Annotated in this window: 48 protein-coding genes (2 of these 48 running past the window's edge); 20 read left to right on the top strand and 28 right to left on the bottom strand. The window is 71.8% G+C overall.

All coding sequences use genetic code 11. From position 1 onward, the window contains the following. On the bottom strand, positions 1-439 hold the 5' portion of the coding sequence (locus ACGFYN_RS10195; protein ID WP_393865309.1) for a M15 family metallopeptidase. The gene continues 371 nt to the left of window position 1, outside the view; only the first 439 of its 810 coding nucleotides appear in the window; the start codon lies at positions 437-439; its stop codon lies beyond the left edge, outside the window. Positions 440-635: 196 nt separating this feature from the next. Between ACGFYN_RS10195 and ACGFYN_RS10190 the strand changes: the two genes are divergently transcribed. The 4 genes from ACGFYN_RS10190 (at position 636) to glpK (ending at position 6,008) form a co-directional block, all read left to right on the top strand. After that, entirely contained in the window at positions 636-1,061 is a 426-nt protein-coding gene (locus ACGFYN_RS10190; RefSeq protein ID WP_393865338.1) for a Zn-ribbon domain-containing OB-fold protein, read from the top strand. After that, positions 1,058-2,248, top strand: coding sequence for a lipid-transfer protein (locus tag ACGFYN_RS10185; protein ID WP_393865308.1), 1,191 nt, complete (start codon positions 1,058-1,060; stop codon positions 2,246-2,248). The genes ACGFYN_RS10190 and ACGFYN_RS10185 overlap by 4 nt, the downstream gene beginning before the upstream one ends. A gap of 143 nt (positions 2,249-2,391) precedes the next feature. Beyond that, a complete protein-coding gene (locus tag ACGFYN_RS10180; protein ID WP_393865307.1) occupies positions 2,392-4,044 on the top strand; it encodes an EAL domain-containing protein in 1,653 nt (550 codons plus the stop codon). A 452-nt stretch (positions 4,045-4,496) separates the two neighbouring features. Next, positions 4,497-6,008 carry a glycerol kinase GlpK gene (gene glpK / locus ACGFYN_RS10175; RefSeq protein WP_393865306.1) on the top strand — a complete coding sequence of 504 codons (1,512 nt, stop codon included), beginning with the start codon at positions 4,497-4,499 and terminating at the stop codon, positions 6,006-6,008. Between the two features lie 77 nt (positions 6,009-6,085). Here the strand turns inward: glpK and ACGFYN_RS10170 are convergent, their stop codons facing one another. From ACGFYN_RS10170 to ACGFYN_RS10150, 5 genes are read right to left on the bottom strand one after another with little or no spacing between them, the layout of a single operon-like run. Then, positions 6,086-6,691, bottom strand: a complete 606-nt coding sequence (locus ACGFYN_RS10170) for an ATP/GTP-binding protein (protein WP_393865305.1) — start codon at positions 6,689-6,691, stop codon at positions 6,086-6,088. Beyond that, positions 6,672-10,301, bottom strand: coding sequence for a hydantoinase B/oxoprolinase family protein (locus ACGFYN_RS10165; RefSeq protein WP_393865304.1), 3,630 nt, complete (start codon positions 10,299-10,301; stop codon positions 6,672-6,674). The genes ACGFYN_RS10170 and ACGFYN_RS10165 overlap by 20 nt, the downstream gene beginning before the upstream one ends. Positions 10,302-10,325: 24 nt before the next feature. Then, a complete protein-coding gene (locus ACGFYN_RS10160; protein ID WP_393865303.1) occupies positions 10,326-10,721 on the bottom strand; it encodes a DUF742 domain-containing protein in 396 nt (131 codons plus the stop codon). Between the two features lie 9 nt (positions 10,722-10,730). Next, positions 10,731-11,168 (bottom strand): roadblock/LC7 domain-containing protein, encoded by a 438-nt coding sequence (locus tag ACGFYN_RS10155; protein WP_384263955.1) that lies wholly within the window; start codon positions 11,166-11,168, stop codon positions 10,731-10,733. Then, positions 11,165-14,092: a nitrate- and nitrite sensing domain-containing protein gene (locus ACGFYN_RS10150; RefSeq protein WP_393865302.1), complete on the bottom strand. Its 2,928-nt coding sequence runs from the start codon at positions 14,090-14,092 to the stop codon at positions 11,165-11,167. Before ACGFYN_RS10150 ends, ACGFYN_RS10155 begins: the two co-directional genes overlap by 4 nt. Positions 14,093-14,505: 413 nt before the next feature. Between ACGFYN_RS10150 and ACGFYN_RS10145 the strand changes: the two genes are divergently transcribed. Continuing rightward, positions 14,506-15,000 (top strand): hypothetical protein, encoded by a 495-nt coding sequence (locus tag ACGFYN_RS10145; RefSeq protein WP_393865337.1) that lies wholly within the window; start codon positions 14,506-14,508, stop codon positions 14,998-15,000. Between the two features lie 63 nt (positions 15,001-15,063). On the opposite strand, the gene ACGFYN_RS10140 is transcribed toward ACGFYN_RS10145, so the two are convergent. From ACGFYN_RS10140 to ACGFYN_RS10125, 4 genes are all read right to left on the bottom strand, one after another. Next, positions 15,064-19,686 (bottom strand): hypothetical protein, encoded by a 4,623-nt coding sequence (locus tag ACGFYN_RS10140; protein WP_393865301.1) that lies wholly within the window; start codon positions 19,684-19,686, stop codon positions 15,064-15,066. A 37-nt stretch (positions 19,687-19,723) separates the two neighbouring features. Continuing rightward, positions 19,724-20,611: a hypothetical protein gene (locus tag ACGFYN_RS10135; protein WP_393865300.1), complete on the bottom strand. Its 888-nt coding sequence runs from the start codon at positions 20,609-20,611 to the stop codon at positions 19,724-19,726. A 52-nt stretch (positions 20,612-20,663) separates the two neighbouring features. Then, positions 20,664-22,190 (bottom strand): hypothetical protein, encoded by a 1,527-nt coding sequence (locus ACGFYN_RS10130; RefSeq protein WP_393865299.1) that lies wholly within the window; start codon positions 22,188-22,190, stop codon positions 20,664-20,666. A gap of 119 nt (positions 22,191-22,309) precedes the next feature. After that, positions 22,310-23,014, bottom strand: coding sequence for a GntR family transcriptional regulator (locus tag ACGFYN_RS10125; protein WP_393865298.1), 705 nt, complete (start codon positions 23,012-23,014; stop codon positions 22,310-22,312). A 169-nt stretch (positions 23,015-23,183) separates the two neighbouring features. On the opposite strand from ACGFYN_RS10125, the gene ACGFYN_RS10120 reads away from it, so the two are divergent. Genes ACGFYN_RS10120 through ACGFYN_RS10100 form a run of 5 tightly spaced genes read left to right on the top strand, consistent with a single transcriptional unit; the run spans position 23,184 to position 27,554 of the window. Beyond that, positions 23,184-24,479: an MFS transporter gene (locus ACGFYN_RS10120; protein ID WP_393865297.1), complete on the top strand. Its 1,296-nt coding sequence runs from the start codon at positions 23,184-23,186 to the stop codon at positions 24,477-24,479. Next, positions 24,476-25,297, top strand: coding sequence for a putative hydro-lyase (locus ACGFYN_RS10115; RefSeq protein WP_393865296.1), 822 nt, complete (start codon positions 24,476-24,478; stop codon positions 25,295-25,297). The genes ACGFYN_RS10120 and ACGFYN_RS10115 overlap by 4 nt, the downstream gene beginning before the upstream one ends. Positions 25,298-25,315: 18 nt before the next feature. Continuing rightward, complete coding sequence (locus tag ACGFYN_RS10110; RefSeq protein ID WP_393865295.1) at positions 25,316-26,074, top strand: LamB/YcsF family protein; 759 nt, start codon at positions 25,316-25,318, stop codon at positions 26,072-26,074. Beyond that, a complete protein-coding gene (gene pxpB, locus ACGFYN_RS10105; RefSeq protein ID WP_393865294.1) occupies positions 26,071-26,688 on the top strand; it encodes a 5-oxoprolinase subunit PxpB in 618 nt (205 codons plus the stop codon). Before ACGFYN_RS10110 ends, pxpB begins: the two co-directional genes overlap by 4 nt. After that, a complete protein-coding gene (locus ACGFYN_RS10100) occupies positions 26,685-27,554 on the top strand; it encodes a biotin-dependent carboxyltransferase family protein (RefSeq protein WP_393865293.1) in 870 nt (289 codons plus the stop codon). The genes pxpB and ACGFYN_RS10100 overlap by 4 nt, the downstream gene beginning before the upstream one ends. Before the next feature lie 93 nt (positions 27,555-27,647). Here ACGFYN_RS10100 and ACGFYN_RS10095 read toward each other — a convergent pair whose 3' ends face one another. From ACGFYN_RS10095 to ACGFYN_RS10075, 5 genes are all read right to left on the bottom strand, one after another. Further along, entirely contained in the window at positions 27,648-28,496 is an 849-nt protein-coding gene (locus tag ACGFYN_RS10095) for an SGNH/GDSL hydrolase family protein (protein WP_393865292.1), read from the bottom strand. Beyond that, on the bottom strand, positions 28,493-29,650 hold the full coding sequence (locus tag ACGFYN_RS10090) for a glycosyltransferase (protein WP_393865291.1): 1,158 nt from the start codon (positions 29,648-29,650) through the stop codon (positions 28,493-28,495). The genes ACGFYN_RS10095 and ACGFYN_RS10090 overlap by 4 nt, the downstream gene beginning before the upstream one ends. Then, complete coding sequence (locus ACGFYN_RS10085) at positions 29,647-30,792, bottom strand: glycosyltransferase family 4 protein (RefSeq protein ID WP_393865290.1); 1,146 nt, start codon at positions 30,790-30,792, stop codon at positions 29,647-29,649. Before ACGFYN_RS10085 ends, ACGFYN_RS10090 begins: the two co-directional genes overlap by 4 nt. Before the next feature lie 186 nt (positions 30,793-30,978). Further along, positions 30,979-32,397, bottom strand: coding sequence for a HEAT repeat domain-containing protein (locus ACGFYN_RS10080; protein ID WP_393865289.1), 1,419 nt, complete (start codon positions 32,395-32,397; stop codon positions 30,979-30,981). Positions 32,398-32,698: 301 nt separating this feature from the next. Then, positions 32,699-33,091: an ankyrin repeat domain-containing protein gene (locus ACGFYN_RS10075; protein ID WP_393865288.1), complete on the bottom strand. Its 393-nt coding sequence runs from the start codon at positions 33,089-33,091 to the stop codon at positions 32,699-32,701. 262 nt (positions 33,092-33,353) lie between these two features. Here ACGFYN_RS10075 and ACGFYN_RS10070 point away from each other — a divergent pair, with 262 nt between their 5' ends. Together ACGFYN_RS10070 and ACGFYN_RS10065 are read left to right on the top strand one after the other, a co-directional pair. Beyond that, the gene (locus tag ACGFYN_RS10070) at positions 33,354-33,548 is read left to right on the top strand and encodes a hypothetical protein (RefSeq protein ID WP_393865287.1); all 195 of its coding nucleotides are present in this window, start codon (positions 33,354-33,356) and stop codon (positions 33,546-33,548) included. Positions 33,549-33,588: 40 nt separating this feature from the next. After that, positions 33,589-35,373, top strand: a complete 1,785-nt coding sequence (locus ACGFYN_RS10065) for a hypothetical protein (protein WP_393865286.1) — start codon at positions 33,589-33,591, stop codon at positions 35,371-35,373. Between the two features lie 12 nt (positions 35,374-35,385). Here the strand turns inward: ACGFYN_RS10065 and ACGFYN_RS10060 are convergent, their stop codons facing one another. Then, on the bottom strand, positions 35,386-36,894 hold the full coding sequence (locus tag ACGFYN_RS10060; RefSeq protein ID WP_393865285.1) for a PLP-dependent aminotransferase family protein: 1,509 nt from the start codon (positions 36,892-36,894) through the stop codon (positions 35,386-35,388). A 100-nt stretch (positions 36,895-36,994) separates the two neighbouring features. Between ACGFYN_RS10060 and ACGFYN_RS10055 the strand changes: the two genes are divergently transcribed. The 4 genes from ACGFYN_RS10055 to ACGFYN_RS10040 all read left to right on the top strand — a co-directional run bounded on the left by ACGFYN_RS10055 (position 36,995) and on the right by ACGFYN_RS10040 (position 40,462). After that, entirely contained in the window at positions 36,995-37,648 is a 654-nt protein-coding gene (locus ACGFYN_RS10055) for a YitT family protein (protein WP_393865284.1), read from the top strand. Continuing rightward, the gene (locus tag ACGFYN_RS10050; RefSeq protein WP_393865283.1) at positions 37,645-38,412 is read left to right on the top strand and encodes a glycerophosphodiester phosphodiesterase; all 768 of its coding nucleotides are present in this window, start codon (positions 37,645-37,647) and stop codon (positions 38,410-38,412) included. The genes ACGFYN_RS10055 and ACGFYN_RS10050 overlap by 4 nt, the downstream gene beginning before the upstream one ends. A 60-nt stretch (positions 38,413-38,472) precedes the next feature. After that, a complete protein-coding gene (locus ACGFYN_RS10045) occupies positions 38,473-39,810 on the top strand; it encodes an MFS transporter (protein WP_393865282.1) in 1,338 nt (445 codons plus the stop codon). A 277-nt stretch (positions 39,811-40,087) separates the two neighbouring features. Then, positions 40,088-40,462, top strand: a complete 375-nt coding sequence (locus tag ACGFYN_RS10040) for an RNA polymerase-binding protein RbpA (RefSeq protein ID WP_003977404.1) — start codon at positions 40,088-40,090, stop codon at positions 40,460-40,462. A 106-nt stretch (positions 40,463-40,568) separates the two neighbouring features. On the opposite strand, the gene fxsA is transcribed toward ACGFYN_RS10040, so the two are convergent. From fxsA to ACGFYN_RS10020, 4 genes are all read right to left on the bottom strand, one after another. Further along, positions 40,569-41,123 (bottom strand): FxsA family membrane protein, encoded by a 555-nt coding sequence (gene fxsA, locus ACGFYN_RS10035; protein ID WP_393865281.1) that lies wholly within the window; start codon positions 41,121-41,123, stop codon positions 40,569-40,571. Between the two features lie 92 nt (positions 41,124-41,215). Further along, positions 41,216-42,010, bottom strand: coding sequence for a polyprenol monophosphomannose synthase (locus tag ACGFYN_RS10030; RefSeq protein WP_393865280.1), 795 nt, complete (start codon positions 42,008-42,010; stop codon positions 41,216-41,218). A gap of 534 nt (positions 42,011-42,544) precedes the next feature. Then, complete coding sequence (locus ACGFYN_RS10025) at positions 42,545-44,152, bottom strand: amidohydrolase (protein WP_393865279.1); 1,608 nt, start codon at positions 44,150-44,152, stop codon at positions 42,545-42,547. Between the two features lie 79 nt (positions 44,153-44,231). Continuing rightward, positions 44,232-44,672, bottom strand: coding sequence for an Lrp/AsnC family transcriptional regulator (locus ACGFYN_RS10020; RefSeq protein WP_016434164.1), 441 nt, complete (start codon positions 44,670-44,672; stop codon positions 44,232-44,234). A gap of 261 nt (positions 44,673-44,933) precedes the next feature. Here ACGFYN_RS10020 and ACGFYN_RS10015 point away from each other — a divergent pair, with 261 nt between their 5' ends. After that, entirely contained in the window at positions 44,934-45,368 is a 435-nt protein-coding gene (locus ACGFYN_RS10015; RefSeq protein ID WP_393865278.1) for a hypothetical protein, read from the top strand. Positions 45,369-45,378: 10 nt separating this feature from the next. Here ACGFYN_RS10015 and ACGFYN_RS10010 read toward each other — a convergent pair whose 3' ends face one another. The 3 genes from ACGFYN_RS10010 to ACGFYN_RS10000 form a co-directional block, all read right to left on the bottom strand. Then, a complete protein-coding gene (locus tag ACGFYN_RS10010) occupies positions 45,379-46,473 on the bottom strand; it encodes a phosphotransferase family protein (RefSeq protein WP_393865277.1) in 1,095 nt (364 codons plus the stop codon). 12 nt (positions 46,474-46,485) lie between these two features. Next, complete coding sequence (locus tag ACGFYN_RS10005; protein ID WP_393865276.1) at positions 46,486-47,586, bottom strand: hypothetical protein; 1,101 nt, start codon at positions 47,584-47,586, stop codon at positions 46,486-46,488. 349 nt (positions 47,587-47,935) lie between these two features. Next, the gene (locus ACGFYN_RS10000; RefSeq protein WP_393865275.1) at positions 47,936-49,108 is read right to left on the bottom strand and encodes an acyl-CoA dehydrogenase; all 1,173 of its coding nucleotides are present in this window, start codon (positions 49,106-49,108) and stop codon (positions 47,936-47,938) included. Between the two features lie 349 nt (positions 49,109-49,457). On the opposite strand from ACGFYN_RS10000, the gene ACGFYN_RS09995 reads away from it, so the two are divergent. Beyond that, positions 49,458-50,681 carry a glycoside hydrolase family 18 protein gene (locus ACGFYN_RS09995; protein ID WP_393865274.1) on the top strand — a complete coding sequence of 408 codons (1,224 nt, stop codon included), beginning with the start codon at positions 49,458-49,460 and terminating at the stop codon, positions 50,679-50,681. A 52-nt stretch (positions 50,682-50,733) separates the two neighbouring features. On the opposite strand, the gene ACGFYN_RS09990 is transcribed toward ACGFYN_RS09995, so the two are convergent. From ACGFYN_RS09990 to ACGFYN_RS09970, 5 genes are all read right to left on the bottom strand, one after another. Next, entirely contained in the window at positions 50,734-51,393 is a 660-nt protein-coding gene (locus tag ACGFYN_RS09990) for a TetR/AcrR family transcriptional regulator (RefSeq protein ID WP_393865273.1), read from the bottom strand. Between the two features lie 120 nt (positions 51,394-51,513). Further along, on the bottom strand, positions 51,514-51,654 hold the full coding sequence (locus tag ACGFYN_RS09985; RefSeq protein ID WP_393865272.1) for an SCO1431 family membrane protein: 141 nt from the start codon (positions 51,652-51,654) through the stop codon (positions 51,514-51,516). A gap of 142 nt (positions 51,655-51,796) precedes the next feature. After that, on the bottom strand, positions 51,797-53,140 hold the full coding sequence (locus ACGFYN_RS09980) for a peptidase C39 family protein (RefSeq protein ID WP_393865271.1): 1,344 nt from the start codon (positions 53,138-53,140) through the stop codon (positions 51,797-51,799). Positions 53,141-53,357: 217 nt separating this feature from the next. Further along, positions 53,358-54,812, bottom strand: coding sequence for an amino acid permease (locus ACGFYN_RS09975; protein WP_393865336.1), 1,455 nt, complete (start codon positions 54,810-54,812; stop codon positions 53,358-53,360). Positions 54,813-54,885: 73 nt separating this feature from the next. After that, positions 54,886-55,836 carry a hypothetical protein gene (locus tag ACGFYN_RS09970; protein WP_393865270.1) on the bottom strand — a complete coding sequence of 317 codons (951 nt, stop codon included), beginning with the start codon at positions 55,834-55,836 and terminating at the stop codon, positions 54,886-54,888. A gap of 250 nt (positions 55,837-56,086) precedes the next feature. Here ACGFYN_RS09970 and ACGFYN_RS09965 point away from each other — a divergent pair, with 250 nt between their 5' ends. Next, positions 56,087-56,707, top strand: coding sequence for a uridine kinase (locus ACGFYN_RS09965; RefSeq protein WP_393865335.1), 621 nt, complete (start codon positions 56,087-56,089; stop codon positions 56,705-56,707). Positions 56,708-57,135: 428 nt separating this feature from the next. Beyond that, a protein-coding gene (locus tag ACGFYN_RS09960) for an AAA family ATPase (RefSeq protein ID WP_393865269.1) crosses the window boundary here: on the top strand, positions 57,136-57,671 show its beginning. 1,327 nt of this gene lie beyond the right edge of the window; 536 of the gene's 1,863 nt are visible here — the first part of the coding sequence; its start codon is at positions 57,136-57,138; its stop codon lies beyond the right edge, outside the window.

The raw sequence follows: 57,671 nt of genomic DNA, 5'->3' as shown, positions 1-57,671 counted from the left end.
CCGCGATGTAGCCGTCCTCGAACAGCCGGGTCTTGTCGACGTTCGGGTAGAACTCGCCCTTCATCGCCTGGTCGTCGAGGTCCTCGGCCCAGCGGACGAAGTGGTTCACGGCGCGCTGCGGGCGGTAGCAGTCGTACACCTTGAGGCTGTATCCCTGGCGCAGCAGCCTCGTCTGGGCCTTGTGCAGCGCTTCGGCGGCCGGCCGGGTGAGGATGCAGATCGGCTGCTGATAGCCGTCGATGCGCTCACCGACGAAGTTGTGCGGGGTGAAGTAGCGCATCTCCTGGATGATCGTCGGGTCCACGGTTCTCAGGGCCACGAAGGCCTTCGGCGCCTTGGGCTCCGTCTTCGCCTGGGCGGTGGCGGACGCCCCTGCGACCGCCAGCAGTGCGGCGAGTGCGGTGATCAGAGCGCGTAGTGCACTGGAGAGACGTGTCATGTCTCCTGCATCTATCAAATCGGGACGGCCGGATCCACCCCCGTGGGCCCCGGCCGTCCCTTCCGTTACCACGACGCAGCAAGGGGCCGTTCGGTTCGATCGGTGCCCCTGCCCATTTCCGGAAGCCCGTGACACACTTCTGACGCTCCATCAGATTCCGTCGCGAGGAGGGGCTTTGTCGCGTACACGCACGCCTGTGGTCGAAGGGTGGTTCGCCGGCGACGGGAACGACTTCAGGCTTCTCGGCACGCGCTGCGCGGCGTGCGCCTCGGTCTTCTTCCCCCGCGAGGACGCGCACTGCCGCAACCCCCTGTGTTCCGGCGGGGATCTGGAGGAGGTGCCCCTCTCGCCGCGCGGGCGGGTCTGGTCCTACACGGACAGCAGATACCGGCCTCCGTCACCGTATGTGACCGATCTGGAACTTCCGTGGGAGCCGTACACGTTGATCGCTGTAGAGCTGGAGCCCGAGCGGATCGTGGTGCTGGGGCAGGCGGCTCCCGGGATCACCGTCGCCGATCTGGCGGTCGGCATGGAGGTGCAGGTGGTTCCCGGGGTGCTCAATCAGGACGCGGAGACGATCTGGACGACGTGGCACTGGCGGCCGACGGGGGTGGGGGCATGACGGGAGAGGTGGCGGTGCTCGGCGCGGGCATGCACCCGTGGGGCAAGTGGGGGCGCAGCTTCGTCGAGTACGGGGCCGCGGCGGCCCGTGCGGCGCTCGCCGACGCGGAGCTGGAGTGGCGGGACGTCGGCTCGGTCGTCGGGGCCGACACGGTGCGTGGCGGCTATCCGGGCTATGTGGCCGGCGCGACCTTCGCGAAGGCGCTGGGCTGGCAGGGGGCCCGAGTGGCCAGCGTGTACGCGGCGTGCGCGTCGGGGGCGCAGGCGGTCAACACCGCACGCGCGCAGATCCTTTCAGGCCTCGCGGATGTCGTCCTCGTGGTGGGCGCCGATGCGGCTCCCAAAGGGTTCTTCCGGCCGGCGGGAGGGGATCGACCGGATGATCCGGACTGGCTGCGCTTCCGTGTGCTGGGGGCGACCAACCCCACGTACTTCGGGCTGTACGCGCGCCGTCGCATGGCCGTGCACGGCGACACGCTGGAGGACTTCGCACAGGTCAAGGTGAAGAACTCGGCCATGGGCGCGCTCAATCCGAATGCGCGCTACCGCAAGCGGGTCACCGCCGAGGAGGTCGCCGCGTCCGCCGTGGTGGCCGACCCCTTGCGGCTGCTCGACATCTGTGCGACGTCGGACGGAGGCGCCGCCCTGGTGCTGTCCAGCATGGAGTTCGCACGTCGGCACGGTGCGAGCCGGCCGGTGCGGATCCGCGCGGTGTCCACGGTGACGCCGCGCTATCCCAGCACGGTGCTGGACCTGCCGGACATAGCCACCGATTCCGCGGTGGCGGTGGAACCGGCCGCCGACACCTTCCGCGCCTCGATCGCGCGGGCCGCCTACGAGGAGGCGGGCCTCGGGCCGGAGGACCTGTCCCTCGCGGACGTCTACGACCTGTCCACCGCCCTCGAGTTGCAGTGGTACGAGGATCTCGGCCTGTGCGGACAGGGAGAGGGCGCAAAGCTGTTGCGGGAGGGCGCGACGGCCATAGGCGGGCGCATACCGGTGAACGCGAGTGGCGGGCTGGCCTCCTTCGGCGAGGCGGTTCCGGCTCAGGCCATCGCCCAAGTGTGCGAACTGACCTGGCAGTTGAGGCAGGAAGCAGGCGAGCGGCAGGTCACCGGGGCACGCGTCGGGATCACGGCGAACCAAGGGCTGTTCGGGCACGGGTCCTCGGTGATCGCCGTTCGCTGAGGGCCGGCCGGTTCGGGACACGCACTGCGCCACCACAGGGCAGGGCAAGCCCTTTCTCGTACGCTGTGTGATCGCTCAGGAATCCTGCGTGAACGTCTCATGAACTGGGCCTGGGCGCCTTTCGGCGGAGCCATCATGCTGCCGTGCACACCTGGACGGATACTCTCCGCTTCGCCTTCCAGCCGGTGGTCAACCTGACCACCGGAGCGGTCGCGGGGCTTGAGATACTCGCCCGCCCGGAGACCGGCGACATCCTGGCCGAAGCCCGTCGGAACCCCGAACTCGACGGCAGACTCACGGTGTTGGCGCTCCGAGCGGCGGCGCGCAAGGAAGCCCTGCTGCCGCTGCACGTCAACGTTTTCGCGGGCACGCTCGCCGACCTCGGCGGCCTCACCCGGCTCCACGACGCCGTGCGCGAGGCCGGACGCCTGCCGTGGGAGGTGACGATCGACATCGGGCCGCCGTACACCCACGTCCCGCAGCAGGCCCTGCTCGAGGCGGTGGGTGCCCTGCGGGCCCAGGGCTTCCGGATCAGCGCGGACGGCGTCGGGGACGGGGACCTGCCCCTGCGGCTGCTGATCGACATGGCACCCGACCTGGTGAAGCTGGACGCGTCGTTGCTGGCGCGGCCGGCCGCGGTGAAGGCCATGCGGACGCTGTGCGAGGAGTTGGGGGCGCTGCTGTCCGTAGAGGGCGTGGAGACGGAACTGCAGTGCGCCGCCGCGATCTCGGCCGGCGCGCAGATGGGACAGGGCGAACTGTTCGCGCCACCGGCCCGGCTGCCCGTGGCGGACGTATACGTTCCGCCCCGCTCCCCCGTCGCCGTGACCATGCCGAGGTCGGGGCCTTCGGTGCGGGAGTTCGTGCGGCCCGCCGCGCTGCTGCCCGCCACCGCGTCGGCCGGTCAGGTGCGGGCGCTGCTGACCGGGTCGCCCGACGTGTCCGGGGTGCTGCTCGTGGACCAGCACGGGCGCCCGGTCCGCTCGGTGCACCGCTCGCGCTTCCTGCTGTCGCTGTCGGGGCGCTACGGACACGCGCTGTACGCCGACCGGCCCGCGGCCAAGCTAGGCGATCCGCCGCGGACGGTGGGCGTCGCCGCCACCGCCTGGGAGGTCCTGGACGTCGTCGCCGTCGGCGGCCGGAGCCGCACGTCGGATGACGTGGCGGTGGTGGACGCGCACGGCCGTTGCGTGGGTGTCGTACGGCTCGCGGACCTCGTGCGGGCGCTCGCCGAAAGCCGGGTCGAGGAAGCAGCCGGACTCAATCCGCTCACCCGGCTCCCCGGCTCGGACGCGATCACCGGCGCGGTGGACCGCCGGATCGCGGACGGCCGGACGTTCGCCCTGAGCTGGTTGGATGTGGACCACTTCAAGCAGGTCAACGACGGGTCCGGGTTCGCGGCGGGCGACGAGCTGATCCGCTCGGTGGGGCGGGCGCTGCAGCACGCGGCGTCCGGCAGCACCCGCGTGGGTCATATCGGCGGGGACGACTTCCTGGTGCTCGCAGAGCCGGAACGGCTGGGTCCGCTCGCCACCTCGATGCTGGACGCGCCCTGGTCGGCCGGCGGGCGTCCGATCACGCTGTCCCTGGCCACCGTGCTGTGCCCGCCCGGCAGCGTGACGGACCACCGGCAGGCCGCCGCTTGTCTAGCACCCCTGAAAAAGGCCGCGAAATCGCTGCTCGGAGCGAGCTGGGTGGTGGGCCGGGCGGACAGGCCGGGCCACGAGATCCGGCGCGGTGCGGAGGCGGCGCCCGCCCAGGCCGGGTGCGCGGTGGCGGAACCGGGCCTAGGCTGATCGTCACAACCGACCGGCCTTGCCCACCCCGCACAGACACACCTCCGGCTGTCACCGTTGCCGTCGGCGACCTTGACGCTCTGTGGGCGTCGGTGAAAACTTCCGGTGTCAGTCGACATCGCCGTACATACACGGTCTATCCAGGCACGCTCCACGCGGGCGGCGTCTGAGGAGCCGGACCGTTCCCCCACGGCCGATGCGACTGCGACGGCAAGCTCGTCACGGACGCCGGGCGGGGCGCGGGATCTTCCTGCCTCGGCCGAAGTCGCCATGGGAAACGCACCCTGCACGAAGGACCGGGGTCGATCGCCCCGGGACAGGGCCTAGGAGCCGCCATGAGCACCGGAGACACGCACGGCGACGGGCGCGGCTGCGTCGTCATCGGTCCGTCGCTCCGCACAGCAGCCTTCTGATCCACAGCAGCCTTCTGAAGGAACGACGAAGGGGACGTCATGACGGACAAGTTCGTCGCCGCTATCGACCAGGGCACCACCTCCAGCCGCTGCATCGTCTTCAACCAGGGCGGCGCGATCGTCGCCGTCGACCAGCGTGAGCACCGCCAGATCTTCCCCAAGCCGGGCTGGGTGGAACACGACGCCACCGAGATCTGGTCCAAAGTGCAGGCCGTGGTCGCCGGAGCGCTCGCCAAGGCCGGACTGCGCGCCGACCAGCTCAGCGCGCTCGGCATCACCAACCAGCGCGAGACCACCCTGCTGTGGGACCGCGCCACGGGCAAGCCCGTGCACAACGCGATCGTCTGGCAGGACACCCGCACGGCGGCGCTGACCAAGCAGCTCGGCGGATCGGACGGGCAGGACCGTTTCCGCGAGCAGACGGGACTGCCACTGGCCACCTACTTCTCCGGCCCCAAGGCCGCCTGGCTGCTCGACAACGTGCCCGGCCTCAGGGACCGCGCCGAGAACGGCGAGATCGCCTTCGGCACGATGGACTCCTGGCTCATCTGGAACCTGACGGGCGGCACCGACGGCGGGCAGCACGTCACGGACGTGACCAACGCCGGCCGCACCATGCTGATGAACCTGGAGACCCTCCAGTGGGACCAGTCCATCCTCTCCGCGATGAACGTCCCCGAGGCGATCCTCCCCGAGATCCGGTCCTCGGCCGAGGTGTACGGCACCGCCGTCGGCCAACTGGGCGGGGTGCCGGTCGCGTCGGCCCTCGGCGACCAGCAGGCGGCCGTGTTCGGACAGGCCTGCTACGACGTGGGCACGGCCAAGAACACGTACGGAACGGGCTCCTTCCTGCTGCTCAACACGGGCAACCGGCCCGTGCCGTCGAAGAACGGGCTGCTGACGACGATGGGCTACAAGATCGGGAGTGAGGCGCCGGTCTACTGCCTGGAGGGGTCGATAGCCATAACGGGCGCCCTCGTCCAATGGTTCCGCGACCAGCTGGGCATCATCCGCAACGCCGACGAGATCGAGCCCCTGGCGGCGAGCGTCGACGACAACGGCGGGGCGTACATCGTTCCGGCCTTCTCCGGCCTGTTCGCACCGTACTGGCGCTCCGACGCGCGCGGTGTCGTCACCGGCCTGACGCGCTACGTCACCAAGGCCCACCTCGCCCGGGCCGTGCTGGAGGCGACGAGCTGGCAGACGCGCGAGGTCGTGGACGCCATGTTCCAGGACTCCGGCGTGCACATCACCACCCTCAAGGTGGACGGCGGCATGACCAAGAACAACCTGCTCATGCAGCACCAGGCGGACGTCCTCGACGTCCCCGTGGTCCGCCCGAAGGTCTCCGAGACCACCTGTCTCGGCGCGGCGTACGCGGCGGGGCTCGCCACCGGAGTGTGGAACGACCTCGACGAGCTGAAGTCCCACTGGCAGAAGGACGTCGAGTGGACGCCCGCCATGGAGGCCTCGGTCCGTGACCGGGAGTACCACAACTGGCGCAAGGCCGTGGAGAAGAGCTTCGGCTGGGCGGAGGACGGCGACAACTAGGCACACGCACGCGCGCGTGGGCGCCATCAGCTGCGGCCCGTACCCCGGTCGGCGGGGGTACGGGCCGTGGGCGTGCCTCAGGTGGTGACGGTCTGGCGGCGGTCCGCCGCCTGCGCCATCGCGTGCTGGACGACGCCGATCAGGACTTCCTTGACGGACTCCCGGTCGCGGGCGTCGCACAGCAGCAGTGGTACGTCGTCGTCCAGGTCGAGGGCCTGGCGGACGGCGGCCTCGGGATAACGGGACGAACCCTCGAAGCAGTTGACGCCCACGACGAAGGGTATGGAGCGCCGCTCGAAGTAGTCGACCGCGGCGAAGCAGTCCTCCAGGCGCCGGGTGTCGGCGAGCACGACGGCGCCGAGGGCGCCCTCGGAGAGCTCGTCCCACATGAACCAGAACCGCTCCTGGCCCGGCGTGCCGAACAGGTACAGCACGAGGTCCTCGCGGAGCGTGATGCGGCCGAAGTCCATGGCCACCGTGGTGGTGTGCTTGCCCTCGACGCCACTCGTGTCGTCGATGGGGCGCCCGGCCTCGGTGAGCAGTTCCTCGGTGCGCAGCGGCCTGATCTCGCTGACCGCGCCGACCAGGGTGGTCTTGCCCACGCCGAAGCCGCCGGCCACCAGGATCTTGAGCGTGACGGGCTCGACCGGAGGCTTCCCGCGCTCAGAACGCCCGAAGATCATCGATCTCTTCTCCTGCTTGATGGGGATGGGACGACGGCGGGCCGTAGCCTCCGCCGCCGGGGGTTTCGATGACGAGTACGTCGCCGGGACCGACGTCGGCCGAGTCGCTGCCGCCGAGCGCGGTGACCGTGCCGTCCGCGCGCTCCACCCGGTTGGCACCCAGCGCGCCGGTCCCGCCGCCCGCCATGCCGTACGGCGGGACCCTGCGGTGCTGGGACAGCGTGGAGACCGTCATGGGCTCGTGGAAACGGATGCGGCGCACCGCGCCGTCCCCGCCGGGCCACCGTCCGGCCCCGCCGCTGCCCGGGCGCACGGCGAACTCGTCGAGGTGCACGGGCAGCCGCCACTCCAGGACCTCGGGGTCGGTCAGCCGCGAGTTGGTCATGTGGGTCTGCACGACGGGCGCACCGGGGAAGCCGTCTCCCGCCCCGGAACCGGAGGCGACCGTCTCGTAGTACTGGTACCGCTCGTTGCCGAAGGTGACGTTGTTCATCGTCCCTGAGCCCTCGGCCTGGACCCCGAGTGCGGCGTAGAGGGCCCCGGTGATGGCCTGGGAGGTCTCGACGTTGCCCGCGACCACGGCGGCCGGCGGCTCGGGCGCGAGCATGGAGCCGGGCGGCACGACGATGTCCAGGGGGCGCAGACAGCCGTCGTTGAGCGGGATGTCGTCGGCGACCAGGGTGCGGAAGACGTACAGGACGGCCGCGTTGACCACCGCGAAGGGGGCGTTGAAGTTGCTCGCCAGCTGGGCGGAGGTGCCGGTGAAGTCGATGGTCGCCGACCGGTTCTCGCGGTCCACGCGCACGCGTACGCGGATGTGGGCACCCGCGTCGGTCTCGTAGGAGTACTCGCCGTCGTCCAGGGCGTCGACGACCCGGCGCACCGCTTCCTCGGCGTTGTCCTGGACGTGCTTCATGTACGCCTGGACGACGTCGAGGCCGAAGTTGTCGATCATGCGGGCGACTTCTTCGACGCCCTTGCGGTTGGCGGCGATCTGGGCGCGCAGGTCGGCCAGATTGGTCTTCGGGTTGCGGGAGGGGTGGCGAGCCTCGGTGAGCAGGCGGAGGGTCTCCTGCTCGCGGAAGCGGCCGTGCTCGGCGAGCAGCCAGTTGTCGAAGAGGATGCCTTCCTCCTCGATGGTGCGGCTGTTCGCCGGCATGGAGCCGGGGGCGATGCCGCCGATCTCGGCATGGTGGCCGCGCGAGGCGACGTAGAAGAGGATCCGGTCACCCTCCGTGTCGAAGACCGGGGTGATCACGGTGACGTCGGGCAGGTGGGTGCCGCCGTGGTACGGGTCGTTGACGGCGTAGGTGTCGCCGGGCCGCATCGAGGTGCCTCGGCGCCGGATGACCTCCTTGACGCTCGTGCCCATGGAGCCCAGGTGGACGGGGATGTGCGGCGCGTTGGCCACCAGGTTCCCGTCCGGGTCGAAGAGGGCGCACGAGAAGTCGAGGCGCTCCTTGATGTTGACGGACTGGGCCGTCGACTCCAGCCGCGCGCCCATCTGTTCGGCGATCGACATGAAGAGGTTGTTGAAGACCTCGAGCAGAACGGGGTCCGCTTCTGTGCCGAGATCGGAACTCTCCGTAATCGCCGCGCGTTCCATGACCAGATGTCCGTCGTCGCGGGCCACGGCCTGCCAGCCGTCGTCGACGACGGTCGTCGCACTGGCCTCGGTGATGATCGCGGGGCCGGTGACGGTGTCGCCGGGAGGAAGGCCCTCACGGCGGCGGAGGGGTACGTCGCGCCAGGAGCCTCCGGTGTGGAGGCGGACGGTCGCGGGCGCGGCCGGGCTGCCCTCGCGGGCGGCTGCGTAGGGGGCGAGGGCGGAGAGATCGGGGGGTTCTGTGATGCCGGTGGCTTCGACGGAGAGGGCTTCGACGACGATCGGGCGGTCGAGCGTGAAGGAGTACGTGGCGCGATGACGTTCTTCGAAGGCAGGGGTCATCGTGCCGGGCTCGGTCAGTTCGACGGTGAGGGTGGTGTCGGTGCCGTCGTAGCGCAGCTGCGCGCGGCGGGTGACCTGGATGTGGTCCTCGGGGACGTCCTCGGCGAGGAGTTCCGAGCGGGCCGCCTGCTCCAGGTCGTCGGCGATCTTCAGGACCGCAGGCATGGACGCCGGCTCCAGCGGTGCCTCGACGGACTGCTCGCGCATGGCGGTGGTGTCGGCGAGGCCGATACCGAGGGCGGACAGGACGCCGGCCATCGGCGGTACGAGGACGGTGCGGATACCGAGCGAGTCGGCGACCATGCACGCGTGCTGGCCGCCCGCGCCACCGAACGTGGTGAGGGCGTAGCGGGTGACGTCGTGGCCCTTCTGGACGGAGATCCGCTTGACGGCATTGGCGATGTTGGCGACGGCGATCTGCAGGAAGCCCTCGGCCACCTGCTCGGGCGTGCGGTCGTCCCCGGTCCTCGTGCGGATCTCACGCGCGAGGGCGGTGAACCGGTCGCGCACGAGCTCCGCGTCGAGCGGCTGGTCACCCTCGGGGCCGAACACCTTGGGGAAGTGCGCGGGCTGGATCCGGCCGAGCATGACGTTGGCGTCGGTGACGGCGAGCGGGCCGCCGCCTCGGTAGCAGGCGGGCCCCGGGTCCGCGCCCGCCGAGTCCGGCCCTACGCGGTAGCGGGTCCCGTCGAAGTGCAGGACCGAGCCGCCGCCGGCCGCGACGGTGTGGATGTCCAGCATGGGCGCACGCAGGCGGACACCCGCGATCTGGGTCGTGAAGACGCGTTCGTATTCACCGGCGAAGTGCGAGACGTCGGTGGAGGTGCCGCCCATGTCGAAGCCGATGACGCGGTCGAATCCGGCCAGCTGCGACATGCGGGCCATGCCGACGATGCCTCCGGCCGGCCCGGAGAGGATGGCGTCCTTGCCGCGGAACTGCCCGGCCTCGGCGAGCCCGCCGTTGGACTGCATGAACATCAGCCGGACGCCTTGCAGTTCGTCGGCGACGTGCTGGACGTAGCGGCGCAGCACGGGCGACAGGTAGGCATCGACGACCGCGGTGTCCCCGCGTGGTACGAGCTTCATCAGTGGGCTGACCTCGCTGGACAGCGAGATCTGCGGAAAGCCGAGGCGGGCGGCCAGCTCGCCGACGGCCTGCTCGTGGGCGGGGTGCAGATGGCTGTGCATGCAGACGACGGCGACGGCACGGATGCCGTCCTCGTACGCCTCCCGGAGGGGACCGGTCAGGGCATCGAGGTCGGGGACGCGAAGAACGGTGCCGTCAGCGGCGATGCGCTCGTCGACCTCCACGACCCGCTCGTGGAGCAGCGAGGGGAGTTCGATGCGGCGGGCGAAGATCTGGGGACGGTTCTGGTAGGCGATGCGCAGGGCGTCACGGAAGCCGCGGGTGACGACCAGCAGGGTGCGTTCGCCCTTGCGTTCCAGGAGCGCGTTGGTGGCGACCGTCGTCCCCATGCGGACGGCCTCGATGGAGTCGGGGGAGCCGTCGAGCAGCTCGCGTACGCCCGCGACGGCCGCGTCGGAGTATCGCGCCGGATTCTCCGACAGCAGCTTGTGCGTGAGCAGACGGCCGTCGGGGCGCCGCGCGACGATGTCGGTGAAGGTGCCGCCCCGATCGACCCAGAACTGCCAACCTGCCACGTCCGTACCCCGCTTCCGCACGGCTCACAGTGCCCGGAGGCCGTTGATCACGTCGCGCAGAATACTCTCGTCGGGCAGTTCGGCGGGGGGTACGGGCCGCGTGACATGGACGAATTCCCGGGCCACGAGGTCCCCGACGAGGACCCGCACCACGCCGACGGGCAGATCGAGTTCGGCGGCGAGTTCGGCGACCGACTGAGGGACGTCACGGCACAGACCGACGATGTCCACGTGCTCCGGGGACAGCGTCGAGTCGGCGTCCGGGTCGTCCGCCTGGGGCTCGGTGACGACCACCGCGATCAGGTCGAGACGGTGCTGGCCCGCACTGGTGGTCCGGCCACGCGTCATCGCGTACGGACGGACCACCGGTCCGGCCTCGTCGTCGAACCAGTGGCTTCTTCCCTGACCGTCAGCGCTCATGACATCTCACTACCCGCCTGCGGGCAGATCGGTGCGCGGAGCCGCGCCAAGATGCACGCCGACCCGCTTGACCAGGAGCGTCATCTCGTACGCCACCTGGCCGACGTCCGAGTCCGCGTCCGAGAGGACGGCCAGGCAGCTGCCGTCGCCGGCGGCCGTGACGAAGAGGAAGGCCTCGTCCAGCTCGACGACCGTCTGCCGGACGCTGCCCGCCTCGAAGTGACGGCCCACGCCCTTGGCGAGGCTGTGGAACCCGGAGGCGACGGCGGCGAGGTGCTCGCTGTCCTCCCGGGTCAGGTCCTTGGACACGCCGGTCGCCAGGCCGTCGCTGGAGAGCACGACGGCTTTGCGGATGCTCGCGACGCGGTCCACCAGGTCGTCCAGAAGCCAGTTGAGCTCCCCCGACCTGCTGGTCTCGGTGTGGCCGGTCGCCTTCGGTGCGGTCATCGACCGTCCCCCTCTGTCGTTCCTTGCGGTGCTGTGCCGCTGTGGGCGTCGTCACCCGCGGCATTCTCGTTGCGGCCACGCTGCCAGCCGCGCTGGAGCGAGGCCATCCGGCTGCGTACCTCGTCGGCGTCCCGCTCGACCGGCTGCGCGTTGTCCTGCGTGGGCCGCTCGGCGCTCTGCTTCAGCTGCGGAGCCAGGTTCGCCTGCCGTACGCGCCGGGGCAGCGGGCCGTTGCCGGGGCCGGTGTCCTGCGGCGCGGTGCCGGGGCGCCGGGCGGCGGGGTCCTCGCCGCCCGGTGCGATCGCGGCGGGCCGGCTGCGTGCGGGGAGGGCGGGAGGTTGCGGGCCCTCGCCGCCGCTGCGCCGCTCGGGTGCCGGGGATCCGGGCTCACCGGACCTGGCGGGTCCGCTCGTGCCGGGGCGCAGCGGTGAGGCTCCACGCCGGCGGGTCGGCAGTGGCGGCGCCGCTTCCTGGTCTGGCCGGCCCGGCCCCGTACCCACCTGCGGTCCGTCGCCCCGGCGACGCTGCGGCAGCGGCGCGGCGGCCTCCGGCTCGGGGCGGCCCGGCCCCGCCGGCGACTCCTCGCCTGCGTCCTCGCGCCGCGAGCGCTGGTCGGTGACCGGGCGTCCGTGCGAGCTGATCAGCTTGGGCGGGCGGCGGCGGGTCAGCGGGACCGCCTCGCCCAGGTCGTCGCCGGCGTCGAGGCGGGCCGCTTCATGGGTGTCGGGGTGGCCGTGGAGCGGACCGTCGCCGTGGCCGGCCGCCTCGTCGTCCGCGAGGGCGATGGAGCGGCGGGGGCGGAAGATCCCGCCGCGTTCGCTGTCCTCGTCGTCGAGAGCGCCCGGGAAGTCCTCGACGGCGTCGAGATCGACCGGCGCCTCCAGTTCCACGGGGCCGTCCAGGAGTGCGGCGGGCAGGCCGGGGAGCTGGACGGGCATCCGGGAGAGCGGGGTGCGGCGGCTCTCCTCGAGCTCGGCCTCCTTCGAGGGGTGGGGGCGGTCGAGGCGGAAGCCGATGCCATTGGTGTCCGGGACGTCGTCCGTCAGCAGTGCGTCGGGGACGAAGACGACCGCGGTGGTGCCGCCGTACGGCGACGGCTGGAGGGAGACCCGCACGTTCTGCCGCTGGGCGAGCCGGCTGACCACGAACAGGCCGAGCCGGTCGGTGTCGGACAGCTCGAACTCCGGAGTCTCGGCGAGCCGGAGATTGGCGTCCAGGAGAGCGTCGGCGGCCATACCGAGGCCGCGGTCGTGGATCTCCAGGGTGAAGCCGTTGGCGACCCGCTCGCCCAGCACCTGGACGGCCGTGTGCGGCGGGGAGAACACCGTGGCGTTCTCCAGCAGTTCGGCCACGAGATGGGTCAGGTCGGCGACGGCGGGACCGGTGACGGCGATCCGCGGCAGACGCCGCACCTCGATGCGCTCGTAGTCCTCGACCTCGGCGACGGCGGCCCTGACGACGTCCATGAGCTGGACGGGCTTGCGCCACTGCCGCGAAGGGGCGGCGCCGGAGAGGATCACGAGGCCCTCGGCATGCCGCCGCATACGGGTGGTCAGGTGGTCGAGGCGGAACAGGTCGGCGAGTTCGTCGGTGTCCTCGGTCCTGCGCTCCATGGTGTCGAGCAGTGTGAGCTGCTTGTGCAGGAGGACCTGGCTGCGCCGTGCGAGGTTGACGAACACCTCGGCCACCCCGGCGCGCAGTTCGGCCTGCTTGACGGCGGCCTCGACGGCGGCGCGCTGAAGGGTGTTGAGGGCCTGGCCGACCTCGCCGATCTCGTTCTTGTCGTACTCCAGGCGCGGGGCCTCGGTCTCCACGTCGACCTGTTCGCCCGCGGACAGGCGGCGCATGACGCTGGGCAGCCGGACGCCGGACGCCTCGTGGGCCTCCAGCCGCAGCTGCCGCAGGTCACGGATGAGGGTGCGGCCGACGCGGACGGACAGGAAGAGCGAGAGCAGCACCGCGACCAGGCCGAGGACGCCGGCGACGGCCGCCTTGGCGATGACGCCCATCGCGACGGGGCGGACACGGTCCTGATAGCGGTCGCTCGCCTGGTCGTTGAGGGTGCCGAGCTTGTCGAGCACGTTCCCCGCGGCGGAGTCCCACCCCTGCGCGGTGACCTCGCCGGCCTTGCCGTTGGTGGCGGAGGTGGCGGACTGCTCGGCCACGCGCAGCGGTGCGGTGGTGGCGTTCTTCCAGAACGCCTCGTAGCGGTCGCGTTCCGACGAGGGCAGCAGCTGCAGGTTGACGTCGTACATCAGGCTGCGCTGGGCCACGAGGTCGCTGACGTCGCGGCTCTCCGTGCGGGTGAGCCGGCCGACGATCAGGGAGGAGCCGAGCAGGGCGTCCTCGCGGGAGAGCAGTTCGCGGGCGCGGGCTAGGTTGACCAGTGCGCGGTACTGCTTGTCCATCTCGACGTTGTCGACGACGTGGAGATTGCCGAGCAGTACGTAGCAGGGGTCGACCAGGCGGTTGTAGAGATCGAGGGCCTGGGCACGGTCGACGGTGCCGTCCTCGACACTGCGGCGCAGGGCGTCGATGCCGTCGAACGCCTCCAGGACGGTGGTCAGGTGCTCGTCGGTACCCTCCCCCAGCGCGTCGCGCACGTCGGGGTTCTTGGCGTTCGTGCGGATCTTGGCGACGGCCTCGTCCGTGGCGGTCCGGCTGCGCCTGAGGTCGGCGAGCCCGTCGGAGGCCCGCGGATCGGCGAGGTACACGAGGGTCTGGCGGCGTTCCTGCTGCAGGACGCGGACGGTGTCCTCGATCGGATACCCGACCTTCTCCACCACGTCCGACACATGGAACAGGTCCTGTGCCTCACGTCCCGTCAGTACCGTGGCGAAGCCCCAGATCGCGGTGAGGGACACCAGCGGCACGAGAAGCAGCGCCACGATCTTCCGGCGGATCGACTTCCCGCGAAAGCGCATGGCCTCCCCCAGCTCGACCCCCTACGACCGGGGGTACACATGTACGTCAACAAACGGCGCGAGCCTACTACCGACACATGGCCAACTCGAAGAGCAGTCCGGAAGCTGAACTTCCGCGCGGGCGGCGAGACATGCGGAGTTGTCCGTTCATTGGGGGAGATTGCCTCCCCGATCCTCCACGGCCGTTGAAACTCGCCCGACCGGCCCGACCGGCGGATTGGCCTGAAATTTACGCTCGTTGGGAATCTTCAGGACGCCTCGTTCGTCCTCTCTACGGGAGATGCGCGGAATCGGCCGCTTCAGCGGCATCCGGCACTTGGGCGGCGTAAAACAAGGCAAGCCGGGCAGCCACTGGGGAAGACGTGCCAACGGGTACGGACGAGCAGTCTGCGGCAGTGGGGAGTGACACGTTGATGGGCACGGCGGAGCGGCGCGTGGCGCCCGGGCACAGTTCGGCAGCGCGGTCGGCGGTGAGACGGGGTCCTGCGGCATCGGATCGCGACATTCCGGCGGACGAGCGCCGGGTTTTGTGGGTCGAGGAGGCGGCGCCCCGGCGCCGCATGCCCGATCCGGTGCGGACGGCGGCGGTGCGTGCGGTGATCATCATCGCCGTGACGCTGCTCCAGGCGATGGTGGCCTTCTTCTGCACCATGGCCGGGTCCTGGCTGGCCTTCCCGATGGTCATCAGCAGCATAGTCAGCACCGTGGTGGCCACCTGGGGCGCGCTCGACGTCTGGGTGACCCGCCAGGTGTGGAACCAGCGCCATGGCGTGGTGTCGGACCCGAGCAGCACGGCGCGGGCGCTGCGCCGTGAGCGCCGCCGGGCCAGGCGGCAGGCGAGGGCCACCGAGCGGGCCCAGGAGCGCATCCGCAGGCGCGGCGGGACCGGCCAGCTGTCGCACCCCTGAGCCAGGCCGCTCAGGAGGCGGTTTTGAGCCGTGCCGCGCGCAGGCGGCCCTGGGGCGTGCCGCTCACGGGGCGCTGGGGGCCGGCCGCTTGAACATCCGGGTCGCCGTGATCTCGCTGTGCACCGCTTCACCGTCGCCGGCCGGGGTCTGCTGCGGCAGGCCCGGCCGCAGGTGCTCCTCGACGCTGATGTACTTCAGCCCGGCCCGCAGGTCCGCGTCGTTGCGCAGCCGGATGACCAGCGGGAACTCCGCCAGCGCGGTCGTGTCGAACAGGCCGGTGGTGTACAGCAGTTGGACCCCGAGCGCGTCGGACACGGCCCGCTGGAGCTCCAGCAGATAGGTGGCGTTGGCGCGCCCGATGGGGTTGTCGAGGAACAGCGTGCCGGCGTGCCGGTGCTTGTCGCGGCCCCGGTCGTTGGAGCGGAGCGCGGCCATGGTGCAGTACAGCGCGATCGCCGCGGTGAGCAGCTGGCCGCCGGAGAACACGTCGCCCATCTGCCCGACGGGCACGCGCTCGGCGCGCAGCACCGCGTCCGGCTTGAGGATCTCGACGGCTACTCCCTTGGGCTGCAGGGCCGCGCCCACGCCCCGCAGCAGCAGCGTCATGCCGTCGCGCCGCAGGTCGGAGTTCTTCTTCACGGCCGCCCTGGTCGCCTCGTCGATGACCTCTCCGAGCCGCTCGGTGAGCGTGGCCTGGTCGGGCTCCTCGAACCGGATGCGCAGGAACTCCTGCCCGGACCACTCCCCCAGCCCCTCGGGCAGCCGGGAGAGCCGCTGGGCGGACCGCAGCGTCGCCAGCGCCGACTCCACCAGCCCGCGCAGCCGGTCCACGATGGAGTCCCTGTTCCGCTCCAGCTGGGCCAATTCGTCGCTCAGGACGCGGAGCCGGGGCGCGAACGCGTCCGCCCACTTCTGGGCGTGCTCGGGCAGCGCGGAGGCGGGCAGCTCGCGGATCTGCTGCCGCGCCGGGGTGCGGACCTGTTCGTAGCGCGTGGAGTTGGCGTGCCGCACCAGCACGTCACCGGCCTCGCGCACGGCGGCCTCGGCGGTCGAGAGGTCGGCGGCGCAGCCGCGCAGGGAGCGGCGGGCCTCGGCAGCGGCGTGCCGGGCCTCCTCCAGGCTGCCGGGGTACGGCTCGGGCTCCTCCTGCTCCTCGTCGGCGAAGTGTTCGCGCAGCAGGTCACGGAGCATCGCGGCGATCTCGTCGAAGCCGCCGGCCGCGTCCTCCGCCGCCCGGTGGGCGTCGAGGAGTTCGGCGTGCGCCTCCCGAGCCTGGCTCAACGCCTCGGTGCGGGTGGCGAGTTCGGCCGTCGCCGTGCGCAGCAGCGCCTGTGCGTGCTCGGCGTCGCGCGGCTGTTGCTCCTCATGCAGCTCGGTGTGCGCATCGCCCTCCTCGGGCGAGTGCCGCTCGGCCTCGCCGCGCAGCCGTCCGAGCTGCTCGCTCGCGGTCGACATCCGGGTCTCCAGGAGCTGCACCAGCTCCTCGGCCCGCGCGGCCGCGGCCTGCCGCGACGGCCCGTCGGACCCGTCCGGCGACTGGAGCAGCTGTTCCGCGCGGGTGCGGACCTTGTTGCTGAGCCGGTCCAGCTCGGCGCGGGCCCCGCTCTCGTCGCTCTCCGCGCGCGCCTGCTCGGCCCGCAGGTCGGCGCCGACGCCGACCTTCTCGTAGAGCTGGGAAGCCGCGCGATACGCCTCGCGCAGGGCGGGCAGCGACGACTTCGAGGAGGATCCGTCGCCCTCCGGTACGTCGTCGGGGGCGCCCGCGATCTCCGCGCGCTCGGCGCGCAGGGCGCGTGCCGTACGGCGGGCGTCGTCGGCGGCGCGCTGGGCGCCGCGGCGGTCCTCGTCGGCGGCACGGGCGCGCTCCAGGCAGGCCTGGGCGCGGGCCTCCGACTCGGCGCCCTCGTCGGCCAGTTCACGCACCTTGACCTGCCACCCGGCCCGCTCGCGCAGCCGGAAGGCGAGCCCGGCGAGGGCGTCGGCCGAGCGCCGGGCCCTCTGCGCGGCCTCCTGCCGCTCGTCGCGCATCTGCGCGGCTTCGGCGGCGGCCTCGTCGGCCTCGGCCCGGACCGAACGCGCCTCGGACAGCTCGGCCTCGGACTCCTCGGCGAAGGCGCGCGCGTCGTGCGCGGCCCGGGCCAGTTCGACGAGCCGTCCGGCCGGGCAGCCGGTGCGCCAGGAGGCGAGCCGGGCGGCCAGCTCCCGGTCCTTGCCGAGGCGCGCGGCGAGCGTCCTGATCTCCTCGTCCCGCTCGGCCGCCCGCGCGCGCAGCGCCTGCCGCTCCTCGTCGGCGGCGTGCTCGTCGTGCATGGCGGGGTTCGGCGGTACGAGGAAGACGCCGCCGTCGTCCGACTCCGTTGCCGGGGTGGGCGCGAGCAGGGCGGCGGCCGTGCCGACGGCCACGGCGGACCGCGGCAGCAGCGCCGCCTCGCCCAGGGCCTCGCGGGCGCGGCTGTGCGTGTCGGGGTCGGTGATGATCACGCCGTCGACGAGTTCCGGCCGGGCGGCCAGCACGCGCGCGTGGTCGGCCGGGTCCACGGCCTGGGCGAGGTAGCGCCAGCCGGGCAGCGCCGGGATGCCGTGCTCGCCGAGGAACTCGACGGTGGCCAGCACGTCCGGGCCGGGCGGCAGCAGTCCGCCGTCGCCGAGCGCGCCGAGGATGCGGGAGTCGTCGGCAGCCGCGGTGCGCAGCTCGAAGAGCTGCCGCTCGGCGGAGGAGACGGAGTCGTCGAGCAGCTCGCGCAGTTCGTCGGCGAAGCGGTCGAGCTCCTCGGGGCTGAGGGCCGCCTGGTCGCTCTCCGCCGCGTCCCTGGGCCGCGGGACCGCGGGGCGCGCGTCGTCGGCGGTGACGTTGAGCAGTTCCGCCAGCCGCTCCTCCGCGGCGAGTGACTCGGCGGTGCGGCGCTCGGTGTCGTAGGACCGCCGTGCCGCCGTGGCCGCGTCCGCCGCGCGGGCCGCGGTCAGCTCCGCGCGGGATTCCGCCGAGGCCGCCTCGCGCGCGTGCTCCGAGGCCTTGCGCGACGCCTCCCGTGCCGTGTCCCAGGCGGCGACCGCCGTCTTCTCGGCGTCGCTGGCCGCGAGGGCGGCTCGGGCCGGGTCGGCGTCCGGCGCGCTGTCGTCGAGCCATCCCGCGCGCACCGCCTCGGCGGTCTCCTGCTCCACCTCGGTCAGGCGCTGCCGCAGATGCCCGACCTCGCTGCGGGCCCGCTGCGCCTCCGTGGCGGCGGCGGTCGAGTCACGGTAGGCGGCCTCGCCGACCTCCTGAAGGGCGGCGGACCGCTCCTCCTCCTCGTTGGCGAGGCTCTCGGCGCTCCCCGCCGCCGCGTGCAGGGCCCGTACGAGATCCACGGCGGCCTTGGCGCGGGCGGCGAGGGCGGGGGCGGCGTCCCGCTCGGCCTCCTGGATCGCGGCGGCCACGCGCGCGGCCCGGTCGGCGGCTGCCCGGTGGCGCAGCACGGCCTCGGCGGCCTGCCAGGCGGAGTGCAGGGTGCGCGCATCCGCAAGCTCGCGCTTCTGCGCCGCGGCGGACTTCTCGGCGGCCCCTAGCGCCAAGGAGGCGTTGCGGTAGGCGAGTTCGGCGGAGACCAGCGCGCTGCGCTCCCGGGCCGCCTCGGAGTGGGTGACCGCGTACGCGGCCGCCGTGACGCGCTGGGCGAGGTCCGCGGCCCGCAGCCGCTCCTGCACGCCCCGCGCGGTCAGCCGGCGGGCCAGCGAGCGGGTACGGCGCTCGGCGCCGGTGTGGACGTCACGCGCGCGTGCACGGGTCTCGGCGGCCTCCACGATCCGCCCGAGGAGGTCCACCGACCCGGCGGTGAAGTCCCGTTCGGCGATCAGCTCGGCGCGGCGGCCCAGCTTGTTGCCGAAGCCGCTGACCAGGTCGGCGAGCCCGTCGGTGTCCCGGGTGTCGGTCACGGCCCGCAGCAGCAGATCGGTGAAGTCGGAGTCCTTCTTGACCGCGAAGAGGCCGGCCGCCTCGCCCTCGTCGGCGTTCATCTCCCGCTGGTAGCGGAAGAGTTCGGGGTCGAGGCCGAGGTCGCCGAGATGCTCGATCCAGCGGTCGTGGATCTCCTCCCAGTGCACCTCCAGATGGGGATACGCCTTGCCCGCCTCGGTGAGGGCGTCCCGGAAGCCTTTCATGGTGCGGCGGCGGCCCTGCGCGCCCGACTGGCCCTCGACGACCGGCCGCACGGCGGTGGACTCGGCGACGGGCAGGTTGTCCAGCGACAGTCCGGGCCCGGGCCGGAAGGAGTACCAGGCCTCGGCGAACTTCCGCGGGTCGTTGGAGACTTGCCGCCCGCGCCACTCGCTGGCCTTGCCGACGACGACGCACTCGCCGGTCAGCGTGTGCTGCCACTCCAGGGCGACGTGCCCGCAGTCGTCGGCGAGCAGGAACTTGCGCAGTACGCCGGAGCTGGCGCCGCCGAGGGTGTTGCGGTGGCCCGGCAGCATCACGGAGAAGATCAGCTTCAGCAGTACGGACTTGCCGCCGCCGTTCTCCAGGAAGAGCACGCCGGCGGGCGCGGGGCGGCGCGGCGGGCCGACCGGCTCCTCCTCGAAGAACTCCGCCTGGGCGGGCGCGGGCGTGGGCACGGGCGCCCCGACGCCGCGCAGGTCAAGCACGGTGTCGGCGTAGCGCGCACCGGCGGGACCGATGGAGTAGAGGCGGACCCGGGACAGCTCGTACATGGCGGACTCTCGTAAGTCTTCGGCAGGAAGGGGAGGTTCAGGAGCGGGACGAGTGGAACGGCAGCCCGGCGTCGGCCGCCAGCTCCACCGCCTCGGTGTCCTCGGCGGGCACCAGCGTCGGTGTGCCGTCGGTCACCGGGACCACGCCCAGCTCCAGCAGCTCGGCCATCGCGGCGCTGCCCGCCATGTCCCGCACCTGGAGCTGATAGCGCGTCGTCGTGCGGTACGTACCGCCGTTGTCGTCGCCGGTGCGCTGCAGGAAGCCTGAGTCGGTCAGGAACGCGGCGGCCTTGCCGACGATGCCGGTGGTCGAACCGGCGAGTCTGCGCGCGTCCTTGGTGGCGCCCGTCGCGCTGCGTCTGATCCAGATCCGCCACGCGGCCTCCAGGCCGGGCGCGTCGGTGGCCGGGTCGGTGTTGTCGCCGTGCTCGGCGGCGCGCTCCTCCAGACGGCGGCAGGCCTGCCGTACGAAGGCGTCGACGCCGTTGACCGTCACGCGCCCGATGTAGCCGTCGTCGGCGAGGTCCTCGGGGCGCGGGAACGCCATGGCGGCGATGGCGAGATGGGCCAGGCCGTGCAGGAAGCGGTCGCCGCCGTCGGCGGACGTACGGCGCGCGTAGTCGCTCATGCGGACGGCGAACACCGAGTCCTCGGCGGCGGTGACGGCCATCCCCGCGCGCGGGGACACTTCCAGCACCACCAGCCCGAGCCCGGTGGCCACGGCGTCCGCGAGCCGCCCGAACGGCGGGTCCTCGCGGTAGCGGCGCAGCAGCTCGGCGTACTCCTGGTCGCGCGCGGGCTGCAGCTTGGGCTGCAGCCCGAACGCGACGAGCCGCGCGGCGTCGGCGGCGTCGGCGGGCGTGACGGCGGCGGGGACCGGCGCCGCGCCGGTCTCCGGCTCACTCCACTCGACGTGCTCGGTCACGGCTGTCGCTCCTTGCTGCTCTCACACTGGTCCGTACGCTGCCCGGGTCCGTTCACGCCGCCTCCGTCCTGTCGGCCGCCATCCCGGCCGCGTCCAGCAGGGCCGTCCCCACGATCAGGTCGGCGCCGCCGAACTCGGAGTCGTCCAGCTCCGTCCCGTCGTCCACGGCGAACAGCAGCTTCTCCTCGCCCTGCCGGTAGGCCGTGCCCACGGGCGGGCTGGCCGCGTGGACGGCCAACAGGGCCACCAGGTAGGGCAGATCGGGATCGATGCGCCGCGCCTCGGCCAGCAGGCCGGAGAGTCTGCGGGGCGCGTCCGCCGGGAGATCGAGCAGCTCGGTCGCCGCGGCCAGCTGCTCCTCGCTGAAGCGGCTGTCGTCCGGTGTGGCGATGAGGTCCGGCTCCGGCATCTCGGCACCCAGATGCTCCCGCTCCACCGGAGGCGTCAGCAGGATGTCGACGAGGTCCGTCACCCGGACGGACACCGGCGTGCGCAGCCCGGTGCCCCGAGCGAAGAACGCGTCCGTGACGCGCACCGACTGCTCCAGCGGCAGCGGCAGGATCGGGGCGACGAGATGACCGTAGAGGTCGATCCCCGAGGACGTCATGGGGGTGGCGAAGGCCTGCCGGTCCTGTTCCGCGCGGAACAGCGGCCCGGCCTCCAGCAGCCGGGACTGCAGTTGCGTGTGCCTGCGGATGCAGTCCTTCACGATGTCCACGAGTTCGGCCGCGCGCCGCTTGTGCTCCGCGTCCTCGGTCTCGTCGCGCGCCTTGCGGATGTTGGTGAGGATCGCGTTCTCGTGGCGGTACCGGTCGGCCACGTGGTCGAGCGCCTCGGCGATCATGTCCGGCACGGCGCTGAGCCAGTCCACCGCGCGGACGTTGCGCCGGGTCGCCTCCAGGGCGCGGCGCAGCGTCTCCGAGTACTGCACGGTGCGGTAGCGGGCCTGCTCGGCGGCGAGCTGGGCGTCGGCGAGCCGGCCCCGGTTGATCAGGACCTCCAGCTTGACCTCGGCGGCGATCTGGGCGCTGGTGACGTCCGTGTCCAGGGCGCCGACCAGGACGTTGACCGCCTCGTCGGTCGTGCGGAGGTAGACGGTGCCGCCGGGACCAGGCACTTCCTCGATCAGCTTGAAGTCGTAGTCACGGCGGACGTAGCTGCCGTCGGTGGTGAACGTGCCGTAGACCGCCCGGAAGCCGCGGTCCACGCTGCCGACGTTGATCAGGTTCTCCAGGACCCAGCGGGCCACGCGCTCGTGCTCGGCGACCGGCCGCCGCGGGGCCTGGGCGGCGATGCGGGGGATGAGGCGGGCCACTATCTGGTCGTGGTCGGCGCCCGTGTCGAAGTCCATGTTCAGCGTGACCAGGTCGATGGCGGAGAGGGCCACCTCCGCCATGCCGTAGACCGAGTACTCGCCTGCGAGGTTGGCCTTGCGCGTGTCGAGGTCGTGCAGCGGCGCGGTGCAGGCGAGCGCGCGCAGGCGCCGCGCCAGTCCCTCGTCGGCGGCCGGGCCCGGCGCGGGGCGCGGCCCTGCGCTGAGCTGGGGCGGAACGCTGTCCGTCGGTGCAGGCGAAGTCACGGTGCACAGACTAGGTCCTCGGTCTGACAACGGCCCAAACGGCGTGAATCGCGTACGGGCCGACCGTGGCTCGTCGCGCCCACGCGGCGGAGCCGCATGCCGCCATGGTGCTGGGCCCGTCAGGGGAGTGTTTCGCCCTCCCCCACCCTTCTGCGGTAGACGTCGACCACTCGTTCCAGCGAGTCGTCCAGGTACACCGCGAGCATCTTCTCGGCCTCGTCCCGGTCTCCCGTCTGCAGGGACTGCTGGATCTGGCGGTTGCGGGCGAGGTAGGGCTCGTGGAGGCGCTTGGGGTCGTCCACCACGTGGAAGGCGAGGCGGAGTTCGGCGAAGACGCTGCGCATCAGCTCGTCGGTGCGGGCGCTCCCGGCGAGGGCCACCAGCTCCCGGTGGAAATGGATGTTGGCGGTACCCACCGCTTTCCAGTCACCTTCGCGCGCCGCCCGCTGCCCCTCTTCGACGACTGCGGCGAGAGCCTCGAGGTCGTACGGCGGCTCGCCCAGCCCGCGGACGACGGCGCACTCGACGAGCCTGCGGGTGCGGTAGATGTCCTCGACGTCCTCGACGGTCAGGACCCGGACGAAGACGCCCCGGTTCAGCTCGTGGACGAGCAGGCGTTCGTGGGTGAGCAGCCGGAACGCCTCGCGCAGCGTGTTGCGGGAGACCCCGAGCGCGCCGCCGATGCTGTCCTCCGACAGGCGGGTCCCGGGCGGGAAGAACCCTTCGGCGATACGGCCTCTGAGGATGTCCGAGACCCGCTCGGCGGTGCTCGTGCGCCCCAGGAGAGCGCGATCGTCGGCCAGTCCGTGCAGCTGCTCTGCCATGCCCGGAATTCAATCGCAGACGGAAGAACGAAACAACACGGGTATTGAAGGATCGTTGAACGATCCTCTACGTTGCTACCCACGGCGCCGTCTCCTCGCGGCGCCGACCGCTCACGCACGGCACGGCTCACCTCCCAAGCACCCTCCGTCCTCCCACTGCGAGGTGCACATGAGCACGACCCCTTCGTCGCAGGCCCTGAGCACACAGACCGGTCCGGACGAACACGCCCTCGAAGAGGGCCCGTTGGGCTGGCTGCGCGCCCTGGGACCGCGCGGCCGCCGCGCCTTCGCCGGCGCGTTCGGCGGCTACGCCCTGGACTCGTACGACTACTTCACGCTGCCCCTGACCATGGTCGCGCTGGCCTCGTACTTCGGCCTGGACAGCGGCCAGACCGGCCTGCTCACCACCGTCACGCTGGTGGTGTCCGCCGTCGGCGGCGCCGTCGCGGGGGTGGTGGCCGACCGGTTCGGCCGGGTCCGGGCACTGATGATCACCGTGATCACCTACGCGGTCTTCACCGTGGCCTGCGGCTTCGCGCCCAACTACGAGACGCTGCTGCTCTTCCGGGCCCTCCAGGGCCTCGGTTTCGGCGGCGAGTGGGCCGTCGGCGCGATCCTCGTCGCCGAGTACGCGAGCGCCCGGCACCGGGGCCGTACGCTCGGCGCGGTCCAGAGTTCGTGGGCCGTGGGCTGGGCGCTGGCCGCGGTCGTCTACACCGTGGTCTTCTCCTTCGCCGGCGACGATCTGGCCTGGCGCATCATGTTCTGGACCGGCGCGCTGCCGGCGCTGCTGGTGATCTGGATGCGGCGCCGCGTGCAGGACGCCCCCGAGGCGGCCGCCGTACGCCACAAGAGCGCGCAGAAGGGCTCGTTCACCGCCATCTTCAAGCCCGGTCTGCTGCGGATCACGATCTTCGCCGGGCTGCTGTCCACCGGTGTCCAGGGCGGCTACTACACGCTCGCCACCTGGGTGCCCACGTATCTGAAGAGCGATCGCGGTCTGTCGGTCGTCGGTACCGGCGGCTACCTGGCGTTCCTGATCTCCGGCGCCTTCCTCGGCTATCTGACCGGCGGTTACCTCACCGACCGGCTGGGCCGCAAACGCAACATCTGGCTGTTCGCGCTGCTGTCGGCCGGGTGCATCCTGGCGTACGCGAACATCCCGCAGGGCGCCAACACCCTGCTCCTGGTGCTCGGTTTCCCGCTCGGGTTCTGCATGTCGGCGATCTTCAGCGGCTTCGGCTCCTACCTGAGCGAGCTGTACCCGACGGCCGTGCGCGGCACGGGACAGGGCTTCACCTACAACACCGGGCGCGCCGTGGGCGCCGTCTTCCCCACGACGGTCGGCTTCCTCGCCGACAGCTGGGGCGTGGGCGGTGCGCTGGTGTTCGGCGCGATCGGCTACGGCGTGGCGGCGCTGGCTCTGCTGGGCCTGCCGGAGACCCGCGGAAAGGAACTGGCGTGAACCGTACGGAAGACCGCCCCTTGACCATCGTCGACGAGCACGCGCACGCGTGGAGCCCGAAATCCGCCCGGGCCCGCTTCCGGAGAGGGCTCACCGGCCCCACCGCAGGGGTCGCGGCCGGCCACACCCAGGTCAACCTGATCTCGGTGCCCGCCGACTGGGCCTACGACACGCTGCTGTTCTGCCAGCGCAACCCCAAGCCCTGCCCGGTGCTGGACGTCACGGACGCCGGGGACTTCACCACGGTCCTCGCGGACGGCGCGGACCTGCGCACCGACCTGCCGCGCTACCGGGTCTGGCAGGACGGCGAGCTGGCGGACGAGCCGACGGACGTGCGCGCGTACTGGCGCGACGACCTGGTGTCGTTCCTCATCGGGTGCAGCTTCACCTTCGAGTGGGCGCTCGCCGCGGCGGGCGTCCCGATCCGCCACATCGAGCAGGGCCGCAACGTCCCGATGTACGTGACCAGCCGTCAGTGCCGCCCGGCGGGACGGCTGCACGGCCCGCTGGTGGTGTCCATGCGGCCGGTGCCGCCGGAGCACCTGGCGGCCGCGCTGCGGGAGAGCAGCCTGCTCCCGGCGGTGCACGGCAGTCCCGTGCACTGCGGCCCCGCCTCGGCGCTCGGCATCGACGACCTCGGCCGGCCCGACTTCGGCGACCCGGTGGACGCCGAGCCGGACGACATCCCGGTGTTCTGGGCCTGCGGCGTGACCCCGCAGGCGGCGGTGATGGCTTCCCGGCCGCCCTTCGCCATCACGCACGCACCGGGGCAGATGTTCCTGACCGACGCCCGCGACGAGCAGTACCGCGTGGCCTGAGAGGAGACCGAAGGTTCCATGACGTCGATCGATCTCAACGCCGACCTCGGCGAGGGCTTCGGCCGCTGGCGCCTCACCGACGACGATCAGCTGCTGTCCGTCGTCACCAGTGCCAACGTGGCCTGCGGCTTCCACGCCGGGGACGCCGCCACCATGCGGCGCGTGTGCGAGCTCGCGGCCGCGCGCGGGGTGCGGATCGGCGCCCAGGTCTCCTACCGGGACCTGGCCGGGTTCGGGCGGCGCGCGATGGATGTGCCGCCCGCGGAACTCGCGGCCGAAGTGGCGTACCAGATCGGCGCCCTGGAGGTCTTCGCTCGCGCGGCGGGCACGCGCGTGTCGTACGTCAAGCCGCACGGCGCGCTCTACAACCGCGTCGTGCACGACGAGGAGCAGGCCGGCGCGGTCGTGGAGGGGGTGCGACTCGCCGACGCCACGCTGCCCGTGCTCGGCCTGCCCGGCTCGCGGCTACTGGAGCACGCAGGCAAAGCGGGACTCCCGGCCGTCACGGAGGCGTTCGCGGACCGCGCGTACACCGCGGAGGGCACGCTCGTGCCACGCGGCCACGACGGCTCCGTGATCACCGATCCGGAGGCGGTGGTGGAGCGCTCGGTGGGCCTGGCCCGCTTCGGCACGGTCACCTCCCACTGCGGTGCGGCCGTCGACGTACGCGCGCGTTCCCTGTGTCTGCACGGGGACACGCCGGGCGCCGTGGAGCTGGCCCGGCTGGTCCGGCGGCGCCTGCAGGAGTCGGGAGTCCGGGTGGAGGCCTTCGTATGAGGGCACTGCCCGTGGGCGACCGGGCCCTGCTCGTCGAGCTGTCCAACGGCGACGAGGCACAGGCGCTGCACGCGGAACTGCTGTGCCGCCGCGCGGAGGGCCTGCTCAGCGTGCGCGAGATCGTCCCGGCGGCACGCACCGTCCTGCTCGACGGCCTCGACGACCCGTCGCTCCTGGCCTCCGAGCTGACCGCCGCCGAGGTACCGCCCGCTCCCCCACGCGCGCGTGCGGCGATCGACATCCCGGTGCGCTACAACGGCCCGGACCTGGCGGAGGTCGCCGCACACTGGGGTGTGACCGAACGGGAGGCGGCCCGCATCCACGCGGACACCGAATTCACCGTCGCCTTCTGCGGGTTCGCGCCCGGCTTCGGCTACCTCACGGGCCTTCCGCAGCGCCACGACGTCCCGCGCCGGGCCACTCCGCGCACGGCCGTCCCGGCAGGTTCCGTGGCACTTGCGGGCCCGTACACGGGCGTGTACCCGCGCTCGTCGCCGGGCGGCTGGCAGCTGATCGGCCGCACGGACGCCGTGCTGTGGGACCACGCGCGCGTACCTGCCGCGCTGCTGTCGCCCGGCACGCGCGTGCGCTTCGTGCCGGTGGACGGCTCATGACGGACCGTGCGCTCGTCGTCGTACGGGCCGGGGCACTGACCACCGTGCAGGACCGGGGCCGCCCCGGGCACGCCCACCTCGGCGTTCCCCGCTCGGGCGCGCTCGACTCCCCCGCCGCCGCCCTCGTCAACCGGCTCGTGGGCAACCCGTCCGAGGCCGCGGTTCTGGAGACCACCCTCAACGGCTGTGCCGTACGGCCGCGTTCGACGGTCACGGTGGCCGTCGGGGGCGCCCCCTGCGCGGTCACGGTCGACGGGCGGCCGGTCGCCTGGGGAGCCCCGGTGCATGTGCCCGCCGGCGCGCTCCTGGACGTCGGCGCGGCCGTCTCGGGGGTCCGGAGCTACCTGGCCGTCGCCGGTGGCATCGCGGTCGAACCGGTCCTCGGCAGCCGCTCCACGGACCTCCTCTCCGGCCTCGGCCCGCCACCTCTCACGGACGGCACGGTGATCCCCCTGGGAACGCCGACGAACCTCCACGCGCGTGTGGACGTCGCCCCACAGGCGGCACCTCCGGCCGAACTCGTCCTCCGGGTGACGCTCGGCCCACGGGACGACTGGTTCACCCCCGAGGCGCTGCGCACCTTCACGTCCCGCCCGTACCGTGTGTCCGCCGCGGGCAACCGCATCGGCCTGCGCACCGAGGGCCCCGCCCTCGACCGCGCCCTCCCGGGCGAACTCCCCAGCGAGGGCATGGTCCTGGGCGCGGTGCAGGTTCCCCCTGACGGCCGACCGGTCGTCTTCCTGGCGGACCACCCGACCACCGGCGGCTACCCGGTGATCGCGGTCGTCCACCCGCAGGACCTCCCGGCGGCGGCCCAGGCGGCACCGGTCACCCCGGTCCACTTCGTCAGGTCAGGGCGACGCTGACGCCCTGAAGGTGCGCGGGGAACTGCGCGACCGGCCGCAACGGCCCCGCACCGAAGCACAATCGGCACACCCGCCCCGCCTCTCCGCCGAGAACTACACCGCATCGGGCTGCTCGACGACAGACACCGCGGCCAACGCGGCAGACACGGCGGCGGCCGCCCGCACATCCAGCCGCGCACTCGTCCCCCGCGCCCGGTGCCCCATCTCGTCCGCCGCCAGCCGCAGCAACTGCGGCAGCAGGTCCGTGCAGCGCCGCGCGACCCAGGCGGTCCCCGCCGTGGCCAGCCACAGCAGGCTCGCCGACGTGGTGGGCACCGGGAACTCCGGATCGGGCGAGGGCGCCGCACCGGTCGCCCGGTCCGACGCCACCAGCAGCGAGTGGAAGCGCACCGCCAGCTGCCGGTGCCCCCGCTCCCCCGGATGCAGCCGGTCCGCGCTCCACATCGCCTGGTCCATGATCCAGTCGGCCTCGGCCGCGTGCAGATGGACGGCGCCGTAGCGGTCGGACAGCGCGTGGACCACCCGGTTGACCGCCCGCTGGCGCCGGGCCAGCGGACGGGCCAGCGAACCCGGGAGGCCCAGCATCGAGCCGGGGTCGGGCAGACAGGCCGTGAGCAGGGTCGCGCCCTGCCCGGTGAAGGCGGCGTAGACCTTGTCGAGCCGTTCGGCGACGGCATGGATGTCGAAGGTGCAGCGCAGGGTGTCGTTGACGCCGATGACCACGGACGCGATGTCCGGCTTCAGTTCGAGACCGGCCGGCGTCTGGAGCTCCAGCACCTCCCGGGTCTGCGCGCCGCTCACCGCGAGGTTGGTGAACTCGGCGGAGTCCTCGGCCAGCCCGTCGGCGAGCAGCGCGGCCCAGCCGCGCCACCCGTCCCCGACGGGGTCGCCCACGCCCTCGGTCAGCGAATCCCCGAGGGAGACGAAACGCACCGGTCTCATGCCACGCTCCCGGGCACGAAGGGACGCACCGGTACCGTCGCGTCGTGCGCGGCGAGGAACGCGTCCACGGCCGTGGTCCACCCGAAGCACTCCGCACGCGCGCGTGCGGTCTCGCGCCGCTCCCGCTCGGGCAGGCCGAGCAGGATGTCGACGGCGTCCGCGAAGGCGTCCCCGTGGTCCGCCGCGACGGCTCCGGCCGACCCGATCACCTCGGGCAGCGCGGACGACGTGCTCACCACCACGGGCGTGCCGCAGGCCATCGCCTCCAGGGCGGCCAGTCCGAACGTCTCGGCGGGACCGGGCGCCAGGCACACGTCGGCGGAGGCCTGGAGGGAGCCCAGCGCGGCACGGTCGGAGACGTGTCCGAGGAAGGTGACCGGCAACCCGCGCTCACGCGCGCGCTGTTCGAGCCGCGGGCGCAGTGGCCCGTCCCCGGCCACCACCAGCACCGCCTGCCTGCCCCGCCGAAGCAGCGACTCAAGGGCGTCCAGAGCCGTGCCGGGCCGCTTCTCCACGGACAGCCGGGTGCAGGTGACGATCAGCGACTCGTCCTCGCGCGCGTACCGTGCGCGAAGCCCCGGGTCACGCAGTGCGGGATGCCGCTCCACCAGGTCGACGCCCAGGGGAGCGCGTACGACGTTGCGGGCGCCGATCCGCACGAACTCCCGCTCGGCGAACTCGGTGGTGCACACTACGCGCGCGTACGTGTGCGCGGTGCGGACGTTGAGGGCGTCGGCGGCACGCCGGGCCGCCCCTTCCGGCAGCCCCCAGGTGCGCAGCACTCCGTCGGCGGTCTCGTGGGAGACCATCACGGCGGGGACCCGGGCGCGCCGCGCCCACTTGCCGGTCCACCTGAGTGTCGTGCGGTCGGAGACCTCCAGGCGGTCGGGGGCCAGTTCCTCCAGGAGCCGGGCCACGCGCCGCTTGTCGGTGAGCACGCGGTAGCCGCCGGTGCCGGGCAGCAGCGGCCCGGGCAGGGTGATGACGCGCCCCTGCTCGGTGTCGCGGTCGTCGGCGCGCTCGCCGGGCACGATCAGCACGGGCTCGTGCCCGGCCTCCCGGAAGCCCTTGCCGAGCTCGCGCAGGGCGGTGCGCAGACCGCCGGACGAAGGGGCGACGAAGTTCGCCAGGCGCACGATCCTGAGAGAGTTCATGCCGCCACCGCCGCCTTCTGCCGTGCGGCGAGGACGTCCGCGTAGTGCCCGATCAGCTGATCGCCGACGGCCGCCCAGGTGCGGCCCTCGACGGTTGCGCGCGCGGTGTCGCCGAAGGCGGCCCGCCGGGCCGGGTCGGTCACCAGGGACAGCACGGCGTCCCGTACGGCGTCGGTGTCGCGCGGCGGCACCAGCAGACCCGTGCGCCCTTGGACGACCAGATCGAGGGGGCCTCCGACGGCGGGAGCCACCACGGCGACGCCGCTGGCCATGGCCTCCTGCACGGTCTGGCAGAAGGTCTCGAAGGGCCCGGTGTGCGCGAACACGTCCAGGGAGGCGTAGATCCGGGCGAGTTCGTCGCCGGTGCGGCGGCCGAGGAAGACCGCGCCCGGCAGCGCCTCGCCGAGGCTCGGCCGGCTCGGGCCGTCGCCCACGATCACGACCTTCACCCCTTCGAGGCCGCAGACACCGGCCAGGAGCTCGATGTGCTTCTCGGGGGCGAGGCGGCCGACGTATCCGACGATCACCTCACCGTTCGGGGCGAGTTCGCGGCGCAGGGCCTCGTCGCGCAGTTCGGGGCGGAACCGGACGGTGTCCACGCCGCGGGGCCACAGCCTGACCCTGGGCACGTCGTGGGTCTCCAGGTCACGCATCGAGGCGCTGGAGGGGGCGAGGGTGAGGTCGGCGGCGGAGTGGACGGAGCGGATACGGCGCCAGGCCGCGGCCTCACCGGCGCCCATGTAGGTACGGGCGTAACCGGCGAGGTCCGTCTGGTAGACGGCGACGGCCGGGACGCCGAGCCGGGCGGCGACCGCCATGCCGCGGACGCCGAGGACGAAGGGGCTGGCCAGGTGCACGACATCGGCCCGGTGCTCGGCGACGGCCGCGGCGAGGCGGCGGCTGGGCAGGGCGACACGGACCTGGGGATAGCCCGGGAGCGGTAGGGAGGGGACACGGACGACGGGGCACGGCGCCTGGGCGTCGGGCCCGGTTCCGGCCCGGCCGACGAGAGCGGTGCTGGCCGGAGCGACGACGAGCGGGAGGTGACCGCGATCTACGAGGTGCCGGGCGGTCTGGAGCGCGCAGTGGGCCACGCCGTTCACGTCGGGGGGAAAGGATTCGGTCACGATGACGACACGCATACCCGTGTTCTCGCCGCACCGGACGTGGCCGCGTCAACGTGGATCTTTCCGGACGAGGAACGTCCCGTGAGCGTTCCTCCGCACACCCGAGCAGGTCAGGCCGTGTCCATGACCGCCTGACCCGCGGGTCACCCGTTGTTCATCCGGCGGCCCTGCCGCCGCCCTGACGATCTGTGCGGAGCCGGCTCAAGCAACGGGTTCGTCGGGTGCGATGCGGCTTCGTACGGCCGTCTGCACTTCGGCTTCCTCGGCAGGATCGGCGGCGAGGCGGCGGAGCTGCTCCACGACGCGGGCGTCACCGGTCTCGGCGTACCGGGCGGCGACTTCACGGGTGGTCTCCTCGCAGTCCCACAGGCATTCGACGGCGAAGCCGGCCGGGAAGGAGGGATCGGTGGCGGCCAGGGCTCGGGCGGCCCGGCCGCGGAGATGGGACGAGGCCGTCTCGCGGTAGATGTGGCGCAGGACGGGAGCGGCGCAGACGATGCCGAGGCGCCCGGTGCCGTCGACGAGGGTCCACAGGGTCGGGGCGTCCGGCCCTTCGCCCCGTACGGCTTCGCGCAGTGCGGCGAGGACCAGGTCCTTGTCCTCGACACCGCCCCGGCAGGAGAGCATGCGGCCGGCGGAGGCGCCGAGGGCGTCGGGCCGGCGGGCCCAGCCGCGGGACCGGTCGACGGCGGCGACGCTGCGCATCCGTTCGAAGGCGTCCACGGCGGCCTCCACCACTGCGGACGAGCCGGTCGCCACGGCCGCCTCGATCAGGTCGAGGGCGTCCGGATCATTGCCGTCGGCGAGGTAGCGCAGTGCGGTGCAGCGGGCTCCGTCACTGCCTTCCTTGGCGGCCCGCACGATCTCGGCACGGTCCTCGGGGCCGGCCACGGCCGTGAGGCAGCGGGCGGCCGGGACGTGCAGCGCGGCACCGCGCTCGACGCCCTGCTGGGCCCACTCGAACACGGCCTGCACGCTCCACCCCGGACGGGGCCCGGTAGGTCGCATCTGCCGCTGCCAGCGGTCGAAACAGCCGGTCTCCTGAGCGGCACGCACGCGCGTGGCGATCGATTCGCGCGGATCCTCGGCCCACAGCCGCCACGGCCGGGGCTCGAAGGCGTCGCGTACGACGGCGGCCAGTTCGGCCTCGCCCTCGGGGTCGGTGGCGAAACGGGCCAGCACGGGCGCGGCCAGGGCGCGCAGCCCCGCGTCGTCGTCCCTGAGGGCCAGCTCGTCCAGGGCCCAGGCCCAGTTGGAGCCGGAGGCCGCGTACCTGCGCAGCAGCCCCAGCGCGTCCAGCCTGCCGTAGGAGGCGAGATGGCCGAGGACGGCGAGGGCCAGGCCGGTGCGGGACTCCTCGGTGTCGAAGACGTCCTCGACGTCGAAGAGGTGCGCCTCGATCTCGTCCAGCTCGCCGTTCAGGTCGAGGTAGAGACGGGCGTAGTAGAGGGAGCGGTTCTCCACCTGCCAGTCGTGGCGGGGGTCGCGGAGCACACAGTGGTTCAGTGCCGCGAGCGCCTCGGCGCGCGGTGCGGTGAGTGCGTGCAGCGTGCCGTCGCCACGCCCCCTCTGCAGGAGGCCGAGCAGGGTACCGCTGGGCGCTATGACCGGATCGAACATGGGAAACAGCCTCACATCAAGCGTCGACGCAACCGGGGAACACGCATTACCTGGCCGCGTGACACAACGTCGGGGCGCCCGCCGTCTCTTGCTTGCTGTAGACCATCTTCCTCTGCCTCTCGTCAGTGGCCCTCGCGGACCGCATCACGGTCCGCGCGGTGCGGCAACACCTGCCCAGCCATCGCGTCCGTAAAGCACGACGTCATGATGACCCGGCACTTCGGCCTGCCGCGACCGAAATTTCGGCGGCCCTGTACCGCCTCCCCCGTTCTTTGTGTTTTAGCTGGTCAGAACATGCGGATCAGTGTGCGCCGAACAAGTCGAGCAGTTCCGCCTTGCCGAACATACGCGCCGTGTCGACGGCCGACGGGGTGCCCGCGGCCGGATCTGCACCACCCTCGAGGAGGGCCTTGATCACTTCCGACTCACCCTTGAAGACGGCTCCGGCGAGCGGGGTCTGGCCCCGGTCGTTGATCCGGTCGCCCTCCGCGCCGCGGGCGAGCAGGGCCCGCACCGCGTCGGCGTGCCCGTGGTACGCCGCGAGCATCACGAGCGAGTCCCCGCGGTCGTTGGTGAGGTTGGCCGGAACACCCGCGTCCACGTAGGCCACGAGCTCCTCGGTCCGTCCCTGCCTGGCCAGATCGAAGATCTTGGTCGCCAGCTCCACGACCTCGGGGTCGAGGGCTTCACTCATCGGCAGGACCGCCTTCCGTACAACCGTTCAGGTGAATCGCCAGGGTACTGGCTCCGGCGGCACATGAGCCGCTTCACAAGAGGTAAGGATCAGCACAGAACGGACTGAATGCACGAAAACGCCTCGGCCCGTGCATGACGGCACGGCCATCCGAGGGAAAAACACCGGGATCCACCCAATTGCACCTTTTATAGTATGGATACATGCTGTGATCCTGGAAGTACTCATGGTGACTGTCCCCCCGTGAACCAGGAGAACTCAAATGATCTTGTCCATCTCCGGCGTAGTCCTGCTCGGCGTCATCGTCTTCGTCTTCTTCCGCAAGGACGGCCTGAAGGCGTCCCACGCCCTGGTCTCGACCCTGTTCGGCTTCTACCTCTCGAGCACAGTCATCGGACCGAGCATCAAGGCCGGAGGCGAGAGCCTGGCGAGCCTCCTCGGCGGCATCAAGTTCTGACGCCGTCCCCTCCGCCCGTACGCACCGCGAGGAGACATCAGTGGTTCGGCGCCCCCTCCCCCGCATCTTGACCACCGGCAGCGCACAGATCGCCCGCAGCCGGAAGCTGGCCCGGACGGCGGCCGAGAGTGCCACCGATGTCCTCCACCCGGTGATCTCGATCATCCGCGGTCTGCGCCGGCTGGCGGCAGCCGGGCGGCGCAAGTGGGCCGACACACCCAAGGACCGGCGTGGGCCGCTGATGTTCCTTGTGGCCTCGGTGGTCCTGGTCGTGGCACTGGTGCCGTACGGTCCGTTGCTCGCCGTAATTACCTTGATGGCGGCGGCAGCCTGGCAGGGCAGGGAGCAGCGCAGGCCGGCGGAGCCCGAAGGGCCCGACGAATCCCAGTCCCAGCGCCTGAAATCGCTGTACGAGGCCCTGGTCCCGTACTTCTCGCTCGCGGGTGACCCCTCCCCCCTCTACGCCCACGGCGGCGAGTGGGAGGAGGCGTTCCCCGAGTACGAGTTCGACGGGGCCGGGCGCATCACCCACCTCGTGATCCGCTACCCGGCGTACTTCACCGACGGTGAGATCGACTCCCGCAGCCGCATCGAGCAGTTGCTGCACGCCAAGTCGGGCCGCGGCCGCGAATACCACTTCGCGTGGGACGAGGAAGGCAACCGGCTCACCGTCACGGTCCTGTCCCCGCTACCCACCGACATCGCAGCCCAGCGATTCGTGACGGCGCCGGGCGAGACGGTCCTCGGCTTCACCGACCCCACCCAGGTCCGGCGCACGCTTCCTCTCACCCACGGAGAGGAGCAGCGCGACGTCCCACCGGTCGTCTGGCGCACCGGCGTCCGCTCCACCGAGCCGCACCTGCTGGTCATGGGCCAGCCGGGCAGCGGCACCACGTCCCTGCTGCGCTGCATCGCCCTCCAGGCGCTGCAGCACGGCGACGTGGTGATCATCGAGGGCGGCACCGGCGAGTACGCGTGCCTGACCGGCCGGGAGGGCGTGCTGGCCGTCGAGTGCGGTCTGGCCGGGGCTCTCGCGACCCTGGAGTGGGCCACCAACGAGACGGAGCGCCGGCTCATCGCCGCCAACCGCGCCCGCCAGGCCGGGCACCCGCCACCGGAGGACACCAGGCGTCCTCTGTGGATCCTCCTGGACCGCCCGAGCGCGTTCGCCCACCTCGCCGCCGCGGACGGCAGCAAGGACCCGCAGTCCCTGCTCCAGGTCCCGCTCCGGCACGGTCGCGCGGCGAATGTGACGGTCGTGGTGGCCGACCAGTTCGACAACGCGGACGCACTGAGCGACGCCGTACGGCAGCACACACGCGCGCGTGTCGTCCTCGGCCCCGCCACGGCCGAGCAGCTGGCGGGCGTCCTCGGCGCCCTGCCGGCCACGACGCCGGCCGTCGACGTCCCGCCCGGCCGCGGTTACGCCCGCCTCGGCGCCGGCTCCGTGCACCGGCTGCAGGTCCCGTCGACCCCGGACCCCTACGACGACGAGACGAGCGACGCGGACCGCGCGGCGGTGCTGGCACTGCTTCCGCCGCGGACGACGCCGGTCGAGGCGGAGCGGATCGATTCCGGGCGCGTCGACTGCGATCCCGCCGAGGCCGAACCCCTCGACACGGACCCGGTCGAGGCCGAACCGGCCGAGACCCGCCCCGTCACCATGGAGAAGACACCCGCCCACACGAACGCCGGCATGGACGGCGGCATGGACGGCGGCATGGACGGCGACATGGCCGTCGATATGGACAAGGAGCCGGTCGACGAGGAGCAGTCCAGGGCGGAGCCGGTGTCCGCGAAAGCCGTGGTGGCAGAGGCGCCGTAGGGCTCCCGCCCGCTACGCCACGAACGTGCGCGGCGTCTCCCCGCCCCCCGTCGCCCCGCTCTCCACCAGCCGCGCCGCCGCGGCCAGGCGCACCGCCGCCTCCTCGGCGACCGCGCCCCCCACGGTGAACGGCAGCCGCACGTACCCCTCGAAGGCACCGTCGACCCCGAATCGCGGCCCCGAAGGCACCCGCACTCCGACCCGCTCCCCCACCTCGGCGAGCCGCGAGCCGGACAGGCCGCCCGTCCGCACCCACAGGGTCAGCCCGCCCTTGGGCACCTCGAACTCCCAGTCGGGCAGCTCCCGCCGAACGGCGGTGATCAGCGCGTCCCGGTTCTCCCGCGCCTGACTGCGCCGCACCTCGACGGCCTGCTCCCAGCCGCCCGTGCTGAACAGCCAGTTCACGGCGAGCTGTTCCAGCACCGGGGTGCCCAGATCGGCGTACGCGCGCGCGGCGACCAGGCTGCGGATCACGTCGGGTGCCGCCCGCACCCAGCCGATGCGCATCCCCGCCCAGAAGGCCTTGCTGGCCGACCCGACGGTGATGACGCTGGACCCGGCGGGGTCGAAGGCGCACACGGGCCTCGGCATCGTCCCCTCGTCGAGGTCCTCGTCCAGCCACAGTTCGCTCATCGTCTCGTCGGCGATCAGCACCGTCCCGGCCGAGCGGACCGCCTCCACCAGCTGCCGCCGCTGGCCGTCGTCGGCGAGCGCGCCGGTCGGGTTGTGGAAGTCGGCGACGATGTACGCGATCCGGGGCGCGGCGTCCCGCAGCACCTGCCGCCACCGGTCCAGGTCCCACCCGGTCAGCCCCTCGGCCATCGCCACCGGCACCAGCCGCGCGCCCGCCTCACGCATCAGCTGAAGGATGTTGGCGTACGACGGCGACTCGACGGCGACGCGCTCGCCACGGCCCGCGAAGAGGTGGCAGATCGCGTCGATGGCCCCCATGGCACCCGTGGTCACCATGATCTGCTCGGGCATCGTGGGGATCCCGCGCGCGGTGTACCGGTCGGCGATCATCGCGCGCAGCGCGGGGAGCCCGGCCGGATAGTCGCCGTGCGTGTGGGCGTACGGCGGCAGCTCCTCCAGGGCGCCCTGGACGGCGCGGGTCAGCCACGGCTCGGGCGCGGGAAGGGCGGCGCAGCCCAGGTCGATCATCGAGCCCAGGGCCTCGGGCGGCAGGGGCTCCAACCCGCGCGCGGGCAGCGGGTTTCCGGCCGGTACGGCGGTCCAGCTGCCGGCGCCGCGCCGGGACTCCAGGAAGCCCTCGGTGCGCAGCGCCTCGTAGGCGGCGGCGACCGTCGTACGGCTGACGGACAGGGCCAGCGCCAGCTCGCGTTCGGCGGGCAGCCGGGCGGCCACCGGGACGCGGCCCTCCAGCACCAGCAGCCGGATGCCGTCGGCCAGCGCGCGGTAGGCGGGCGGACGGCGCGTGCCGGGCCCCGCCGGCCGGTCCTGCTGGGAGTTGAGCAGCCTGGCCAGCTGCGCCGCACCCATCGCCGAGGTCCACTGCGCCATGGAAATCAGTCCACCTTCCACGAATTGGCCCTGGATGACACTTCCACCCAAGCCACAGGGTGACATGAGTCAGGCCACTGAGACCACTGGGGGGTAACTCTTGTCCACGAAGGGCCGTCTCGGGCGGCGGTTGATCCAGCTGTACGCCGGCCTGGTGCTGTACGGGGCGAGTTCCGCGCTCCTGGTCGAGGCGGGCCTCGGCCTCGAGCCCTGGAACGTCCTGCACCAGGGCCTCGCCGAGCTCACCGGCCTCACCATCGGCGTCGTGTCGATCATCGTGGGCGCGGCCGTGCTGCTCCTGTGGATCCCGCTGCGCCAGCGTCCGGGCCTCGGCACGGTCTCCAACGTCTTCGTGGTCGGCCTCGCCATGGACGGCACGCTGGCCCTCGTCCCGGACGTGCACTCCCTGGCCGTACGGATCCCGCTCCTCCTGGCCGGCATCCTGCTCAACGGCGCGGCCACCGGGCTCTACATCGCCGCCAGCTTCGGGCCGGGTCCGCGGGACGGGCTGATGACCGGTCTGCACCGGCGCACCGGCCGTTCGATCCGCCTGATGCGGACGGCGGTCGAGGTGGCGGTGGTCGCGACGGGCTTCGCCCTCGGCGGCACCGTGGGCATCGGCACGGTCCTGTACGCGATGTGCATCGGTCCGCTCGCCCAGCTCTTCCTGCGGGTGTTCGACGTCCCGTCGGCATCCGGCGGCAGCACGGTCGTTGCCGCGGGGCAACCGCAGGGAGCGATACTGCGTCCGTGACCTCGCGGATACGCCACCCCTATCTCGACCATCCCGGCCCGATCGCCTTCGCCCACCGGGGCGGAGCCGCGGACGGCCTGGAGAACACCGCGCTGCAGTTCCGGCGGGCGGTGGACACCGGCTACCGCTACATCGAGACCGACGTCCACACGACGTCGGACGGCAAGCTGGTCGCCTTCCACGACGTGAGCCTGGACCGGGTGACCGACGGCTCGGGGCGCATAGCGGACCTGCCGTGGAAGACCGTGAGCCAGGCGCGCGTGGCGGGCAGGGAACCGGTGCCGCTGTTCGAGGAGTTGCTCGAGACCTTCCCCGAGGTGCACTGGAACGTCGACCTCAAGGCGGAGGCCTCGCTGCACCCCTTCCTGGACCTGATGGAGCGCACGCGCGCGTGGGACCGGATCTGCGTCGGCTCGTTCTCCGAGGCGCGGGTGATGCGCGCCCAGCGTCTGGCGGGCCCGCGCCTTGCGACCTCGTACGGCACACGTGGCGTGCTCAACCTGCGGCTTCGCTCCTGGGGCGTCCCGGCCGCGCTGCGCGCCTCCGCGGTCGCGGCCCAGGTGCCCGAGTCGCAGTCCGGCATCCAGGTCGTCGACCACCGCTTCGTGCGCGCCGCCCACGCGCGCGGGCTCCAGGTGCACGTGTGGACCATCAACGAACCCGAGCGCATGCACCGGCTCCTGGACCTGGGCGTGGATGGCATCATGACCGATCACATCGACACGTTGCGCAAGGTCATGGAAGAACGCGGCGTCTGGGTCTGACGCCCGGCGCGCCTCCCCCGAGCCTTCGCACGGCACTTCAGCGGGGAAGCGAGGGCACGGGTGAGCGCCGACACCGTGCGGACTGACGTCTTCGACCGGAAGCGCGAACAGCGCGGCTGGTACTTCTACGACTGGGCCTGCTCCGTCTACTCGACGAGCGTGCTCACCGTGTTCCTCGGCCCCTACCTGACGTCGGTGGCCAAGTCGGCGGCGGACGCGGACGGGTACGTCCACCCCCTGGGCATCCCGGTGCGCGCCGGTTCCTTCTTCGCGTACTCGGTCTCCCTGTCGGTGATCGTGGCCGTGCTCGTGATGCCCATGGTGGGCGCGGCCGCGGACCGCACCGGGCGCAAGAAGCCCCTGCTCGGGATCACGGCCTATGTGGGGGCCGCGGCGACGACAGGGATGTTCTTCCTCGACGGCGACCGCTATCTGCTCGGCGGCCTGCTGCTGATCGTCGCGAACGCGGCCCAGTCCGTCGGGATGATGCTCTACAACTCCTACCTGCCCCAGATCGCCCCGCCCGAGGAACGCGACGCCGTCTCCTCCCGGGGCTGGGCCTTCGGGTACGCGGCGGGATCGCTGGTCCTGATCGCCAACCTGGTGCTGTACCTGGCGCACGACTCCTTCGGCGTCTCCGAGACCACGGCCGTCCGCATCTGCCTGGCCGCCGCCGGCCTGTGGTGGGGCGCCTTCACGCTCATCCCGCTGCGCCGGCTGCGGGACCGCGGCTCCGCCGGACCGAAGCAGGCGACCGCTCCCGGGCTGCGCCAACTGGCCGCCACCGTCCGCGACATGCGCCGCCACCCGCTGACCCTCGCCTTCCTGCTGGCGTACCTCATCTACAACGACGGCATCCAGACGGTGATCTCCCAGGCGTCGATCTACGGCTCCGAGGAGCTGGGGCTCGGGCAGTCGACCCTCATCGGCGCCGTCCTGCTGGTCCAGGTGCTGGCGGTCGCGGGCGCCCTGGGGATGGGCCGGCTGGCCCGGACGTACGGGGCCAAGCGCACGATCCTCGGTTCCCTGGTGGCCTGGACGGTGACGCTGGCGGCCGGGTACTTCCTGCCGCCCGGGGTGCCGGTGTGGTTCTTCGTCCTGGCGTCCGGGATCGGTCTAGTGCTCGGCGGCAGCCAGGCTCTGTCCCGATCCCTGTTCTCGCATCTGGTCCCGCCCGGCAAGGAGGCCGAGTACTTCTCGGCATACGAGATGAGCGACCGGGGCATGAGCTGGCTCGGACCCCTGCTGTTCGGGATCACCTACCAGCTGACCGGAAGTTACCGTGACGCCATCATCTCGCTCGTGGCCTTCTTCATCATCGGTTTCGCCCTGCTCGCACGGGTACCCGTGCGCCAGGCGATCTCCGAGGCGGGCAATCCGGTCCCGGACACGATTTAGCGCTCACGGCGAAAGGCTGTAGTGTACGCGTTTGGCCTGCCAGGCGTACCGTTACTGCGCGTCAAAGATGCCGAAACGCTGGGTGACATCTGCTAGCAGATGTGACAAACCGGGCGCCGGTGGGTACGACATTGGTCAGCAAGGCTGCGGCTACGACGGCGACGCATGACCCGAAACGGGACACGGGACGGGAATCTTTACCGCCGACCGGACGTTGACCGGATGACGACGACAGCGACACCTGTCCTGTGGGCGACAAGCCCGGGAGGCACGATTCATGAGTGAGCGAGCTCTTCGCGGCACGCGCCTCGTGGTGACCAGCTACGAGACGGACCGCGGCATCGACCTGGCCCCGCGCCAGGCCGTGGAGTACGCATGCGAGAAGGGGCACCGCTTCGAGATGCCCTTCTCGGTCGAGGCGGAGATTCCGCCGGAGTGGGAGTGCAAGGTCTGCGGAGCCCAGGCACTCCTCGTGGACGGCGACGGCCCTGAGGAAAAGAAGGCCAAGCCCGCGCGTACGCATTGGGACATGTTGATGGAACGGCGTACCCGCGAGGAACTTGAAGAGGTCCTCGAGGAGCGCCTGGCCGTTCTCCGTTCGGGCGCGATGAACATCGCGGTCCACCCGAGGGACAGCCGCAAGTCGGCTTAGTTCCCGCCGGGGGCCGAGCGGCGGACCAACAGCACGCAAGAGACTGCGGGCGTCCACGTGGATTCATCCACGTGGACGCCCGCAGTCGTATGCCGTACGGCGGTGATCAGCGCGTCAGCGGCGGCCGCGGGCCCTGCGAGGTGTCCCCGGGCTCGTCCCGGACGACCTCGCCCTGGACGACCTTGCCGTCGGGGCGGTGGATGCGCGCCTGCTGGAAGGCATCGCCGAATCCGCCCGGCGCGGCCTCGCGCAGCTTGCGGTCGAGGGTGCGCTCGGTGAGGCGGCTCAGCGTCTTCTGGACCGGGGGGATCAGCAGGAGCAGACCCACCACGTCCGAGATCAGGCCCGGGATCATCAGCAGCAGACCGCCGAGCATCATCAGGCCGTTGCCACCGCTGCTCTGCGGGGTGCCGCCGCGCTGCAGCGCTTCGTTGAGGTTCTGGAAGGCGCGGCGGCCCGCCTTCTTGATCACCGCCGCGCCGGCCACGAAGCCGGCGAGCAGCAGCAGGAAGACGGTGAATCCGCTCGACGCGCCCGCGACCACGGTCAGCAGCCAGATCTCCAGCACCAGCCAGGCCGCGACACCCAGCGGAAGGAAGGTCCGCAGCCGGGAGCGCTTGGGCCGGGCGGGATGTATGGGGGTCGGAGCACCAGTCGTCATGCATCCAGTGTGCCTGGGCCCGGCTCAGTGCGGGATAAGTGAATGATCAACCGATTTTGTGAAACCGCAGGCGGGCCTCTTCCGGCTGTCGGTCAGGCCTTCTTGCCGCGGCCGGTGATCTTGTCGACCCGCTCCCCCACGCCCCACGCCGTGACCCGCCACAGAGCCTCGACAAGGATGTCCCGGCTCATCTTGGAGTCGCCGAGTTCGCGCTCGACGAAGGTGATGGGCACCTCGACGACGTGGTAGCCGGCCTTGACCGAGCGGCGGGCGAGGTCGACCTGGAAGCAGTAGCCCTGGGAGGCGACCTGGTCGAGGCCGAGGCCCTCCAGCGTCTCGCGGCGGAAGGCGCGGTAACCGCCGGTGATGTCGCGCAGCGGCAGGTCGAGGGCGAGGCGCGAGTACAGGCTGCCGCCACGGGAGATGATCTCGCGGCTCTTGGGCCAGTTCACCACCCGGCCGCCGGGCACCCAGCGGGAGCCGAGGACCAGGTCGGCGCTCTTGAGCGCGGTGAGCAGGCGGGGCAGCTCCTCCGGCTGGTGGGAGCCGTCGGCGTCCATCTCGACGAGCACGCCGTAACCGTTCTCCAGGCCCCAGCGGAAGCCCGCGAGGTAGGCGGCGCCGAGGCCTTCCTTGCCCTTGCGGTGCAGCACCTGGACGTGATCGTCCCCGACCGCCAGTTCGTCCGCGAGCTTGCCCGTACCGTCGGGGCTGTTGTCGTCGGCCACGAGGACGTGCGCCTCGGGGACGGCCTCGCGCACCCGGCCGACGATGGACTTGATGTTCTCCGCCTCGTTGTAGGTCGGAATGATCACCAAGGCCGTGCCGAGCGGGCCGAACTGCCGCCCCTGGGACTGTGCCGCGAGGGTCCCGTCACCGTCGTTCACTACTGCCCCTTCATGTCCGTCGCAGAGGTCCACCATAGTGGCCACGGCCTGCGATGACGTGACAGCCCGTTCGTATCGTGGTGTCGATTCCACAAGAGCGGGGTAAGAACGCGTATTCGGGCTGGTTTGCGCCTACGGATGGGGGCCCGGCGCCCTTCGGGCCGACCTGGGATCCGCTGGCTGCGGATCGACCGAAAGCCGTTGTCTACTGAGCGCCCGGGCCCCACCCGGGTCACACCTCCCCGGCCGGCCGGAACGTTCCCTCGTCGCGCGCGGGCGCTGAGCCTGGCTCCCAGTGGCGGTGCTCCGGTGGGGCACACCGTCCCTGACCCAGCGGCGCTGCGACTGGCGCGAAGAAGTTCCCCGGTCGGGCGTCCGGTGGTGGACTCCGCCGAACCTACCGGCCCCCTGCCATCGGCTGTCAACAGCCGTTTGACCTGCGGTTCTTTCCTCAAAGTCCTGGTCAGGGCCGAGGACACGCAGGTCGTACGGCGCTGCGCCGGGCCATGTTCGGCGCGGCGCCACCCCGGGAGATCACTCGCCCGGCCCTACGAAGACGGTCCGCCCGCCGACCACCGTGCGCAGACAGACGGGCAGGTCACGGCCCGGAGTGAGGTCGGGCAGTCCCGGCGTGCCGGAGCGGGGGTCGGTGGACCAGCGGGCGACCCGGTCATCCGGAGCCTGGACCACCAGTTCGTCGGTGCGCCACACGGCGTAGTCGGCGGGTGCGCCCGGCACCAGGACGCCCGCGTCGTCCCGCCCGATCGCCCGCCAGCCACCGCGGGTGTGGGCGGTGAACGCGGCACGCACGGAGACCCGGTGGCCGGGGGTGCGGTGGAAGGCGGCGGCACGGACCGTGCCCCACGGGTCGAGGGGCGTGACCGGGCTGTCCGAGCCGAAGGCGAGCGGGACGCCCGCCTTGAGCAGGGCCGCGAAGGGGTTCAGGGTGCGGGCCCGCTCTGCGCCCAGGCGCTGGGCGTACATGCCGTCCTCGCCGCCCCACAGTGCGTCGAAGGCGGGCTGGACGGAGGCGGTCAGGCCCAGCTCGGCGAAGGCCGCGACGGTCTCCGGGGTGAGCATCTCGGCGTGTTCGACGCGGTGGCGGGCGGCGCGGACGCGGGCCAGGCCGATCTTCTCGGCGGCGGCGCGCACGCCCTGGACGACCGTGGTCACCGCGGCGTCCCCGATCGCGTGGAAGCCCGCCTGGAGCCCGGCCTCGGTGCAGGCCGTGACGTGGGCGGCCACGGCGGCGGCGTCCAGGTAGGCGGTGCCGGTGTGGTCGCTGTCGGCGTACGGCGTGTGCAGGCAGGCGGTGTGCGAGCCGAGGGCGCCGTCGACGAAGAGGTCGCCGGCCGCGCCCGCGGCGCCCAGCTCGCGTGCCTTGTCCAGGTCCTGCTCCGCCCAGTAGCCGACGACCCGCGGGGTCGCCTCTTCGGCGGCCAGGCGCAGGAGGTCCGTGAAGTCGTCCTCGGAGGAGATGTCCGGGCCGGCGCACTCGTGGACCGAGCCGATGCCGAGGGAGGCCGCGTGGGCGAGCGCGGTGCGCTGGGCCTCGGCGCGCTGGGCCGGCGTCACGGCCGCGAACGCGGCGGCGCGTACGGCGTGATGGGCGCCGGCGGTCAGCGGACCGTCGCCGGACGGCCCGCCCAGGCCGGGCGTCAGGCCGAGCAGGGACGTCGTGACGACCGCCGAGTGGACGTCGATACGGGAGAGGTAGAGGGGACGGCCGCCGGTGGCCTCGTCCAGTTCCGCGCGCGCCGGGGGGCGGCCACCGGGCCAGCGGGAGGCGTCCCAGCCGTGCCCGAGCAGGACCTTGTCCTGCGGGCGGGCCGCGGCGAAGTCCCGTACGCGCGCGAGGGCCGCCTCCAGGGAGGGGGCGTCGGAGAGGTCGAGGCCGGTGAGGGCGAGGCCGGTGGACGTGGTGTGCACATGGGCGTCGGTGAACGCCGGGGTGACGAGGGCGCCGTCCAGGTCGACCACCTCGTCGACACCTCCGGCGAAGGCGTCCGCGGCGCCCTCGGAGCCGACCCAGGCGACCTGGCCGCGTTCCACGACCATCGCGGTCGCGAACGGGTCTGCGGGGCTGTGTACCTCTCCGCGGCGGAGCAGGACGGTCTTCGGGTCGGGGGTGCGCGTGCTCATGCCCGACAGTTTCTCGCGCCGCGGCGGCGGCGTCGTACCTGGGGCGCCCTTGCCGGGAATCCGGCGCGGCGGCGCGGCCTCAGACGCGCGGCGGCCGCGCCTCGTACGGCGTCGACAGGACCACCGTCGTCCGCGTGGAGACGCCCGCCAGCGACCGCAGCCGCGCCAGCAGCTCCTCCAGCTCGTGCGGGGTCGCCACCCGGACCTTGAGGATGTAGTTCTCGTCGCCCGCGACGCTGTGGCAGGCCTCGATCTCGGGGACGCCGGCCAGGCGGTCGGCGATGTCGTCGGGGGCGCTGGGGTCGAACGGCTTCACCGAGATGAAGGCGGTCATGGGCAGCCCGACGGCCTCGGGGTCGACCACCGCGGCATAGCCGCGGATGACGCCACGCTGTTCCAGCCGGCGCACCCGCTGGTGCACGGCCGACGTGGACAGGCCCGTGGCCTTGCCCAGGTCTGTGTAGCTCATCCGCCCGTCCTTGACGAGCAGCTGCACGATCTGACGATCCAGCTCCTCCATGGCGCAAGAACCTACAGTGCGCCTGACCTCCCGGGATACCTCGGCAGACCAGGTCATGCCCGGTTTGTGATGTGGCCGCGAGCCGCTGGTGAGCCGTCCGGGCGACACCCGGGCAGGCATCTGCGGGAGGCATGTGACGAACACCACAGCCACGGGGACCGCTCCGTGATGTTCTCGTGATTACCGCCACGACCGGACGGGAAGTGCTTGCTGTGGTCGAGGCCGCAGTGCCTGAACGGCCCAGCCCGAGGGGGAGAACCCATGCAGAGTCTTAAGCGCCCTGGCCGTACCGCGCCCAAGCGCCTCCAGGCGGTCACCGAGCCCGAGCCGGAGGGCGTCGAACCGGACGACTTCGACGAGGAGTTGGACGCGTACGACACCTTCGAGATGTACCGGGTGATCTGCCCGGACTGCGCTCAGCCCATCGCCCTGCTGGCCGACGAGGAGATCCTGCCGGAGCACGCGCTGTGTGCCTCGCCGTGGAACCCGTTCGGCCTGACGGTGTGCGCCGGTACGGGCCGCAGGGCCACCGAGGCCCGGGCCGCGGACGAGTCGCACCGGCCCCAGGAGCAGGACACCGCCCTGCTGTTGACGCTTCCTCAGGGGCTCGACTGGCGGACGCAGCCGTTCTCGCACGTCGGCGGCCCGGGCTCGCGCCCGTTCCAGGTCCCCGTGCTGCGGGACCAGGCCGCCTGAGCGGTCCGCCTCAATCCCAGTAGCTGCCCTGCACCATGGCCCGCAGACTGCCGTGGTGCAGGATCAGCGTGTCCGGGTCCGCCGGGACGGACGCCTCGCCGAAGTGCACCTGCCGGTAGGCGATGCGCAGCATGACGATCGCGTGCCGCAGCGCGGCGTACAGCGTGTGGAAGTCCATGTCGCGCGGTGTGTGGCCGGTGAGTTGGGCGTAGCGGGCCTCCACCCGGTCCCGGCGCAGGAAGTCCGGCAGGCCACGCCGGCCGAAGGCCGCCGTCAGGTCCTGGAAGAAGCGGTGCAGATAGACCGTCCAGCCGAGGTCGACCTCGCGCGGGGCCAGGGCGGCCATCTCCCAGTCGAGGACGGCGACGGGCTCGAAGCCGTCGTAGACGACGTTCCCGATGCGCGCGTCGCCCCAGTTGAGCACCGGTGTGCCCGGGTCTCGGGGCCAGAGCTCCTCCAGCCGGTCGAAGGCGGCCTCGATGAGGGGTGAGCGGGCGCGTCCGCCGACGACCCAGTCGTAGTAGCCGCGTTGGGCGGTGACGTGGCGCCGCAGGGCGTCGCCGTCGCCCGGCAGGGCGAGGAACGCGGCCTCCTCGGGCGGTACTTGGTCGTGCAGCCGGGCCAGCAGTCCGACCGAGGCGGCCTCAAGGCGCTCGCGCTCGGCGTCACTGGCGGCGTGCAGCCAGTTGCCCTCGTAGGTGTAGGGCATCACGTCGGGCGGCACCCGCCCCTGGACGCGTTCCATCACGAAGAACGGCGCTCCGAGCGGGCCGGGGTCCTCCTCCAGCCACAGCACCCTCGGCACGGGCAGGTCCGAGTGCTCGGCCACCACCCGCAACGTGCGGTACTGGCGGGGCATGTCGTACACCGGGAAGACGGTGTACGCCGCCGGGTCCGCCGCGAGCCGCAACGCGCAGGCCCGCACCGGGGGTTCAGGATGCTCGATCTCGAAGAGCAGGGTCTCGCTGGACATTCCGTTGGACTCGGGGGCGGCCACCTCGACCGCCTTGGCGCCGGGCAGGCGGGTGCCGAGCCAGGCGGTGAGGCGGCGGGCGATCTCCTCCGGGTCACGGGTGGTGGTACGAGGCCGGGGCGCCGTGGCCATGACGCGAACCCCCTACGGTGCGACCGATGTGAAATCCGTGAACCCGCTCGGATCGTGCCGCCCGAACGAGCCGTGTTCGAAGATGCCGTGACCGGTCCGGCCGTCCAGGCGGAAGCGGGCGGCATGGTCGGTGACCCCGTAGGCGGCCATGCCGTGCGGCTGCGTCAGGTCGTACGTACGGCGGTCCGTCCAGCCGGGGCCACGCCAGGTGCCGTGCTGCCAGTCGTCGGCGGGCGGGTAGCCGGCACCGACGGCCAGCGGGGACGAGGTGAGGATCTCGGCCTCCAGCTCCTGCGGCTTGCGGACGTCGCCGAGGTGGACGAGGGCGCGGACGGGGTCGCGGGTGCCGGGGCGGTAGGTGATCTCGGGCTGCGGCCAGCCGAGTTGGCGGTCGCGGTGGCCGGGGCGGACGAGGGTGGCGTCGTTCAGGGAGCGGTATCCGTCCGCGTCCTCCTGCACGACGACCATCAGGAAGCGGTCCTCGAAGCGCACCGGGCACCACAGCCAGTGGAAGCCCTCGGTCGGGTGCTCCTGCGCCAGCCGGCCGCCCTCCTCCCCCGGTATGGGCCGCACGCCCCAGCTGCGGTCGCGGGTGCCGGTCCACCCGCCGGGGGCGACTTGGAACTCCTCGCCGCCGGCCCGGACGACCCCCGTCACCCCGCCCGCCTGCACGAAGCGGCGCCCTTCGAGGGTGAGCCGGCCGCCGCGGCGCTGGAGGTGGTGGGGCTCCCACAGGGCCGGGAACTCGGCGGTCCAGGTGAGGTCGTACGAGAGCGCCTCGTCGTCGGAGACCAGCCGCAGCCGCCGCAGCGGCTCCTCCACCTCGATCCTGAGCGGGCCGACTGCGAGCCCCATGCGGTCCTCGCCGAGGGCGTCCGAGGCGCGCACCGCGTGCAGGGTGTCCCCGGTCCGCAGGGTCGCGTACGCGTCGATCACACCGACGTTGGGATACACGCCCAGGCCCACGATGAGCAGCGCGCGCCCCTCGTGGTCGAGGATGTGGAAGATGCAGCGGTCGTAGGCGTTCCGGTCGCCGGTCGCCACGTGCTTCATGGACAGCGGGACCTGGTGCACGGGGTACTCGTCGAGCGGTACGGGGCGGTCGTCGGCCACGCCAAACCTCCCTGGAGACGGCTGACCTGACGGTACGTCAGGCGGCCGTCGGTGACCAGAGAAGTGGCGGTACGTCCGCGAACTCACGCCCGATTCCGCAGAAAGGTGACCTGTCGCCTACCTCCGCGTTGCCCTGGTATGACCCCCACCTACTCCGCCATCGGGCGTCAGCGCCGCGTGTTCGTACCGCCCCCCACAGGCACGGTTCCGCCCGCGCCGCCACAGCCGCAGGACCCGCCGATCTACCGCGATCTGATGCGTACCTGGGCCGACCGGGGCCGCACCCTGCCGGGCCGCCACGACCCGGAGTGGGTCAGACTGGCGGCCCCGCAGGTGGCACCGGGTGAGTTCAGCGGGTTTCCGGACCGGCGAGGTGACGGGCGATGACCATCCGCTGGATCTGATTGGTGCCCTCGACGATCTGCAGCACCTTGGCCTCGCGCATGTAGCGCTCGACCGGGAAGTCCGCGGTGTAGCCGTATCCGCCGAGGATCTGCACGGCGTCCGTCGTCACCTTCATCGCGGTGTCCGTGCAGTGCAGCTTGGCCATGGCCGCCTGCTTGGCGAACGGCCGCCCGGCGTCCCGCAGCCGCGCCGCCGCCAGATACAGTGCCCGGCCCGCTTCGACCTGGGTCGCCATGTCGGCGATCATGAAGCGCAGCCCCTGGAAGTCGGCGATCGGGCGCCCGAACTGCTGCCGCCCCGTGGCGTAGTCGACCGCCTCGTCGAGCGCGGCCTGGGCGAGTCCGATGGCGCAGGCGGCGATGCCGAGCCGGCCGGAGTCCAGCGCGGACAGGGCGATCGCGAAGCCCTGGCCCTGTTCGCCGACCCTTCGCTCGTCCGGCACGCGTACCCCGTCGAAGTGGACCTGCGCGGTCGGTGAGCCCTTCATGCCCATCTTCTTCTCGGGAGCCGCACTGCTGAGGCCCTCGGCGTCACCGCGCACCAGGAAGGCGGAGATCCCGCGCGGGCCGTCCTCGCCGGTGCGGGCCATGACCGTGTAGAAGTCGGCGATGCCGCCGTGGGTGATCCACGCCTTGGTGCCGTCGAGCACCCATTCGTCGCCGTCACGCACGGCCTTGGTGCGCAGGGACGCGGCGTCGGATCCGGAGGCCGGTTCGGACAGGCAGTAGGCGCCCAGCAGGCCGCCGCCGAGCATCTCGGGCAGGTGCTCGACCTGCTGCTGCTTCGAGCCGTAGGTGGCGAGCGCGTACGTGGCCAGCGTGTGCACGCTGACGCCGAGGCCCACGGTCAGACGCGCCGCGGCGAGTTCCTCCAGGACCTGGAGATAGACCTCGTAGGGCTGGTCGCCGCCGCCGTACTCGGAGTCGTACGGCAGGCCGAGCAGTCCTGCCCGGGACAGGAGCGTGAAGACCTCGCGCGGGAAGCGTCCGGCTTCCTCCTCCTCGGCAGCCTTGGGCGCGATCTCGCGCTGGGCGATGTCACGGACGAGCGAGATCAGATCCCGGGCCTCGTCCGTGGGCAGTTGACGGTCCACCGGCTGCGGGGCGCGGTCGGGCATGTCGACGCTCTCCTCCCTGTTTCGGGCACATCAGCGAATGCGCGCCTTGGGTGGAGGCGGCTCCGCCGGGTCGTACTGAGGCCGGGCCGATGCTCCGCTCCCGGGTCTCGGAAGCTGCTGACCAGCGGCTGTGCGCTGTGAGTATGCCCGATCGGAGGCAGCCCGTCACCAGTTAACGACCGCTTACTTCAAGAATATCCCGACCCCCGCAGAAGTGCCGCGCATTACCCGCGGGATTGGTCCGCACCATTGACCGCACTGGTCTAGTCCTCCTACTGTTCATGACCAACGCTTTACCGCGTTCATGCCAATCGGCGCGCGTTCCCTCTCCCCCACGAGGAGACACCCGATGCACTTCCCCCACACCCGTATGAAGGCGCTTGTGTCCGCTGCCTGTTGCGCCGCCCTCGGCGCCGGGCTGCTGGCCGGCGCGAGCACGGCCTCCGCCAAACCCTCGGCGCAGGAGGCCGCCGGCTCGAAGGTCGTCGGCTACTTCACCGAATGGGGCACCTACGACCGCAAGTACTACGTCAAGAACATCGAGACGTCCGGCTCGGCGGCCAGACTGACGCACATCAACTACGCCTTCGGCAACGTCACCGGCGGCAAATGCGCGATGGGCGACTCGTACGCGGCGACCGACAAGGCCTACCCCGCGGACGAGTCGGTGGACGGCACGGCCGACACCTGGGACCAGCCCCTGCGCGGCAACTTCAACCAGCTGCTGAAGCTGAAGAAGAAGCACCCGGGCCTGAAGATCCTTTGGTCCTTCGGCGGCTGGACCTGGTCCAGCGGCTTCGGCGAGGCCGCGAAGAACCCGGCCGGCTTCGCCCAGTCCTGCTACGACCTGGTGAACAACTCCAAGTGGGCGGGCCTCTTCGACGGCATCGACATCGACTGGGAGTACCCGAACGCCTGCGGCAACACCTGCGACACCAGCGGCAGGGACGCCTTCAAGAACGTGATGGCGGCGCTGCGTTCGAAGTTCGGCGGCGGCAAGCTCGTCACCGCGGCCATCACCGCGGACGCCACAAGCGGCGGCAAGATCGACGCGGCGGACTACGCGGGCGCGGCGCAGTACGTCGACTGGTACAACCCGATGACGTACGACTACTTCGGCGCCTGGGACGCGGCCGGGCCGACGGCCCCGCACTCGCCGCTGACCTCCTACTCCGGCATCCCCAAGGCCGACTTCAACACCTCGTCGACCATCGCCAAGCTCAAGGGCCTCGGCATACCGGCGTCCAAGCTGCTGCTCGGCATCGGCTTCTACGGCCGCGGCTGGACCGGCGTCACGCAGGCGGCACCCGGCGGCACCGCGACGGGCCCGGCCGCGGGAACGTACGAGCAGGGCATCGACGACTACAAGGTGCTCAAGGGCAAGTGCCCGGCGACCGGCACGGTGGGCGGCACCGCGTACGCCAAGTGCGGTAACGACTGGTGGAGTTACGACACCCCGGCCACCATCGGCACGAAGATGACGTACAAGAACCAGCAGGGGCTGGGCGGCACGTTCTTCTGGGAGCTCAGCGGTGACACCGCGAACGGTGAACTGATCAAGGCCATCAACTGACCGCGGCGGTACGGTGATCGGGGGCGGAGGCGCGGGAGCCTTCGCCCCTTCGTCATGAGTCCCGGCGGGCGGCGGGCGGGGCGGGGTAGGCCGCGTCCAGTTCCTCCACGGCCCGCATGGCGCCGCCGAGCAGCTTGACCAGGAGTTCGCGCATCTGCTCGCGGGAGATCCGCTGGCGGTCGATCCAGTCGAGGGTGGCGCCTTCGACGCTGCACACCCAGGCGAGCAGGCCCATGCGGGCGAGCGGGCTTATGTCCGTGTGGCCGTAGGCCCCTTCGGCCACGGTCGCGATGATCGCCTCGCGCACTCCGTCCCGGATCGCGTGCACCTCGGCGTCGAAGCCGACGCCGCCGCTGACGATCGCGCGGAACGCCGCCTGGTTGTGCTCGGCGTAGCGCAGATAACTCTCCATGGTGCGGTGGACCCGGTCCACCTGCCCCAGGTCGGCACCGCTGGCCGCATAGGTGACCAGGTCGGCGACGGAGTCCTGGATGATCGCCAGGTAGTAGCCGCGCTTGGACTGGAAGTAGTAGTAGATCAGCCCCTTGGCGACATGTGCCTGTCGCGCGATGTCGTCCATCGAGAGCGTGTCGTACGACGTGTCGGCGAACAACTTCCGCCCGATGGAGATGAGTTCGGCGCGACGCGCCAGCGAGCGCTCGGTACCGCGCGCCCGGGGGCGGGTGGCCTCGCTCTGTTGGCTGATCTTCAATTTCGACCCTGGTCTCCAGCGGGCGGCGGGACGAACGCAGTATGTCAGAACAACCACGCCCACTCGTTCGAGTCCGATCGACGAGCGGGCGCGGGGAGACCTGGAGTGGTAAGGGTCAGCTCACAGCAGGCCGAGCTGGGCGACGAGCATCGCGACGACCACGACGAGGGTCCAGCCCATGACGTGCTCGAAGATCTTCGGGCCGTCGTCCTTGGGGCCGCCGGTACGGGTGCGGGCGGCGGTGGCCGAGTGTGCGGTCATGGTGTCTCACTGTGGTCGGGTATGTGGTGGATTCCCCCATCTGTTCGTCCACCTTGCCACCTCGAACGTCTTTTGCAGCCGAGACCTTGGTCACACGGCGAAGGCCCCGGTCTCCCGGGGCCTTCGCACGGTGCCGGACGGCTCAGCGGACGCCGACCGCCGCGAGCGCCTTGCACTGGTGGGACGTGGGGTGCGCCGGGAAGTACAGGTAGCAGACGCCGCCGGTGCCGGAGGAGACGTTGCCGCTGGCGTTGTAGCGTTTGGTGCGCAGCCAGATGTTCTCCCACTCGCGCCGCTTGTAGACGCGGCGCACCGCGTCGTCGCCGGGCGAGGCGGGGTCGTTGGCGATCACGTCGCCGTCCGCGGTGAAGCCGATCACCGTCATCAGGTGTCCGGAGGTGCCGTAACCCGCCCCCGTCAGCTCCTCCTTGAGGAACGACTGGGACGTTATGGCCGGGATGCCGGCCGCGATCAGCGTCTCCAGGTCGGTCAGCGAGCCGAGCCGGGTGACCACGCCCTGCAGACCCTTGAACGTCGCCGCGTAGGCCGCGTTGAACGGCCAGTTGCCGCAGCCCTCGTACTGGTAGTCGTAGGTGAAGCGGGCGGCGTGGTCGACCTGCGGATCGGCGTAGCTCGGGTCCACCCAGGACAGTTGCTCCGGGGTGAGCCGGCCGCCCCAGTACTCGATGATCATCTGCGAGGAGGTGGGGCTGCACCAGGCCTCGCCGCCGTTGTCGTACTCGGGGTACTGGCCCTTGTGGATCTCCTGCGAGTAGCGCGGGACGATCAGCTCCTGGGCGAGGCCGGGCCTCGAGGCCGGGACCGTGAAGCGGTCCGGGATGTCGGAGCCCATCGCACCGAGCCGCCACACCGTGGGGGTGAGCTTGGTGCCGGGCTTGCGGTAGAGGGTGAGGCGCAGGCGGTACGAGACCAGGCGCAGGCCCGTGGTCGCGTCGTCGATCGCGAAGGTGTCCGTCCAGATCGTGCTCTTGCCGTCGGTCTGGTCGTCCACCGAGGTCCGCTTGATGTCCTGGTCGCCGGCCGCCCAGCGGCCCATCACGTACCAGGGGGTCTCCGTGCCGTCGGAGTACGTGCCGTGCAGTTCGACCTGGAGCCAGGTGCCGGCCGGGGTGTGCGCGTTCCAGGAGGCGATCGTCTCGGTGGCGGGGACGCGGAGCCGGTGGACGGGGGACGTCCAGGTCGCGTACTCCCAGGTGGCGGTGGTGCCGGTGTGCGGGTCCGTGTAGTCGGTCGTGCCGTCGGGGGCGGCGATCACCACGCCGGGCCGGGCGCCCGCGACGGCGCGGACGCCCTTCGCGGTGCCGGTGCGCCAGTCGTGGTGCGTGGTCCAGGCGTGGTAGTCGACCGGCCGGGCCGTGGCCTTGGCGGCCTCGGCGACGCCGGCGGTGACCGCCGGGCCCACCACTGCCGCGGCGACCGCGGCGGCCAGAACGGTTCTGCGGGACGGCTTTTCGGCTCTGCTCATGGGCGGAATGACCCCCAGGTGTCCGAGTCGGTGCGGGTCCGAAGACAGCATTGCGCTGCGGTGCTGTGCTGCGTGTGCGCCAACTATGGCCGCAGGTGGGACGTCCTGCCAGCACTTCGGCCCATGCCACGCCCATCAATATTGGTCTGAACCACTGGCATGACCTGCTGACCCGTACGGCCCGGCGTACCCGCGGGGGTACGCCGGGCACCGTTGCTCAGATCAGGTCCATCGCCGCGACCTCGTCGGGACGGCCGTAGCTGACCGGTCCCTGGAAGCGGCGGCGTGCGGTGGCGAACCACCAGACCGTCGCGACGATCAGGACTGCGGCGAGGGCGATCGGCGCGTAGTTGAAGGAGTCGACGGTGATCGGCGAGGCCTGCGGCAGCATGAACAGCAGGCTGCTGAGCACGATCCACGTCACCGCGACCACGCCCACCGGACGGCCCCAGCGCCCCAGGTTCCACGGGCCCGCCTGGAACTCGTCGCCCAGCCGCAGCCGCAGGAGGATGGGCACGCCGTAGGCGAGGAAGAGCCCGACGACGTTGACACTGACGATCGCGGTGAACGCCGTGTGCGACCACCAGCCGGGCAGGACGAGGGCCAGCGAGCAACCGACCGCGAGCCAGACCGCGTTGACGGGGGTGCGGGTGCGCGAGGAGACGGTGTGCCACCAGCGGGAGCCGGGCATCGCGCCGTCGCGGGAGAAGGCGAAGATCTGCCGGGTGTTGCTGGTGAGATTCGCCAGTCCGCAGAAGAGCATCGCGCCGATCACGATCAGCAGGAGCACCTTGGCGGTGGTGAGACCGAGCCCGTCTATCAGAATCTGGACGGGCGGGGCGGAGGCGCTCGCCACATGGTCGTAGTCATGAATGCTGTAGACCAGTGCGAGCATGAGGATCAGCCCGGTGATCGCCGAGTATCCGATCGCCCGCGTGATCCCCTTCGGGGCGTTGACCGTGGCGCGCACGGTTTCCTCGGACATGTGGAAGCTGCCGTCGAAGCCGGTGAAGGTCCAGCTGGTGACGAGCAGGCCGAGCATGCCGCCGTAAAGCCCGCTCGTGAAACCGGTGTTGTTCGCGAAATGCGTGACGAAGGACGCCGACCGGTGCTGGTCCGGACCGGCGATCAGGGCACCCACGATCACCACGAGACCGATCAGCAGCCACCACACGGAGATCCGGTTGAGCAGGGCGACCAGCTGGACGGTGTAGGTGTTGGCCAGGCCCTGGATCACGATGATCACGGCCGTGATCAGCACGGTCTGATGGGCGGTCGGCACGTACGAGGGCCATTGCAGGGCGACGAAGGCCTGGATGAAGGTGGCGGCGGCGTAGCCGGTGGCCGCCGTGCCGCCTATCTGGCCCACGAAGTTCAGCCAGCCCGTGTACCAGGACCAGGCGCCCTTGTGCCGTCTGGCGAGTTTGCCGGCGGAGAAATACAGGGCACCGCTCGTCGGATAGGCGGAGGCGACTTCCGCCATCGCGAGACCGACGAAGAGCACCATGACGGAGACGCCGATCCAGCCGAACACCAGAATGCGGGGACCGCCGGCGTTCATACCGAATCCGAAACTCGAGAAAATACCCGAGATGATGTTGATGATGGTGAACGAGATGGCGAAATTGTCGAACGCCTTGAAACGACGGGTGAGTTTTCTCGGATAACCCATCGCGTGCAGAGTGGCGTCGTCGTCCAGCTCAGTCGGTTCTGCCGTGCGTTCTGACACGTGCCGGCCTTTCTCTCTATGGGGGGACGGGCAGGCCGCAGGCGCGGCGGGCTCGGGACAACTGCTCGGCCGGCTCGCCGAAGGCGGACCAGGGCATACGGGAGGCGTACGGCCCCGTCGCCGCGAAGACCGCGCGTGCCTCGAACTCGCACTTGCCCATGACCAGCGCGTGCGCGAGGTAGGCCAGGTCGAGCACCGGGGTGAAGCGGTAACCCGCGGCCGCGGGCAGCCAGTTCTGGTAGATCGCGAGGGCGGTGGAGCGCCACTGCGGCTGCTCCCAGATGCTGTCGGCGAGCAGCTGGGCCGGGTTGTAGCTCTCGACGAGGGCGACGAGCGGCAGCAGGCGCAGCGGGGAGTCGACGGGTGCGCGCTGGCCGAGGAAGGCGGCGACGTCCCAGGCGGCGTTCACCGAGCCGCCGTTGCGGCTGAAGAAGCAGGCCAGGAAGCGGTGGTGGGCCTCGCGGTGCCACGGGTCGAGGGACAGGATGTGTGCGAACAGCCGCCAGGGGCCGGGCGGCGCGGTGAGCAGACCCCGCGGGGCGGGGTCGTTCAGCCGGTGCAGCCGGGCCATGGCCAGCCGGGCCGTCCAGGGCGTGGGATCGCGCGGATTCGCCGCGGCCGCCCGGTCGCAGGCCGCGAGCGCGATCCGCTCCAGCGCCTCGGCGCGCTCGTCGTGCGTGTCGGCCGCGCGCACCGCCCGCAGCACCGCCACCCGCGCCCACAGCAGCGCGGACTCGGGGCTCGGCTCCTCGTCCAGCCAGCGCTCGGTGAGGTCGGAGTCGGCAGCCTCCGAGGCGAGCACCAGGGAGCGGTGGGCCCGCAGCCCCGCGTCCCCGCGCGTTTCGGCGAGGGCTTCGTGGGCACTTCGGTAGCGGCCTGCCCGTACGTCGACGCATACGTTCGCGAGCAGGCGGTCGTCCGCCGCCGGATGCCACACATACTGCCCCTCGAATAACCCGGCGGCCATCTGCTCCTGTCTCCCCGTACGACGCCTCGCAGTTGTGCACCTGTACCTTACTCAGCGGCGAGCGCAACCGGAACGCGCTTTTCGACATGGCGTGCCGGGGTTATGGGACCGGAATACGACTGGTTGACGGCCAGCCAACAACTAGTTCAATGCCGCACCATTTCGGCCCGCCCATTCGCCCCGATTTCACCCACCACTAGAATGTTCCCGCCAAATATGCCCCAGCCCTCCGCCACCTGAGGAACCGACCATTCACGAGCTCGCCACCCGGCTCCGCCGCCTCCCGCCGTCCTGCGGCCCGGTCCGCCTGATCGGCGTCGACGGGCACGCCGGCTCCGGAAAGTCCACGTTCGCCGGGGAGTTGGCCCAGGCACTGGACGGGGCGCCCGTGCTGCGCCTCGACGACATCGCCAGCCATGACGAGCTGTTCGAGTGGACCGGTCGGCTGCTGGCCCAGGTGATCGAACCGCTCGGCCGCGGCGAGAGCGCCCACTACGCCCCCTACGACTGGCGCGCCCGCCGCTTCGGAACGCCCCGCGCCCTGCCGGCCGCACCGGTGGTCCTGATCGAGGGGGTCGGCGCCGGCCGCCGCGCACTGCGCCCGCATCTCGCGGCACTGCTGTGGATGGAGTTGCCGCACGAGGAGTCCTGGAGGCGGGGACGGCAGCGGGACGGGGAGGAACAGCGGGAGTTCTGGGCCGGGTGGGTCGGAGCGGAACGACGACACTTCGCCGAAGACCCCTCACGGCCGTTCGCGGACCTCCTGGTGCGACAGTTGGAGAAGGGGTACGAGGTGTTCCCGGGGCCCGGGAAGTCCCTTGGACCGGACCAGTCGCTCACGCACGGTGACGGGCCATCGGCAGTGTGCTGAACTTGTGAAGACCCTCCCCGGGGAAGTTTCCGGAGTGCCCCAACTCCGCTTGACCCGGGGGCCGTACAGGTCTTACGTTCTCAATGTGTGGCCCTCCGAGGCCACCCGCAGACGCGAAGCCCCCGGTTGTTCCCCCGTGATCGGGGGCTTCGTTCTGCCCTCACCCCACTTTTCCGGACGCTCCGAGGCGCGATTCGCTCACCCTCGCTCACCGTCCGAAGTGCGCCCCATCTGCTCCCACCTCGTCAAACGGCCCGTGCCACACCCTTCGGCGGGCGACACCGGCGCAGGTACGATGCCCTCGGTGCGACCTGACGGACGGCTGCCCGCACCGCAACTCCGGTCCGCGGCACGGCGGTTCGATCTAGGCGGCCGGCAACGGACGGTCCGGCGGTCAACCGACGGGGGCACGGTTTGTGGGGGACGTGATGGACTTCGGCACGCAGGGCCCCGAGGCCCCGGCCGACCTCGCCTGGCTGCGGGGTGTGGACGCCTACACGATGGGCGCCTATCCGCAGGCGGAGGAGGAGTTCCGGGCCGCGGTCCGGATGGATCCGGGCATGGCCGACGGCTGGCTGGGACTGCACGCGCTGCGGGTGGACACGACGACCGCGTTGTTACGGATGTTCCGGCACCGGGACCGCTTCGGGGAGCAGCGTGCCCGGCACCGCCGCTCCCTCAACTCCTGGTACTGGCTGGGCTGGTGGGTGCAGCCCGTGCTGGAGAGCCCGCGCGATCTGCTGCTCGCGCACGCCTCCCACTGGCTGGACGGCCGCCATGTCCCGGAGCTGGACCGGGCGCTGGCCGGCCTGCCGCCCGTCGACACCGACCCGCAGGTCCGCTTTCTGCACGCCTGCCGCGCCTATCTCGTCAAGGACTGGGACCAGCTCGTCCGGCACACCGACCCGCTGCTCGAGGACCCGCTGCTCGGCATCGAGGCAGGCCTGTTCGGAGGCATGGCGCG

This window comes from Streptomyces sp. NPDC048419 (assembly GCF_043200415.1).
Taxonomy (GTDB): domain Bacteria; phylum Actinomycetota; class Actinomycetes; order Streptomycetales; family Streptomycetaceae; genus Streptomyces.
This window is presented reverse-complemented; position numbering and strand designations above follow the sequence as displayed.

Bases quoted from the DNA above. Each gene is read 5' to 3' on its own strand.
- ACGFYN_RS10185 (WP_393865308.1), top strand. From the start codon at position 1,058: ATGACGGGAGAGGTGGCGGTGCTCGGCGCGGGCATGCACCCGTGGGGC.
- glpK (WP_393865306.1), top strand. From the start codon at position 4,497: ATGACGGACAAGTTCGTCGCCGCTATCGACCAGGGCACCACCTCCAGC.
- ACGFYN_RS10170 (WP_393865305.1), bottom strand. From the start codon at position 6,691: ATGATCTTCGGGCGTTCTGAGCGCGGGAAGCCTCCGGTCGAGCCCGTC.
- ACGFYN_RS10160 (WP_393865303.1), bottom strand. From the start codon at position 10,721: ATGAGCGCTGACGGTCAGGGAAGAAGCCACTGGTTCGACGACGAGGCC.
- ACGFYN_RS10155 (WP_384263955.1), bottom strand. From the start codon at position 11,168: ATGACCGCACCGAAGGCGACCGGCCACACCGAGACCAGCAGGTCGGGG.
- ACGFYN_RS10150 (WP_393865302.1), bottom strand. From the start codon at position 14,092: ATGCGCTTTCGCGGGAAGTCGATCCGCCGGAAGATCGTGGCGCTGCTT.
- ACGFYN_RS10145 (WP_393865337.1), top strand. From the start codon at position 14,506: ATGGGCACGGCGGAGCGGCGCGTGGCGCCCGGGCACAGTTCGGCAGCG.
- ACGFYN_RS10140 (WP_393865301.1), bottom strand. From the start codon at position 19,686: ATGTACGAGCTGTCCCGGGTCCGCCTCTACTCCATCGGTCCCGCCGGT.
- ACGFYN_RS10125 (WP_393865298.1), bottom strand. From the start codon at position 23,014: ATGGCAGAGCAGCTGCACGGACTGGCCGACGATCGCGCTCTCCTGGGG.
- ACGFYN_RS10120 (WP_393865297.1), top strand. From the start codon at position 23,184: ATGAGCACGACCCCTTCGTCGCAGGCCCTGAGCACACAGACCGGTCCG.
- ACGFYN_RS10110 (WP_393865295.1), top strand. From the start codon at position 25,316: ATGACGTCGATCGATCTCAACGCCGACCTCGGCGAGGGCTTCGGCCGC.
- pxpB (WP_393865294.1), top strand. From the start codon at position 26,071: ATGAGGGCACTGCCCGTGGGCGACCGGGCCCTGCTCGTCGAGCTGTCC.
- ACGFYN_RS10100 (WP_393865293.1), top strand. From the start codon at position 26,685: ATGACGGACCGTGCGCTCGTCGTCGTACGGGCCGGGGCACTGACCACC.
- ACGFYN_RS10095 (WP_393865292.1), bottom strand. From the start codon at position 28,496: ATGAGACCGGTGCGTTTCGTCTCCCTCGGGGATTCGCTGACCGAGGGC.
- ACGFYN_RS10090 (WP_393865291.1), bottom strand. From the start codon at position 29,650: ATGAACTCTCTCAGGATCGTGCGCCTGGCGAACTTCGTCGCCCCTTCG.
- ACGFYN_RS10085 (WP_393865290.1), bottom strand. From the start codon at position 30,792: ATGCGTGTCGTCATCGTGACCGAATCCTTTCCCCCCGACGTGAACGGC.
- ACGFYN_RS10080 (WP_393865289.1), bottom strand. From the start codon at position 32,397: ATGTTCGATCCGGTCATAGCGCCCAGCGGTACCCTGCTCGGCCTCCTG.
- ACGFYN_RS10075 (WP_393865288.1), bottom strand. From the start codon at position 33,091: ATGAGTGAAGCCCTCGACCCCGAGGTCGTGGAGCTGGCGACCAAGATC.
- ACGFYN_RS10070 (WP_393865287.1), top strand. From the start codon at position 33,354: ATGATCTTGTCCATCTCCGGCGTAGTCCTGCTCGGCGTCATCGTCTTC.
- ACGFYN_RS10060 (WP_393865285.1), bottom strand. From the start codon at position 36,894: ATGGCGCAGTGGACCTCGGCGATGGGTGCGGCGCAGCTGGCCAGGCTG.
- ACGFYN_RS10040 (WP_003977404.1), top strand. From the start codon at position 40,088: ATGAGTGAGCGAGCTCTTCGCGGCACGCGCCTCGTGGTGACCAGCTAC.
- fxsA (WP_393865281.1), bottom strand. From the start codon at position 41,123: ATGACGACTGGTGCTCCGACCCCCATACATCCCGCCCGGCCCAAGCGC.
- ACGFYN_RS10025 (WP_393865279.1), bottom strand. From the start codon at position 44,152: ATGAGCACGCGCACCCCCGACCCGAAGACCGTCCTGCTCCGCCGCGGA.
- ACGFYN_RS10020 (WP_016434164.1), bottom strand. From the start codon at position 44,672: ATGGAGGAGCTGGATCGTCAGATCGTGCAGCTGCTCGTCAAGGACGGG.
- ACGFYN_RS10015 (WP_393865278.1), top strand. From the start codon at position 44,934: ATGCAGAGTCTTAAGCGCCCTGGCCGTACCGCGCCCAAGCGCCTCCAG.
- ACGFYN_RS10010 (WP_393865277.1), bottom strand. From the start codon at position 46,473: ATGGCCACGGCGCCCCGGCCTCGTACCACCACCCGTGACCCGGAGGAG.
- ACGFYN_RS10000 (WP_393865275.1), bottom strand. From the start codon at position 49,108: ATGCCCGACCGCGCCCCGCAGCCGGTGGACCGTCAACTGCCCACGGAC.
- ACGFYN_RS09995 (WP_393865274.1), top strand. From the start codon at position 49,458: ATGCACTTCCCCCACACCCGTATGAAGGCGCTTGTGTCCGCTGCCTGT.
- ACGFYN_RS09985 (WP_393865272.1), bottom strand. From the start codon at position 51,654: ATGACCGCACACTCGGCCACCGCCGCCCGCACCCGTACCGGCGGCCCC.
- ACGFYN_RS09980 (WP_393865271.1), bottom strand. From the start codon at position 53,140: ATGAGCAGAGCCGAAAAGCCGTCCCGCAGAACCGTTCTGGCCGCCGCG.
- ACGFYN_RS09975 (WP_393865336.1), bottom strand. From the start codon at position 54,812: ATGGGTTATCCGAGAAAACTCACCCGTCGTTTCAAGGCGTTCGACAAT.
- ACGFYN_RS09970 (WP_393865270.1), bottom strand. From the start codon at position 55,836: ATGGCCGCCGGGTTATTCGAGGGGCAGTATGTGTGGCATCCGGCGGCG.